This is a genomic window from Prosthecomicrobium pneumaticum (genome assembly GCF_014199915.1).
In the GTDB taxonomy this organism is placed as follows: Bacteria; Pseudomonadota; Alphaproteobacteria; order Rhizobiales; family Kaistiaceae; genus Prosthecomicrobium; species Prosthecomicrobium pneumaticum.
In genome coordinates, this window is record NZ_JACHOO010000014.1 from 1 (window position 1) to 56,529 (window position 56,529).

At 69.6% G+C, this 56,529-nt stretch carries 52 protein-coding genes (1 of these 52 only partly in view); 17 read left to right on the plus strand and 35 right to left on the minus strand.

Going from position 1 to position 56,529, the window contains the following annotated elements; all coding sequences use genetic code 11:
* The coding region (locus tag GGQ63_RS20935; protein WP_343061240.1) for a pyridoxal-phosphate dependent enzyme at positions 1-207 on the plus strand (207 nt) is incomplete at its 5' end.
* 41 nt (positions 208-248) lie between these two features.
* Here the strand turns inward: GGQ63_RS20935 and GGQ63_RS20940 are convergent.
* The 3 genes from GGQ63_RS20940 to GGQ63_RS20950 form a co-directional block, all read right to left on the minus strand.
* Positions 249-2,006 (minus strand): PQQ-dependent sugar dehydrogenase, encoded by a 1,758-nt coding sequence (locus GGQ63_RS20940; protein ID WP_183858575.1) that lies wholly within the window; start codon positions 2,004-2,006, stop codon positions 249-251.
* Complete coding sequence (locus tag GGQ63_RS20945) at positions 1,999-2,454, minus strand: DUF2231 domain-containing protein (protein WP_183858576.1); 456 nt, start codon at positions 2,452-2,454, stop codon at positions 1,999-2,001. The genes GGQ63_RS20940 and GGQ63_RS20945 overlap by 8 nt, the downstream gene beginning before the upstream one ends.
* A gap of 149 nt (positions 2,455-2,603) precedes the next feature.
* Complete coding sequence (locus tag GGQ63_RS20950; RefSeq protein WP_183858626.1) at positions 2,604-3,080, minus strand: Lrp/AsnC family transcriptional regulator; 477 nt, start codon at positions 3,078-3,080, stop codon at positions 2,604-2,606.
* 169 nt (positions 3,081-3,249) lie between these two features.
* Between GGQ63_RS20950 and GGQ63_RS20955 the strand changes: the two genes are divergently transcribed.
* Complete coding sequence (locus GGQ63_RS20955; protein ID WP_183858577.1) at positions 3,250-3,969, plus strand: aspartate/glutamate racemase family protein; 720 nt, start codon at positions 3,250-3,252, stop codon at positions 3,967-3,969.
* A gap of 34 nt (positions 3,970-4,003) precedes the next feature.
* Here GGQ63_RS20955 and GGQ63_RS20960 read toward each other — a convergent pair whose 3' ends face one another.
* From GGQ63_RS20960 to GGQ63_RS20980, 5 genes are read right to left on the minus strand one after another with little or no spacing between them, the layout of a single operon-like run.
* A complete protein-coding gene (locus GGQ63_RS20960; RefSeq protein ID WP_183858578.1) occupies positions 4,004-5,029 on the minus strand; it encodes a glycosyltransferase family 2 protein in 1,026 nt (341 codons plus the stop codon).
* Complete coding sequence (locus GGQ63_RS20965) at positions 5,026-6,102, minus strand: nucleotidyltransferase family protein (RefSeq protein WP_183858579.1); 1,077 nt, start codon at positions 6,100-6,102, stop codon at positions 5,026-5,028. The genes GGQ63_RS20960 and GGQ63_RS20965 overlap by 4 nt, the downstream gene beginning before the upstream one ends.
* On the minus strand, positions 6,099-6,932 hold the full coding sequence (locus GGQ63_RS20970; protein ID WP_183858580.1) for a hypothetical protein: 834 nt from the start codon (positions 6,930-6,932) through the stop codon (positions 6,099-6,101). Before GGQ63_RS20970 ends, GGQ63_RS20965 begins: the two co-directional genes overlap by 4 nt.
* On the minus strand, positions 6,929-7,978 hold the full coding sequence (locus GGQ63_RS20975; protein ID WP_183858581.1) for a glycosyltransferase family 2 protein: 1,050 nt from the start codon (positions 7,976-7,978) through the stop codon (positions 6,929-6,931). Before GGQ63_RS20975 ends, GGQ63_RS20970 begins: the two co-directional genes overlap by 4 nt.
* A gap of 14 nt (positions 7,979-7,992) precedes the next feature.
* A complete protein-coding gene (locus GGQ63_RS20980; protein ID WP_183858582.1) occupies positions 7,993-8,541 on the minus strand; it encodes a PqqD family protein in 549 nt (182 codons plus the stop codon).
* A 118-nt stretch (positions 8,542-8,659) separates the two neighbouring features.
* On the opposite strand from GGQ63_RS20980, the gene GGQ63_RS20985 reads away from it, so the two are divergent.
* The gene (locus GGQ63_RS20985; RefSeq protein ID WP_183858583.1) at positions 8,660-8,833 is read left to right on the plus strand and encodes a hypothetical protein; all 174 of its coding nucleotides are present in this window, start codon (positions 8,660-8,662) and stop codon (positions 8,831-8,833) included.
* Positions 8,834-8,915: 82 nt separating this feature from the next.
* Here the strand turns inward: GGQ63_RS20985 and GGQ63_RS20990 are convergent, their stop codons facing one another.
* From GGQ63_RS20990 to GGQ63_RS21000, 3 genes are read right to left on the minus strand one after another with little or no spacing between them, the layout of a single operon-like run.
* Entirely contained in the window at positions 8,916-10,106 is a 1,191-nt protein-coding gene (locus GGQ63_RS20990) for an alginate lyase family protein (protein WP_183858584.1), read from the minus strand.
* A complete protein-coding gene (locus tag GGQ63_RS20995) occupies positions 10,103-11,302 on the minus strand; it encodes an efflux RND transporter periplasmic adaptor subunit (protein WP_183858585.1) in 1,200 nt (399 codons plus the stop codon). The genes GGQ63_RS20990 and GGQ63_RS20995 overlap by 4 nt, the downstream gene beginning before the upstream one ends.
* A gap of 3 nt (positions 11,303-11,305) precedes the next feature.
* Complete coding sequence (locus tag GGQ63_RS21000) at positions 11,306-12,868, minus strand: glycosyltransferase (RefSeq protein ID WP_183858586.1); 1,563 nt, start codon at positions 12,866-12,868, stop codon at positions 11,306-11,308.
* 362 nt (positions 12,869-13,230) lie between these two features.
* Between GGQ63_RS21000 and GGQ63_RS21005 the strand changes: the two genes are divergently transcribed.
* Positions 13,231-15,168 carry an acyltransferase family protein gene (locus tag GGQ63_RS21005; RefSeq protein WP_210308613.1) on the plus strand — a complete coding sequence of 646 codons (1,938 nt, stop codon included), beginning with the start codon at positions 13,231-13,233 and terminating at the stop codon, positions 15,166-15,168.
* Here the strand turns inward: GGQ63_RS21005 and GGQ63_RS21010 are convergent.
* The 6 genes from GGQ63_RS21010 to GGQ63_RS21035 form a co-directional block, all read right to left on the minus strand.
* The gene (locus tag GGQ63_RS21010; RefSeq protein ID WP_183858588.1) at positions 15,147-15,839 is read right to left on the minus strand and encodes a response regulator; all 693 of its coding nucleotides are present in this window, start codon (positions 15,837-15,839) and stop codon (positions 15,147-15,149) included. The two genes, GGQ63_RS21005 and GGQ63_RS21010, sit on opposite strands and share 22 nt — an antisense overlap.
* A complete protein-coding gene (locus GGQ63_RS21015; protein WP_183858589.1) occupies positions 15,836-18,505 on the minus strand; it encodes a sensor histidine kinase in 2,670 nt (889 codons plus the stop codon). The genes GGQ63_RS21010 and GGQ63_RS21015 overlap by 4 nt, the downstream gene beginning before the upstream one ends.
* Positions 18,502-19,095 (minus strand): potassium-transporting ATPase subunit KdpC, encoded by a 594-nt coding sequence (gene kdpC, locus GGQ63_RS21020; protein ID WP_183858590.1) that lies wholly within the window; start codon positions 19,093-19,095, stop codon positions 18,502-18,504. Before kdpC ends, GGQ63_RS21015 begins: the two co-directional genes overlap by 4 nt.
* A 14-nt stretch (positions 19,096-19,109) precedes the next feature.
* On the minus strand, positions 19,110-21,134 hold the full coding sequence (kdpB, locus tag GGQ63_RS21025) for a potassium-transporting ATPase subunit KdpB (RefSeq protein ID WP_183858627.1): 2,025 nt from the start codon (positions 21,132-21,134) through the stop codon (positions 19,110-19,112).
* Between the two features lie 83 nt (positions 21,135-21,217).
* Positions 21,218-22,921, minus strand: a complete 1,704-nt coding sequence (kdpA, locus tag GGQ63_RS21030) for a potassium-transporting ATPase subunit KdpA (RefSeq protein WP_183858591.1) — start codon at positions 22,919-22,921, stop codon at positions 21,218-21,220.
* Between the two features lie 11 nt (positions 22,922-22,932).
* On the minus strand, positions 22,933-23,022 hold the full coding sequence (locus tag GGQ63_RS21035; protein WP_183858592.1) for a potassium-transporting ATPase subunit F: 90 nt from the start codon (positions 23,020-23,022) through the stop codon (positions 22,933-22,935).
* A gap of 350 nt (positions 23,023-23,372) precedes the next feature.
* Here GGQ63_RS21035 and GGQ63_RS21040 point away from each other — a divergent pair, with 350 nt between their 5' ends.
* From GGQ63_RS21040 to GGQ63_RS21055, 4 genes are all read left to right on the plus strand, one after another.
* Entirely contained in the window at positions 23,373-25,412 is a 2,040-nt protein-coding gene (locus GGQ63_RS21040) for an acyltransferase family protein (RefSeq protein ID WP_183858593.1), read from the plus strand.
* A gap of 345 nt (positions 25,413-25,757) precedes the next feature.
* Positions 25,758-26,624: an ATP-grasp domain-containing protein gene (locus GGQ63_RS21045; protein WP_183858594.1), complete on the plus strand. Its 867-nt coding sequence runs from the start codon at positions 25,758-25,760 to the stop codon at positions 26,622-26,624.
* A gap of 122 nt (positions 26,625-26,746) precedes the next feature.
* Entirely contained in the window at positions 26,747-27,811 is a 1,065-nt protein-coding gene (locus tag GGQ63_RS21050; RefSeq protein WP_183858595.1) for a type 2 periplasmic-binding domain-containing protein, read from the plus strand.
* 34 nt (positions 27,812-27,845) lie between these two features.
* Positions 27,846-29,777 (plus strand): tripartite tricarboxylate transporter permease, encoded by a 1,932-nt coding sequence (locus GGQ63_RS21055; RefSeq protein WP_183858596.1) that lies wholly within the window; start codon positions 27,846-27,848, stop codon positions 29,775-29,777.
* 6 nt (positions 29,778-29,783) lie between these two features.
* Here GGQ63_RS21055 and GGQ63_RS21060 read toward each other — a convergent pair whose 3' ends face one another.
* Together GGQ63_RS21060 and GGQ63_RS21065 are read right to left on the minus strand one after the other, a co-directional pair.
* Entirely contained in the window at positions 29,784-30,695 is a 912-nt protein-coding gene (locus GGQ63_RS21060; protein WP_183858597.1) for a class I SAM-dependent methyltransferase, read from the minus strand.
* 2 nt (positions 30,696-30,697) lie between these two features.
* A complete protein-coding gene (locus GGQ63_RS21065; protein WP_183858598.1) occupies positions 30,698-31,723 on the minus strand; it encodes a hypothetical protein in 1,026 nt (341 codons plus the stop codon).
* Between the two features lie 335 nt (positions 31,724-32,058).
* Between GGQ63_RS21065 and GGQ63_RS21070 the strand changes: the two genes are divergently transcribed.
* From GGQ63_RS21070 to GGQ63_RS21105, 8 genes are all read left to right on the plus strand, one after another.
* Positions 32,059-32,895: a sugar phosphate isomerase/epimerase family protein gene (locus GGQ63_RS21070; RefSeq protein ID WP_183858599.1), complete on the plus strand. Its 837-nt coding sequence runs from the start codon at positions 32,059-32,061 to the stop codon at positions 32,893-32,895.
* Positions 32,896-32,906: 11 nt separating this feature from the next.
* On the plus strand, positions 32,907-33,752 hold the full coding sequence (locus GGQ63_RS21075) for a sugar phosphate isomerase/epimerase family protein (protein ID WP_183858600.1): 846 nt from the start codon (positions 32,907-32,909) through the stop codon (positions 33,750-33,752).
* A 78-nt stretch (positions 33,753-33,830) separates the two neighbouring features.
* Complete coding sequence (locus tag GGQ63_RS21080; protein ID WP_183858601.1) at positions 33,831-35,318, plus strand: sugar ABC transporter ATP-binding protein; 1,488 nt, start codon at positions 33,831-33,833, stop codon at positions 35,316-35,318.
* A 33-nt stretch (positions 35,319-35,351) separates the two neighbouring features.
* Positions 35,352-36,335 carry an ABC transporter permease gene (locus GGQ63_RS21085; RefSeq protein WP_183858602.1) on the plus strand — a complete coding sequence of 328 codons (984 nt, stop codon included), beginning with the start codon at positions 35,352-35,354 and terminating at the stop codon, positions 36,333-36,335.
* Between the two features lie 74 nt (positions 36,336-36,409).
* Positions 36,410-37,375 (plus strand): sugar ABC transporter substrate-binding protein, encoded by a 966-nt coding sequence (locus tag GGQ63_RS21090; RefSeq protein ID WP_183858603.1) that lies wholly within the window; start codon positions 36,410-36,412, stop codon positions 37,373-37,375.
* A gap of 77 nt (positions 37,376-37,452) precedes the next feature.
* Positions 37,453-38,523, plus strand: a complete 1,071-nt coding sequence (locus tag GGQ63_RS21095; RefSeq protein WP_183858604.1) for a Gfo/Idh/MocA family protein — start codon at positions 37,453-37,455, stop codon at positions 38,521-38,523.
* A gap of 31 nt (positions 38,524-38,554) precedes the next feature.
* The gene (locus tag GGQ63_RS21100; RefSeq protein WP_183858605.1) at positions 38,555-39,568 is read left to right on the plus strand and encodes a LacI family DNA-binding transcriptional regulator; all 1,014 of its coding nucleotides are present in this window, start codon (positions 38,555-38,557) and stop codon (positions 39,566-39,568) included.
* A gap of 140 nt (positions 39,569-39,708) precedes the next feature.
* Entirely contained in the window at positions 39,709-39,984 is a 276-nt protein-coding gene (locus tag GGQ63_RS21105; protein ID WP_183858606.1) for a helix-turn-helix domain-containing protein, read from the plus strand.
* A 107-nt stretch (positions 39,985-40,091) separates the two neighbouring features.
* Here the strand turns inward: GGQ63_RS21105 and GGQ63_RS21110 are convergent, their stop codons facing one another.
* From GGQ63_RS21110 to GGQ63_RS21155, 10 genes are all read right to left on the minus strand, one after another.
* The gene (locus tag GGQ63_RS21110) at positions 40,092-41,765 is read right to left on the minus strand and encodes a dipeptide ABC transporter ATP-binding protein (RefSeq protein ID WP_183858607.1); all 1,674 of its coding nucleotides are present in this window, start codon (positions 41,763-41,765) and stop codon (positions 40,092-40,094) included.
* Positions 41,762-42,706 carry an acetamidase/formamidase family protein gene (locus GGQ63_RS21115; protein ID WP_183858608.1) on the minus strand — a complete coding sequence of 315 codons (945 nt, stop codon included), beginning with the start codon at positions 42,704-42,706 and terminating at the stop codon, positions 41,762-41,764. Before GGQ63_RS21115 ends, GGQ63_RS21110 begins: the two co-directional genes overlap by 4 nt.
* A 69-nt stretch (positions 42,707-42,775) precedes the next feature.
* Complete coding sequence (locus GGQ63_RS21120) at positions 42,776-44,413, minus strand: ABC transporter substrate-binding protein (protein ID WP_183858609.1); 1,638 nt, start codon at positions 44,411-44,413, stop codon at positions 42,776-42,778.
* A gap of 49 nt (positions 44,414-44,462) precedes the next feature.
* Positions 44,463-45,383, minus strand: coding sequence for an ABC transporter permease (locus tag GGQ63_RS21125; RefSeq protein ID WP_183858610.1), 921 nt, complete (start codon positions 45,381-45,383; stop codon positions 44,463-44,465).
* A complete protein-coding gene (locus GGQ63_RS21130) occupies positions 45,383-46,240 on the minus strand; it encodes an ABC transporter permease (protein WP_183858611.1) in 858 nt (285 codons plus the stop codon). The genes GGQ63_RS21125 and GGQ63_RS21130 overlap by 1 nt, the downstream gene beginning before the upstream one ends.
* A complete protein-coding gene (locus GGQ63_RS21135) occupies positions 46,240-46,809 on the minus strand; it encodes an ANTAR domain-containing response regulator (protein ID WP_183858612.1) in 570 nt (189 codons plus the stop codon). Before GGQ63_RS21135 ends, GGQ63_RS21130 begins: the two co-directional genes overlap by 1 nt.
* On the minus strand, positions 46,806-47,936 hold the full coding sequence (locus GGQ63_RS21140) for a transporter substrate-binding protein (protein ID WP_183858613.1): 1,131 nt from the start codon (positions 47,934-47,936) through the stop codon (positions 46,806-46,808). The genes GGQ63_RS21135 and GGQ63_RS21140 overlap by 4 nt, the downstream gene beginning before the upstream one ends.
* A gap of 235 nt (positions 47,937-48,171) precedes the next feature.
* Entirely contained in the window at positions 48,172-49,146 is a 975-nt protein-coding gene (locus GGQ63_RS21145) for a D-2-hydroxyacid dehydrogenase (protein WP_183858614.1), read from the minus strand.
* Complete coding sequence (locus GGQ63_RS21150; protein ID WP_183858615.1) at positions 49,143-50,033, minus strand: 2-hydroxy-3-oxopropionate reductase; 891 nt, start codon at positions 50,031-50,033, stop codon at positions 49,143-49,145. The genes GGQ63_RS21145 and GGQ63_RS21150 overlap by 4 nt, the downstream gene beginning before the upstream one ends.
* Positions 50,034-50,050: 17 nt before the next feature.
* Positions 50,051-51,286 (minus strand): NAD(P)/FAD-dependent oxidoreductase, encoded by a 1,236-nt coding sequence (locus GGQ63_RS21155; protein WP_183858616.1) that lies wholly within the window; start codon positions 51,284-51,286, stop codon positions 50,051-50,053.
* An 89-nt stretch (positions 51,287-51,375) separates the two neighbouring features.
* On the opposite strand from GGQ63_RS21155, the gene GGQ63_RS21160 reads away from it, so the two are divergent.
* Positions 51,376-51,690, plus strand: a complete 315-nt coding sequence (locus tag GGQ63_RS21160; RefSeq protein WP_183858617.1) for a non-heme iron oxygenase ferredoxin subunit — start codon at positions 51,376-51,378, stop codon at positions 51,688-51,690.
* Between the two features lie 53 nt (positions 51,691-51,743).
* On the opposite strand, the gene GGQ63_RS21165 is transcribed toward GGQ63_RS21160, so the two are convergent.
* From GGQ63_RS21165 to GGQ63_RS21190, 6 genes are all read right to left on the minus strand, one after another.
* On the minus strand, positions 51,744-52,157 hold the full coding sequence (locus GGQ63_RS21165; protein WP_183858618.1) for a Rieske (2Fe-2S) protein: 414 nt from the start codon (positions 52,155-52,157) through the stop codon (positions 51,744-51,746).
* Between the two features lies 1 nt (position 52,158).
* Positions 52,159-53,262 (minus strand): amidohydrolase family protein, encoded by a 1,104-nt coding sequence (locus tag GGQ63_RS21170; protein WP_183858619.1) that lies wholly within the window; start codon positions 53,260-53,262, stop codon positions 52,159-52,161.
* Entirely contained in the window at positions 53,259-54,326 is a 1,068-nt protein-coding gene (locus GGQ63_RS21175; RefSeq protein ID WP_183858620.1) for an amidohydrolase family protein, read from the minus strand. Before GGQ63_RS21175 ends, GGQ63_RS21170 begins: the two co-directional genes overlap by 4 nt.
* Positions 54,327-54,342: 16 nt before the next feature.
* A complete protein-coding gene (locus GGQ63_RS21180; protein ID WP_183858621.1) occupies positions 54,343-55,188 on the minus strand; it encodes a carbohydrate ABC transporter permease in 846 nt (281 codons plus the stop codon).
* 2 nt (positions 55,189-55,190) lie between these two features.
* A complete protein-coding gene (locus GGQ63_RS21185; RefSeq protein ID WP_183858622.1) occupies positions 55,191-56,066 on the minus strand; it encodes an ABC transporter permease subunit in 876 nt (291 codons plus the stop codon).
* A gap of 77 nt (positions 56,067-56,143) precedes the next feature.
* Positions 56,144-56,529, minus strand: the 3' end of a protein-coding gene (locus GGQ63_RS21190; protein ID WP_183858623.1) for an ABC transporter substrate-binding protein. The gene runs 868 nt beyond the window's last position; the window shows 386 of its 1,254 coding nt (coding positions 869-1,254); its start codon lies beyond the right edge, outside the window; its stop codon occupies positions 56,144-56,146.

The following is a 56,529-nucleotide window of genomic DNA, read 5'->3' on the forward strand; positions in this document are numbered from 1 at the left end:
GTGCGGCGCCATGTCGACGAGATCGTTCTGGTCGAGGACGAGGCGATGGTGGAGGCGAGCCGCTGGCTGTGGTTCGAGCTCGGCATCGCGGCGGATCTTTCGGGGGCGGCGTCGGTGGCGGCCCTTCGCTCGGGCGCCGTCGCCTTCGGCCCCGGCCGCACCATCGCCGGCCTCGTCTGCGGCGCGGGACCCGACGGCATCGGCTGAGAGCGCGCGGGGGCCGGAGCGCGACGCTCCGGCCCGATTCTTCAGGGCGTTGTCGCCGGGGCGGGCGGCACGGTCGCAGGCGCGATCTCCGTCTGCGAAGGGGTCGGCGTCGCCGCGCTTCCGGCCGGAGCGGCCGGCTCCTGCCCGGTCAGCTGTTCGTCCGGCGAGGGTGACGGCGCGGCAGCGCCCTCGTCCGCCGGGGGCGCTTCGGGAGCGGCGGGCGCCCCCGTCGCCGGCGGGACCGGCGCCGGAGCGGCCGTGTCGGGTGCGACCGTGCCGGGTGCCGTTGACGGCGCTGCCGGACCGCCCTCTGGGGGCGCCACGCCACCCTGTTCCGGGGACGGCCCGCCAGATGCGGCGCCGGGCGTCTCGGCCGCCGGTGCCGTTGCCGCGGGAGCCGTATCGCTGCCCGGGGACGCGACGCTCATATCGGTGCCGAGCGGCTCCGGCGTGACCGAGCCGTCCGCGGCAGCGACGCGCCACACGGTATTCCCGGCATCATCGGCGACGAGCAGCGCCCCCGTTCCGTCGATGCCGACGCCGACGGGCCGGCCGCGGGCCCGCTCGCCGTCGAGGAAGCCGGTCACCACATCCTGCGCCTTGCCGGACGGCATGCCGTTCTCGAACGGCACATAGACGACCTTGTAGCCGTTGAAGAAGGTGCGGTTCCAGCTGCCGTGTTCGCCGACGAAGGCGCCGTTGCGGTAGGCTTCCGGCAGGGCCGAGCCCATGGTGAAGGTCATGCCGAGCGGTGCCACATGGCTCGACAGCGCATAGTCCGGCGGAATGGCGCGCTCGACCAGATCGGGCCGCTGCGGCCGGACGCGCGGATCGACATGTTGGCCATAATAGCTCCACGGCCAGCCGTAGAACGCCCCGTCCTTCACCGACGTCATGTAATCGGGGACGAGATCGGGACCCAGTTCGTCGCGCTCGTTGATCACGGCCCAGAGCACGCCGGTGTCGGGGTGGAAGGTCAGCCCGTTCGGATTGCGCAGACCCGAGGCGAACACCCGGCTCGCGCCGGTCTGCCGGTCGACCTCCCAGATCGCGGCGCGCCCCTTCTCGGCCTCGAGCCCGTTCTCCATCGCGTTCGAGTTCGAGCCGACCGAGACATAGAGGAAGCGGCCGTCCGGTCCGAGCGCCAGGTCCTTGGTCCAGTGATGGTTGATCGGCCCGCCCGGCAGCGGCGTCAGCACGCGCGGCGCCGCTGTGATGGCGGTCTCGCCGAGCCGGTAGGGATAGACAAGGATCGCCTCGGTGGTGGCGACATAGAGCGTGTCGTCCGCGAAGGCGAGGCCGAAGGGCGAGGCGAGGCCCTCGAGGAGGTCGTAGCGTGCATCGACGCGCCCATCGCGATTGGTATCGCGCAGCAGGGTGACGAGGTTGCTCTCCTTCGACGGTCCGGCGCCGCTGCCGTGCGAGATCGCCATGATCCAGCCGCGGATCACATCCTTCGGCCGTGACACGGGCTCGCCTTCCGGCCCGCGCGACTGGACGACGAGCACATCGCCATTCGGCAGCGTGTGGAGGGCGCGCGGATTGGCGAGATCGCGGGCATAGGCGGTGACGGCGAGCCCCTCGGGCACGGCCGGCGTCTCGCCCTCCTGCCAGCCGATCACTTCGGCGACCTTCATGTCGGCGAGGATGGGCTGATGCGGTTCGGGCAGGACCGGGTCCGGCCCGATCTGCTGCGTGATGTCGAAATCGGTGCCCTCGTCGCTGCAGCCGGCGAGCCCGACGAGCAGGACGGCGCCGGCGGCGAGCAGGGCGATGCGGCGGAAACGGAACTCAGCCATGGATGGTCACTCCCGGACGGCGGCGCAGCACGACCGAGCGGCTGAGCCGATCGGTGAGGATCATCACGAGGATGGTGACGACGGAGACGACGAGTCCGGTCGGCACGACGGCGGTCCAGCCGTCGCGGGCATGAACGAGACTGTTGAAGGAGGCGAGGAGGAGCACGATCAGCCCGCCGAGGAAGAAGGGCCAGCCGACACCGCGCGCCCAAACGAGGCCGCCGAGCACCAGCGCGACGAGCGCCGCCACGATGGTCAGGAGGCCGAAGACGAGCCCGGCGAAGAGAAGCCAGGAGGAGAAATTCACCCACATCAGATTGGCGGTCCGCCAATAGGCGATGTCGGTGAAGAGCGTGAGGGTGAAGCAGACGATCGGAAACTGCGCCAGCACAGAGGTGACGTGATGCGCCGCGATCGCCGCCGCGGACGGGGGATGAATATGCGCCATGGTCGCACCTCGTCATCGATGGAAGGGAAGCCGTCGGTAGGGTCTCTACGGGCGAGCGCGGGATTGGTTGCCCGCACCCGCTCCCGCCCGACGGGCCTCCCCCGACGACCGGCGCAGCGACGCCGCGGCGGGCGACGCCAAGCGGCCGCCTATCCCGCTCCGCCGCGGAGATGCCGCGTCGGCACCGCCGTGTCGCTCTTCAGCGTTTCCATCGAGATATAGGCGGATATGTCGTGCAGGCTGATCCGTTTGACGATCGCCTTGTAGATGACATCGTAATATTCGACGTTCGGTAGCACGATCTTCATGATGTAGTCGACATTGCCGGTCAGCCGGTGCACCTCGACGATCTCCGGTATGTCGGCCACGACGGCACGAAGATCGTCGAGCCAGTCCGCGGTGTGCTGCGATGTGCGCAAAAGGACGAAGATCGTGGTGGGAAGACCGATGCGGCGCCGATCGACGAGGGCGACGGTCCGCGCCACATAGCCCTCCTCCTTCAGCCGCGCGATGCGGCGGGAGCAGGCGGAGATCGAAAGATGGACCGCATCGGCGAGCGTGCCGATCGGCGTCTCCGCATCGGCCTGGAGGAGATCGAGGAGCTTGCGGTCGCGGTCGTCGAGCATGGCGCGAGGGTAGGGTGGCACCACACCCGCCGCAAGCGGATTGCGCATTCCGGAACAAGGGCGCCGCTTCCTTGCATCACAGTCGCCTCCGGCGCTTCACGACGCGCGCGATTTGCAGCCGAGGTGAGCTAGTGTGGCGATGGCTGAAAGCGACGGGAGATGGGCCGAGATGGCGACGATCGGACTGATCGGCGGGATGAGCTGGGAGAGCACGCTCGTCTATTACCGGCGGCTCAACGAGGCCGTGCGGGCGCGCCGGGGCGGCCTGCACTCCGCCGACATCCTGCTTCGGTCGCTCGATTTCGAGTCCGTCGTCGCGCTGCAGAAGGCGGGTCGCTGGGATGCCGCCGGCGCCCTCCTCGGGGAGGCGGCGGCCGGGCTCGCGCGGGGCGGCGCCGATTGCGTGCTGATCTGCACCAACACGATGCATCTCGTGTCCGGAGCGGTGCGGGAGGCGGCGGGCATTCCCCTCATCGACATCATCGACGAGACCGGCCGGGCGATCCGCGCCGCCGGCTTCGAGCGGCCGCTCCTGCTCGCCACCCGCTACACGATGGAACACGGCTTCTACGCACGCCAGATGCGGGAGCGTTCCGGCCTCGACGTCATGACGCCGGCGGCCGCCGAGGACCGCGGCGCGATCCACGGCATCATCTTCGAGGAGCTCTGCCAGGGCATCGTGCGGCCGGATTCCCGCGCCGCCGCGGAGCGCATCATCGCCGACGGACTCGCCGGGGGGGCGGATTGCGTCATTCTCGGCTGCACCGAACTGTGCCTGCTGCTCGACGAAGCGGCCCTCCCCTGCCCCGTCTTCGATTCGACCGGCATCCATGTCGAAGCGGCGCTCGCCTTCGCCGCGGCCGCAGCAACCGCGCGGACAGCGGCGTAGGCGCACCCGCCCGGCGCGGCGCCGCGGGGTCGGCTCAGCGGCGCGGCGCCGCCCGGATGCGCGCCCAATGGTCCGTCGCGGCGGCGAGACTCTCATCGAGGGGCATCTCCTCCGACGGACCGCGCTGCGCGGCGACGAAGAGTCGATGCAGCGCGTCGCCTTCCGGCGAGGCGGGATCAACGGCCCCCGCCGGCGCGGCGAGCCATTCCGGAGGGAAATAGGCCCCGAGCGGCTCGTCGCCGAACACCGGCCGGCAGATGCGCAGGAAGGCGGGCAGATAGGCGGGCCAGTTGATCGGCGAGGGTGCGAGCCGATTGAGCGTCGGCGCGGCCGAACGCGCGACGAAATTGCGGAGCACCTGTTCGCTCTGTTCGCGCCGCACGCCTTGCAGGCGACGCCAGGTGTTGCCGGGATGGGCGCGATAGAGAAGCAGCCTTTCCGGCAGCAGGACGGGCTCCGTCCAGCGCACAGCGCGCAAGGCAAAGTCCCAGTCCTGCGTCAGCGTCAGCGCCGGATCGAAGCCGTCGGCGAGATCGAACAGCGCTCTTGAAAAGAAGAAATTGCTCGACGTAACCGAGATGTTGCTGAGGACGAAGGCGAATCCGAAGGTCGGCAGCTGCGCCGCCCGATCGAACTTGCTGCGATACCATTCCGAGAACAGGGAAAAATCCTCGGTCTGGCCACTCTCGATGAATTCCACGCCGGAAACGCCGAAGAACAAATCCTCCCCCTCTGCTCGCGCGGCGAAGGCCGCCAGCCGGCCCGGCGCATAGAGATCGTCGGAATTGAGGATCGCGACGTAATCGGCGTCGATCCGGTCGATCATGCGGTTGATGGTGCGCGCCGAGCCGCGATTGTCCTGCCGGTCGATGCGAACACTCAGCCCGACCGGTGCCTTCGCTCGTGTTCGCTCGGCGACGGCGGCGGTGTCGTCGGACGACCCGTCGTCGAGGATGTGCACCTCGAGCTCCGGCCAGTTCTGCGCAAAGACGCTTTCCAGCGCCCCTGCAATGAAGGGTGCATGGTTGTAGGCCGGAATGGCGACGGCGATCTTCTTCAAAAGGGTTCTTCTCGGGTTGAACCGCCGCTTCGTCGCGGGGAGACGCTCCGCCAGCCGATCGAGGGGCCGACAGCCTGGCGCGCCCGCGCCTTGAGGCCGATCGCCTTCATCATGGTCCAGGCGAGAAGCCCATGGCGCGGTGCGAAATCGTCGTGGCGGAGGATGCGCTCGAGCTCGATCTGATCGACGCGGCGGCGCGGCGGCGGCAGCGGCACGGCGACGCCCATCAGCATCTGCGCGAGATGGATGAAGTTGCGGAAGGCGATCCGGTGGCTCGCGAGAAGGATATCGGCGTCGCGCCAGTCCGCCGCCCGCCAGGCGACCGCGCATTCGGCGAGTTCGAGCAGATAGCGCGGATCGAACCAGGCCTGGCTGAAGCCGCGATCCGCGATCTGCGCGTGCAGCACATTGCCCGCGATCCGGCAGGCCCGCGACGGCAGGGCGAAGCGCGCGCCATCGCGCTCGAAAGGGATCGCCTCATCGAGGAAGATGGCCGTCATCGCCGCATCGGCATAGCGGAAGGGTCGACGGTGGACATCGACGATCACGCCGCTTTCGCGGTCGACGAAATCCGGCCAGCTGTGGAACATCCGCTCTGGCCGGCCACGCGGCGGCGCGGTCTCGGCGACGGCGAGCCCGCTCGCCAGAAGGCGGTCGTAGACCGGCTCCGGCCCGGCGACGAGCAGATCGAAATCGTGCAGGTAGCGGCGGTCCGGGTCGCCCGAGGGTGGATCGAAGAGCTGGCCGCCGCCCTTCAGGAGCACCGGCACGATCCCTTCCGCGTTGAGCCGGCGCGCGAGGTCGAGAAAGGCCGGGACCATCAGCCGGTTGCGGCGGGCATTGTCGCGATAGGCGGCGCGCAGGTCATCCGCGGCCGCCTCGGGAACGGCCGCGAAATCGGGATCGACCCGCAGCCGCGCCCAGAGCGATGCGGCGACATGGGCATGGCGCGCCAGACGGACGACCGGATGCCAGTCGACGGCCGCGAGGTCCGGACGGGGACCGGCCGGGGAGACGAGCCGCAGCAGCGTCTCGACCGTGCGACGCTCCGGATAATGGCCGTCCACCTTCATCGCAGCGCGCCGAGCACCGCGTCGAGACCCGCCTGCTGCTCCCCCTCGCCGACCGAAATGCCGAGATAAGGCAGCGCGAGCAATTGCCGGGCCGCCCGGTGGGCACAGGCGAGCGGCGGCGTCGACCAGTCGCGCGCCCAGTCGAGCAGGGCGAACATCGCCTCGAAGCGTTCGGGCCGGAACGGCCGGATTCCCGGGCCCGCATGACGCCGCAGAAAGATCGAGCCGCGCACGGCGAGCTTCTGGGTAGTGTCGAGGATTCCCGGCGCCGAGCGCGGAACGAGCAGGCAGGCCCGGCCGTCGAGCACGCCATGGAGCGGCGCGCCGGGTACGAGCACCAGGCGGTCGTCTGCGGCGGCGACGACCTCCGGGCTGACCCGTCTCTTGAGCGGCCGCGGCACCGCTTGGGCGAGGCCGGTCTCGGGTTCCAGGTGAATGACGTCGTCACCGAGCAACGGCACGCCGCGCTCGAGCGCCATCTGCGCCAGCGTCGACTTGCCGGCGAACGGCGCGCCGAAGACGAGCAACGCCTTGCCCTCGATAACGAAACAGGCGGCGTGGAGCAGGAAGGCGCCCTTCTTCTCGGCGAGTACGTCGCCGGCCGTCAGGGTCAGCCAGACCAGCAGGTCCGCGCTGTTCGCGAAGCGCACCTCATCCGCATAGGAGCGCAGCGTCGCGCCCGAGAGGAGCGTGATCTCCCCCTCCTCCCCACCGGCCGGCACGCGTTCCGAAGACAGACCGAGCAGATCGTCGATGCGCGCCGCCCAGTCCGGATCGGGCAAACCGAGCCGCAGCCCGGCGCCGAGCCAGTCATAGCGGTGCACGATCATGCTGCCCGATCCTCGATCGGGGCCGCGGCGGTGGCCTCCCACGCGGCAGCCGCCGCTCGCATCAGGTCCTCCGTGCTGCGCTCGAGATTGGCACTCCGCGCGCGAGACTCGGCGAGGAGCCGCTGCAGGGCGCGCGCATCGGCAGGAGCCCCCGGACCCGGCGGCAGGCCGCCGCGCAGCAGGCCGGGAGGCAGATAGGCGCCGATCGGCTCCGCGCCGAAGGCCGGCGTGCAGGAGCGGGCGAAGAGCTGAAAGAAGTGCGGCCAGTTCACCGGCGTCGGCGCGAGCGGATTGACCGCCTCCCCGCCTGCCCAGTCGCAATAGGCCGCGAAGGCCGCGCGGCTCTGCGCGACGGCCCGGTCGGCGAGGCCGCGGAAGGAGTTCGTGGCGTGGACACGGTAGTCGAGCAGCCGCTCCGGCACGAACACCGGCTCGACGAAGCGCATCGCCTTGAAGAGGAACTCCCAGTCCTGCGTCAGGGGAAGCGCCGGGTTGAAGCCGCCGACCCGGTCGAAGAGCGCGCGCGAGAACAGAAAATTGCTCGACGAGATGGCGAGGTTGACGGCGGTGAGAATGAAGCCGCAAGTCGGCAGGCTGAGCGCATAGGCGAGCTGGCCGCGGTACCAATCCTCGAAGGTGAGGCCCGGCGCGATCATCGCCTCAGGAGCGAAGGCGACTCCGCTGAAGGCGAGGAAGTCCCCACCCGGCCGCGCCCGGGCCATCATCGCAGCGAAACGCCCCGGGCGATAGCAATCGTCGGAATTGAGGATGGCGACATAGTCCGCGTCACACCCCGCGACCAGCCGGTTGATCGTCTCCGCCGAGCCGGCATTCGCCTGCGTCGCGAGGCGGGAGGGAAAGCGGTGCAGACGGGCGAGGGCCGCGTCCGCCACCCGACAGGTCGCGTCCGTTGAGCCGTCGTCGAGGACGGAAAGCGTCAGTTCGGGCCAGTCCTGAAGCGCCACCGATTCGATCGCCTCGGCGACATAGGCGGCGTGGTTGTAGGCCGGGATGACCACGGCGACACGCGGAGCGGTCCGGGACATGCGAAACGATCCGCTCACGCGTCGCCGTGGATCAGCCCCAGTTCCAGGAGCCTCGCCAGGAAGCTCTCGACCGTCGCCGCAACATGCTCCGGCGTCGCATCGGGCCAGGCCTCGCACAGCAAGGCTTCGAGGTCGGCGGTGGTGTCGAAGAGGTCGAGCGCATCCCACAGGATCGCCCCCGCCTCGTTGAGCAGATGCGCCTTGCGGCTGCCGCGCGACACCACCATGACCTCGCCGCCGACCGGCTCGACGAAGACATCGTCCACCTTGCGAAACCGCCGCGCGTTGGCGGGCAGCGCATGGCTCAGAAGCCCCTGGTCCACCAGCACGCGCAGAAAGGCCCGCACCTCCGCCTCAGCGGCCTCGGCCGCCATGCCGCGACGCGCCTCGCACATCAGGATCGCGAGATCCTCGGCCGTCTCGAAATGGTCGAGCGCATCCCACAGCACCAGACCGGACTCGTTGAGCGCGAACGAACTCGCCGCATCCGTCCGCAGAAGAACGGTTTCGCTGCCGACGGCGAGGAGGCTCGCATTGCCCCGTTTGCGATAGGTACCGGTCAAGATGGCTTCCGCGGAGCGCAGGCTCGACCGCGGAGCCCCGCCCCACGTCCGCCCACGAGACGGTGGACACGATCAGCCCGCCCTTGGTAACTGTCAAGCGACGGGAAGGGGGAATGCCATGAACGAGCGGATTGAGGACGAACGGGCGGCCGAGGTCTCGGCCGAGGACGAACGGAAGGCCGGCGCCGAGCAGGCGCGACGCGCGCTCGTCGAGCGGCTCGGCAAAGCGCAGGCGGTACCGATCGCCGCTCCGCTGATGCTCAGCATGTCCTCGGCGGCGCTCGCGTACTGAGCCGCGACCCGACCCGGGCGAAGGCGCGCCGAACCGCGGGCTGCGAGCCCGCGAGTTGGTGTGGGGCGGCGGGAAGCGCCGCTCAGCGGCCGAGCGGCAGGAAATAGAGCGTCACGAAGCCGCCGAGGGCGCGATTGTAGGACGGGCGTTCGGAAGCGAGGAGCGCGTTCGCCGCATCCTGCCAGCGCCGCTTGCGTCCGACCAGTTCGAGCCAGCCGTAGAACTGTCGGTCCTCGAGGAAGGTGTCGTCCTGACCCGGCCATTTCGCGGGCTCGGCGGCCGCCTCGGGATTGAGCATCGCCGCGACGGAGAAATCGACGACCGTCGACAGCGAGCGGTCCCCGCCCGATATCGAGTAGAGGTCGTAGCCCTGCCGGGCGGCGACCTCGGCAATGAAGACGAGCGCCATGGTGGCGTAGACCTGATAGCGGGCCGCGTATTGTTGGCGCTTCATTTCGAGGGGCAGAGCGCCGTTCACCGCCGAATCCGCGATCGCCGAATAGACGGCGCTCACGCCGAGGCGGAACAGGTAATCGTCTCCGGTCAGCACGCCGATCATCGCGGAATAGAGCGCGCGCCGGTAGAAATGATTGTTGCAGCAGCTCCCTGCCACGTCGCCCGGCGGTCGCAGATGGTTTTTCGCGGCGGCGACCAGCCAGCGCTCGATTTCGGCCTTGTCCTCGTCGCGGCCCGGAACGTCGTCGCGCACGATCGAATAGGCGAAAGCGGCGGCGAACAGCGAGGATTCGATCTGGAACCACGTCTGCAGCCGCGACCGTTCGACCGCAAAGGAGAGAAAGGCCCGCGCCTGCGCCCAGCGGACGAGCACGTCGAGCAGACAATCGCCCGCACCGCTCTCCGGCGCGACCAGCTGCCGCGCCGCGAGCCGGCTCATAGCATCTTCGAAGGTGTGATAGGGCGAGGCCGCCAGCCGCCAGCCATCGCGGTCGTCGTAGAAGCGCGGCGTCATCTTGTCGCCGGCGATGACGGTGAGCCCTCTCGCCGCCGGACAGGCGTCGAACTTGCGGATATCGGCCATCAGCCGACGCAGCAGATGATCCCGGGTCTGCAGGAGCGCGGCGCGGCGCGCCTTGACGTCGAAATAGCCGGCCGCCCTGTCCTTGACCCGATAGACCGAGAGGTCGAGCCGCGCCCGCTCCTCGGGCAAGAGCGCGAACGAGGAGTCCACCGCAACGAGGCTCATCACGGCGACGAGGAGTGCCAGGACACAGAGCCGCAGAGCCTGCCGGAACGGGTTGCCGTCCATCGTCATCGGGAGATCACCACCGTTACGGGCGTGCCGGGCGCCAGATCGCCGAGCGGCCCATCGAATCGCAGGATCACGGTCGCCCGGCCGTCCGCGGGATCGCCGAGACCGATCATCGGCATCGGCGCAAACTGGTAGCGCACCGCCTCGACCGAGGCCGCGAACTCCGCTCCGCCCGCTGCACGCACCAGCGCGGGCTGACCGCTCACCACCGAAACCGCATCCGCCGGCGCGATCAAGGCTGCGGCCTTGATCTGGTCCTGACCCGCCGCCATCAGGCTCATCAGCAGCATGCCGGGTGCGACGCGGGTGCCGGGGGCCGCCGCCCACAGCACGGAGCAGTCGCAGTTCGAGCGGAAGGTGAGCGCGGCGGCCCGCTGTTCGAGCGCCTCGAGCCGCCGCCGCGCGAGTTCGGCGCGCAGAGGATTGGGACCGAGCCCCACATGACTGTCCTCCGCCCCCAGATCCGGCGCGGCGGCGCCGAAATAGGCGAGATTGGCCCGCTCGGTCTCGATGCCGGCCCGGATCTCGTCGGACTCGACGGTGACGAGCGTATCGCCGGGCTTGACGCGGGTGCGCATCGAAGGCCCGCCGGCAACCACGGTGCCATATTCTCCGCTGATGAGATCGATCCGCGGCGCAATGATCGCCGCGGCCTCGGCGCCGATCGTCGTCCAGTCGGCATAGAGCTTGCTGCCGATCGCCGCGACCCCGCCGACGAGCGCGATGAGGCTCACCACGAGCGCCACCCATGGCATCGTGCGGCGACGGACCGCCGCCGCGCTCTCGCCGGGGCGCGGCGTCTCGGCGTCCCAGCCGGCGGCGAGATCCTCGGCCGTCGGCAGCCAGCCGGCGGTGACGACCCGCACGAGCTGGACGAGCGTCGCCTCGGTCCGGGCATCCAGCTCGACCATCTCGTAGCGCCGCACCCCCGCATCCGCCGCGCCCTCGACCTCGGCGGGCACCAGCCGCAGCGGCAGGACGAGTTCGAAACCGGAGAGCGGCACGTGCAGCATGGCGCTGCGGGCGCGCGGCGCCTCGGCCTCCTCGACGACCAGATGGCGGCGAGAGAGACGAAGACCGCGCAGCGTCGTCTCGCCATCGACGACGCGGAAGCCGATCGCGACCTCGATCGCGGCGCGCACGTCGCGGCGCTCGACGACGACGCCGGCGGCATCGGCCGGCGGTACGGCGGGCTGCATCGCTCAGCCCCCCGCCACAATATGTGCGGTCGCGGCGGCCGCGCCGGCGATCGTCCCCACCGTGAGGAGATAGAGCGTGGTTGCGGCGAGCCGGGCGCCGCGGTCACCGCCGCCGCGGCGAATGAGCTGGCGGGTCCAAGCCTGCCGGTCGGGCCGGAAGAAGAGGTAGAGCTTCAGGGCGCTGCCCCAGATCTGGGTGTAGGCGAGGAGGACCGGCCAGGACGGAACAACCCGCCCCCAAAGCCCGCCATAGATCAGGGCGAGAAGGCTGCGCGAGACGAACAGCCAGGCGAGATAGACGACCACGAACCGCACGTCCTTGCCCACCGCGATGGCGAGAGCGGTGGCGAATCCGAACTGGGTGGTGACGACCGAAAGGCGCTGGTCGAGCAGACACCACCACAGGAACGGACCGCAGCGGCGCGGTCCGAGCCGCATCGAACGGCCATTCGCCCTGATCATGTTGCCGAACCAGCGCAGCATCAATCGCGTGCTGCCGGCCAAGAAGCCCGCGCCGCGCGGCATCGCCTCGAAGGACACCGCATAGACGTGCGGCAGATAGAGCATCCGCCCGCCCCGCCTCAGGATGGCGTACCACATCGACTTGTCGTCGCCGCTCAGCAGCCGGATCCGGCCGTGCAGCCAGTTGTCGACCGCGTCGTTCTGGATCAATTCGATCGTCTGCGCGTCGACGAGGTGGGGCGTCCGATAGACGGAAAAGCGGCCGGTCAGAACGAGGAGCCGGTCGGAGAGTGCGAGAGACGACATCATCAGATGACGCTGCGCGAAGCGCAGACGATACCAGTCCGCGCTCGGATCGCCGGGCGCGAGGCGCGCGTCATTGTTGGTGGTGAGCGCGGCGAGACCGGGATCGGCGGCGAAGAAGCGCAAGGACTCGGCGAGCGCGCCGGGGGTGAGCACGACGTCGCCGTCGAGCATCAACGTCGCCGAGCGGGCGGAGGGGTTCTTCCGCGCGATGGTGCGCAGCGCCATGGCGATCGCATCGCGCTTGCCCGTGCCGCGCTGGAACTGCGCCACGATGCGCAGATCGGCCGGCCGGCCGGCCTCGGCGAACAGTTCGTCGAGAATGGCACAGTCGCGGTCTGAGGTGATCGAGGCGACGATCGTCGCCGGCAGGCCGGTGGCGAGGCAGTTCTCGATCAGCGACCGATAGACGGCACGGAACTGCCAGGCGGGAATGCCGAAGGAGCAGACCACGGCGTAGACATGGTCGATCTCCGCCGCGATATCGGCACGCCGCGCACGGGCGCGCTTCCGCGGCATGACGATCCGCAGAAACGCGAGCGCGCGTACAAGGTGCAGCAGGGCCCAGCCATAACGCCAGGCGCCGAGCACGCCGAGCACCAGGAAGACGCGCTCGCGGGCGGCGATCGGGCCTTCGACGAGAACGAGCAGCGTGGCCCAGACGAGGACCGCCCCGGCAAGCAGCCAGGGCCAGCCGGCGTGGAAGCCCCGCGGCTCCGTTCCGGCCTCGGCACCGTGCGGTCCGCCGGCCGTGCCGATGCGGGGGGAATCCGGCGCCGTGCCGGCCTCGAGGACCGCCATCGCGCTACGGCAGCTCCCTCGGCGCGGATTCGGTCCCGCGGATGCGGCGAGGCGACGGTGCACACCGCCGCGGACCCGCCGGCCCATGGCGTCGCTTCCAACGACCATCCAAGCCCGCAGCCCCCGGACCCGACATCTTCAGCGCCCCCTCGGCACTTTCGCCTTACCTAAGGCGAGCCCATGATTAACGGCAAAGCCGATGCGCCGCAATCGCGGCCGGGAGGCGGCACGAAACGCCTGGGGATGGCGCTTCGACGCGGGGGGCGGCTCGCTTCGCCCTTTCCAAAGGCGCGCGGCTTGATACGGTGCGCCCGGAGGACGTGCCGTCGAGGCGCCGGGGGACGATGCGTTACAGACATGAGTTGGATGGCCTCCGGGCCGTCGCCGTCATTCCCGTCGTGTTGTTCCATGCCGGCTTCGGCGTCTTCTCCGGCGGCTTCGTCGGCGTCGACGTGTTCTTCGTCATCAGTGGCTATCTGATCACCGGTCTGATTCTCGAACAGCTCGAGGCCGGCCGCTTCTCGATCGCCGATTTCTACGAGCGGCGGGCGCGCCGCATCCTGCCGGCGCTGTTCCTCGTCGTCTTCGTCACCGCGATCTTCGCCTGGTTCATCCTCCTGCCCGACGAGCTGAAGGGTTTCGGCAAGAGCCTGATCGCGGTCTCCTTCTTCGTCTCCAATCTGCTGTTCGGCTATGAGGCCGACTTCTACTTCGCGACCGCGGCAGAGCTGAAGCCTCTGCTCCACACCTGGAGCCTCGCGGTCGAAGAACAGTTCTACCTCTTCTTCCCGCTCGTCATGATCGCGCTCTGGCGGTTCGACCGGCGCCGGCTGCCGGCGGCGCTCGGCCTTCTCGCTGCGCTCAGCCTCGGCATCTGCCTGTGGCGGACCATGATCGATTACGAGATCGACTTCTTCTCCGGGCCGACCCGGGCCTGGGAGTTGCTCGCCGGCGCGCTCTGCGTCTTCGCGCCCCGGCTGCCGCCGCGCTGGTGGCACGATCTCCTCGCCCTCCTCGGCCTCGGCGCGATCGTCGCGGCGGTCTTCCTGTTCGACGACCACATCCTGTTCCCGAGCGTCTACACCCTCGTGCCGGTGCTCGGCACGGTGCTGGTGCTCCTCTTCGCTCGTGAGGGCCGGCTCGTCGCCCGGCTCCTGTCGCTGCCGCCGCTCGTCGCGATCGGCCTCATCTCCTACAGCGCCTATCTCTGGCACCAGCCGCTGATCGCCTTCTATCGCGAATGGTCCTTCCCCTATCTCAACACCACCGAGCAGGGCGGCCTCGTCGTCGCCACGTTCATCCTTGGCGCGGCGTCGTGGTTCCTCGTCGAACGGCCGTTCCGCAACCGCGCCTTTCTCAGCCGCCGGGTGATCTTCATCGCCTCGGCGATCCCGACCGCCCTCTTTGCCGCGCTCGGCGGCGTCCTGGTCCTCGGCGACGGCTTCGCCGGCCGTTTCGCCGCGATCTCACCGATCTTTTCCGAGATGACCTACTATCGGGAAAAGCACTGGGAGGATTACAGCCTCTTCGTCAACCGCCTCGGCGAGATGGTCTATCAGTTCCCGCGCGAGGACACGACGAACATCCTCGTCATTGGCAACAGCTACGCCTTCGACATCGCCTTCGCCCTGGCACAATACAAGGATCTCTCGGTCGCCTACGAAGGAATGACCGGACACCTCTGCAACGAGTTCATTCTTCCCGGGCTGAACCCGAACAACAAGGACTACCAGGAGTGGAAGGAGCGCTGCGCCGCCAACGACTATCGCTTCTCCAACATTCCGCTGAAGACCGATGTGGTGATCGTCGCCGACAATCTGTTTGGCCGGAACCAATACGCCGACAGCGCGGTCTACAAGGCGTTCCTCGCCAATCTCAACGCCATCCGCGAGACCTTCAACGGCCGCGTCATCGTCATCAAGGGGCGGCCGCAATGGGATTTCGGCGGCTATCAGATCGCCGTCCGGCTGAAGACGGTGTCGAGCGCGACCAATGCCTATCTGCAGGGCCTGCTCGTTCGCGGCTATGACGAACTCGCCTCGATCGCCGACTACTATCGGAAGTTCTATGCGCTGCACCATGTCGAGTTCGGCACGCTCGTCACGCCGCTCTGCACACCGGCCGAAGGCTGCCGGATTCTCGGCGACGACGAGGTCTATTATTTCGACGGCGACCATCTGACCAAGGCCGGCGCCGACCTGGTCGGCCCCTATCTGCGCGCCCTCGCCCTCGGCCAGCCGACCCCGCCGGCCGCGGGCAAGCCGCCCTCGAACGGTCCTCAGGGAACGTCGAGCCGGTAGCCGACGCCGGGCTCGGTCAGGATCAGGTGCGGCTCGCCGGGATCGGCCTCGAGCTTCTGCCGGAGCTGGGCGACGAAGACGCGCAGATACTGCACGTCTTCGTCGTGTGCCGGCCCCCAGACCGCGGTCAGGAGCTGGCGGTGCGTCATCACCTTGCCGCCGGCCGAGGCGAGCTGCGCGAGCAGGTCGTATTCGCGCGGCGACAGCCGCGCCGGCTCGCCACCGCGCGTCACCAGCCGCCGCTCGAGATCGATCTCGACGCCGTGCGCGCTGATCCGCACCGGCACGCCGCCGCTCGTCAGCGCATGGCGGAGCGCGACACGCAGCCGCGCCAGCAGTTCGCCGACGCCGAACGGCTTCTGCACGTAGTCGTCGGCACCGGCATCGAGCGCGTCGATCTTCTCGGTCTCCTTGTCGCGCGCCGAGAGGATGACGATCGGCCCCTTGTAGAAGGCCCGTGCCCGGTCGAGCACGACGCGCCCGTCGAGATCGGGCAGGCCGAGATCGAGCACAACGGCGTCGGGCGCACGGCGCGCGATCTCCTTCAGCCCCGCCGCGCCGTCCTCGGCCCGCACATAATCATAGCCCGCCGCCTCCATCGCCGGCCCGAGGAAGCGATGGATCTGCGGCTCGTCGTCGATCACCAGGATGCGGGGGCGGGAGGCGCTCACGAGGGCAGCCGCCTTTCCTTCTTCAGACTGATCAGGACGCGGGTGCCGCGGCCGGCATGGATCGGGCTCGCCGCGGCGATCCGCCCGCCCATCGCCTCGACGAAGCCCTTGGCGATGGCGAGGCCGAGCCCGGCGCCCTTCTTGTTGCGGTCGGTCGCCTCCTCCATCCGGCGGAACTTCTCGAACACCCGTTCGAGCTCCGCCGTCGGGATGCCCGGCCCCTCGTCCTCGATGCTGATGACCACGTTGCCGGCATCCTCATAGGCCGCCACCTCGATCGGCGTCTCGTCCGGACTATAGGCGATCGCATTCTCGAGGATGTTGACGATCGCCTGTTCGAGCAGGGCCGCATCGGCCCGGACGAGCGACAGCGCAGCGGGGAAGTCGCGCTCGAAACGGCGCGCCCCGAGCCGACGGGCGACGCGGCCCATCGCGGCGCGCAGCACATCGCGCGCGTCGAGCGGCTCGGCGCGCGGGGCGAGCGCGCCGCCCTCGAGCTTCGTCATGTCGAGCAGGTCGCCGACATACCGATCGAGCCGCTCCGCCTCCTCCGCGATGCTGTCGAGAAGGTCGCGCCGCACCGGCTCCGTCAGCGAGGGCCCATATTCGATGAGCGTGGTCGCCGAGCCGAGCACGGTCGAAAGCGGGGTGCGCAGGTCGTGGCTGATCGAGTTGAGGAGCGCCGAGCGCAGCCGGTCGGTCCGCCGCAGAGCCTCGGCATCGGCCGCGCTCGCCGCGAGTTCCGCCCGCTCGAGCGCCACGGCGCCCTGGTCGAGCAGGGCCTGCACGAAGCGCGGATCGGTCCCGGCCCGTCGGTGCTCCGGCTCGACGGCCGCGACGCCGGCGCGGGTCTTCAGCCCCTGCAGCGGATGGAAGGTCCAGCCGGCATTCGGCAGCGTGCCGGTGCCGGCGCCCGCGGTCTCGCCCCGCTCCCAGGCCCAGCGCGCCGCCGCCATGTCGCCGGTGGTGAAGGCGGCTGCTTCGGGCGAGCCGACAGCCGGCGCGATCTCGGCGCCGTTCGGCAGCAGCACGGCGGCCCGGCCTCCGGTCGCCGCCGCCAGCTGCTCGGCGAGCGCGGCCGCCGCCGCGTCGCGCTCGGGTGCCGCGGAGAGGCGGCGGCTGGCGGCGAGGAGCGCGGTGACGGCGGCGGCCCGGCGCGAGGTCGCCGCCGCCTGATCGCGAACCCGGCCGGTCAGCCAGCCGGCTGCGAGCGCGACGAGGAAGAACACCGTGAAGGTGAAGACATCGGAACCCGAGCCGATATAGACGGTGTAGCGCGGATCGAGAAAAAAGAAGTTGTAGCTGAAAGCCGCGATCCCGGCCGCCGAGACCGCCGCCCACAGGCCGAAGCGCAGGCCGATGGCGAGCACCACGAGCAGGTAGATGAGCGCCAGGTTGACGTTGTCGGCATAGGTATCGGCGACCCAGGCGACGCCGGTCGCCGCCGCAATGCCGAGCGCGGCGGCGAGATGGCCGAGCCAGCCGCCGCGCAGGGCGGGCGACGCCGGAGCGGGCGCGGCCGAACGGTGCGGCTCCTCGGTGACGATGTGGAGCGCCGCGCCGGTCGCCCGTTCGAGCAGCGCCGGCGCGAGCTGGCGGCGGAAGCGGTCGCGCAAGCCCCGCCGGGCCGACTTGCCGACGACGATCTGGGTGATGTTGTTGCGCCGCGCGTGGTCGAGCACGGTGGCGACGAGATCGTCGCCATTGAGCACGAGCGTCGAGGCGCCGAGCTGCTCGGCGAGCTTCAGCGCCTCGGCGAGGCGCTGGGTGGAGAGTGAATCGGGCGGCGGGCGGTTCGGCCGCTCGACATGGGCGACCGTCCAGGGCGCATCCATCATCATGTCGGAGAGCCGGCGGCCGGCCCGCACCAGCGCACCGGCCATCGGATCGCCGCCGACGAGCACGAGGATCCGCTCGCCGGCCGCCCAGGGTCCTTCGAGGCCGCGCTGCCGCAGCGCCGCGACGAGCTGGTCGTCGACCGCCTGCGCGGTGCGGCGCAGCGCGAGCTCGCGCAGCGCATTGAGGGTCTCGGCCTTGAAGAACCGCTCGGCGGCGAGCCGCGCGGTCTCCGGCACATAGACCTTACCCTCGGCGAGCCGCTCGCGCAGCGTCGCCGGGGTGACGTCGACCACCTCGATCTCGTCGGCCCGTTCAAGAGCGGAATCGGGCACCGTCTCGCGCTGGCGTACGCCGGTGATCTTCCAGACCACGTCGACCAGGCTTTCGAGATGCTGGACGTTCAGCGTCGTCCAGACGTCGATGCCGGCATCGAGCAGTTCCTCGACGTCCTGCCAGCGCTTCGGATGGCGCGAGCCGGGCACATTCGAATGGGCGAACTCGTCGACGAGCAGCAGCTCCGGCCGGCGCGCGAGCGCGGCGTCGAGGTCGAATTCGAGCAGCGTCCGGCCGCGATAGGCGATCGGGCGCCGGGACAGCACTTCGAGCCCTTCGCACAGCGCCTCCGTGTCACGCCGCCCGTGCGCCTCGACGACGCCGACCGCCACATCGGTCCCGTCGGCACGCCGCCGCCGCGCCTGCGAGAGCATCTCGAAGGTCTTGCCGACCCCCGGCGCCATGCCGAGAAAGACCTTCAGCCGGCCGCGGCCGGTCTTCCCGACCGCCGCGAGCAGCGCTTCCGGATCCGGTCTCGGCCTCTCTTCGCTCATGGCTGTGTTGCTACGCCCGCCCCGGCCGACGAGTCGAGGTCCGCATTGACGGCGAGCACGTTGACCCGCGGCTGGCCGACGAAGCCGAACAGCCGGCCTTCGCTGTGACGATCGATGACGGCGCGCACGTCGGCCTCGCCGATGCCGCGCGCGGCGGCGATGCGCGGCGCCTGCAGGCGGGCGAACTCGGGCGAGATGTCGGGATCGAGACCGGAGGCCGAGGCAGTGACGGCGTCGGCCGGGATCGTGGCGCCCGGGGCTTCCGCCCGCAGGACCGCGGCGCGCGCCTTGACCGCCTCGATCAGCGTCTCGTTGAGCGGGCCGAGATTGGAGCCGGACGAGGCCGAAGCGTCATAGCCGTCGGACCCCGCGGCCGAAGGCCGGCCGTGCAGATAGCGCGGCCCCTCGAAATGCTGGCCGATCCAGCGTGAGCCGAAGACCGAACCGTCGGCGCGGGCGAGCAGCGAGCCTTCCGCCTGGCGGGGAAAGACCGCTTCCGCGATGCCGGTCATGGCGAGCGGATAGGCGAGGCCGAGAAGCAGGGTGAACAGCGCCGTCACGGCGAGCGCAGGGCGAAGATGCTGGAGCATGATGTCCGGTCCGTTCAGGCGAGGCCGAGCGCGGCGACGCAGAGATCGATCAGCTTGATGCCGACGAAGGGCGCGACGAGGCCGCCGAGGCCATAGACGAGGAGGTTGCGCGACAGCAGCGCGCCGGCGCCGACGGCGCGATAGCGCACGCCTTTGAGCGCGAGCGGGATCAGCAGCACGATGATGATCGCGTTGAAGATCACCGCCGAGAGGATGGCGCTTTGCGGGCTCGACAGGCCCATCACGTTGAGCCCGCCGAGCACGGGCAGCGCCGCGACGAACAATGCCGGCACGATCGCGAAGTATTTCGCGACGTCGTTGGCGATCGAGAAGGTGGTCAGCGCCCCGCGGGTCATCAGGAGCTGCTTCCCGGTCTCGACGATCTCGATGATCTTGGTCGGATCGGAATCGAGATCGACCATGTTGCCGGCCTCGCGGGCGGCCTGCGCGCCGGTCTGCATCGCGACGCCGACATCGGCCTGGGCGAGCGCCGGCGCGTCATTGGCGCCGTCGCCGCACATCGCGACGAGCCGGCCCTTGCCCTGCTCCTCACGGATCAGCCTGAGCTTGTCCTCCGGCGTCGCCTCGGCGAGGAAGTCGTCGACCCCCGCCTCCGAGGCGATCGCCGCCGCGGTGACCGGGTTGTCGCCGGTGATCATCACGGTGCGCACACCCATGCGGCGGAGATCGGCGAAGCGCTCTTTCATACCGGGTTTCAGCACATCCTTGAGGTGGATCACGGCGACGAGCGCGCCGTCCTCGACCACCGCGAGCGGCGTGCCGCCGGTGCGGGCGATGCGGTCGACCGCAGCGCCGAACTCGGCCGGCACCTGCTCGGCCTTGAGGCCGAGCGACCGGATGACCGCGTCGACGGCGCCCTTGCGCCAGGCGCGCGCGCCGGCATCGAGGCCCGACTGACGGGTGGTGGCACTGAACGGGATGAAGGTCGCGCCGGCCGGAATGTCGGCGAAGAGGCCGCGGCCGCGGGCGAGCTCGACGACCGAGCGGCCCTCCGGCGTCTCGTCGGCGAGCGAGGCCATCAGCGCGGCCCGCAGCGCCGCCTCCGGCCGCACGCCGGGCGCCGGCACCACTTCGGTCGCCATCCTGTTGCCGAAGGTGATCGTGCCGGTCTTGTCGAGGAGCAGGGTGTCGATGTCGCCCGCCGCCTCGACGGCGCGGCCGGAGGTGGCGAGCACGTTGTGCTTGAGGAGCCGGTCCATGCCCGCAATGCCGACGGCGGACAGCAGCCCGCCGATCGTCGTCGGGATCAGGGTGACGAAGAGCGCGCCGAGCACCAGGGGCTGCAGATCGGCGCCGGAATAACGGCCGAGCCCGACGAGCGTCACCACCGCGATCAGGAAGACGAGGGTGAGTCCGGCGAGCAGAACGGCGAGCGCGATCTCGTTCGGCGTCTTGCGACGGTCGGCGCCCTCGACCATGGCGATCATCCGGTCGAGAAAGGTCTCGCCGGGCTTTGCGGTGACCCGGACCTTGATCCAGTCGGAGACGACCGTGGTCCCGCCGGTCACCGCGGCGCGATCGCCGCCCGATTCGCGGATCACCGGCGCGCTCTCGCCGGTGATCGCCGCCTCGTTCACGGAGGCGACGCCCTCGATCACCTCGCCGTCGGAGGGGATCATGTCGCCCGCCTCGACGAGGACGATCGCGCCGACCTCGAGTTCGTGCGCGGGGGTCGGGACGACGAGATTGCGCTCGGCATCGACGATCAGCTTCGCCCGCGTCGTCACCCGCGCCGCGCGGAGCGAATCCGCCGCCGCCTTGCCGCGCCCCTCGGCGACGCTCTCGGCGAAATTGGCGAAGAGGACGGTCGCCCACAGCCAGAGCGCGATCTGGACGGCGAAGCCGACCGGCTGCCCGTGGACGGCCAGCGCCGCGGCCGAAAGCGTCGACAGGATGGCGACGATCTCGGTGGAGAGGATCACCGGATTGCCGAGGAGGGCGCGCGGATCGAGCTTGACGACGGCGTCGAGGAGCGCCCGGCGGAGGATCGCGCCGGAGAAGGAGGCGGCGCGCGGCATGCGCCGAGGCGTTGCGGGGGCGACGCCGTTTGCAGCCGGATGATCGAGACTCATGGAAGGCATTCCTTCGCGGGAGGACGGGATCAGGGCGTCAGCGCGAGCATCTGGAAGTGCTCGGCGATCGGCCCCAGCGCGAGGGCGGGGAAGAACTGCAGCCCGCCGAGGATCAGGATCACGCCGGCCAGCAGGCCGACGAACAGGCCGCTGTCGGTCGGCAGGGTCCCGGCGGTCGGCGCGAGCTTCGGTTTGGCGGCGAGCGCGCCGGCGATGGCGAGGATCGCCACGGCCGGCACGAAGCGGCCGACGAGCATGGCGATGCCGAGCGTCGTATTCCACCATGGGGCATTGGCGGTGAGCCCGGCGAAGGCCGAGCCGTTGTTGGCGGCCGCCGAGGTGTAGGCGTAGAGGATCTCCGACAGGCCGTGCGGCCCGGCGTTCAAGAGGCCGGCGAGCGCCGCCGGCAGGACCGCGGCAACGGCCGAAAAGCCGAGCAGTGCGGCGGGGAAGACGAGCAGCGCGACGAAAGCGAGCTTGATCCCGCGCGCCTCGATCTTCTTGCCGAGATATTCCGGCGTCCGGCCGACCATCAGCCCGGCGACGAACACGGCGAGCAGCGCCATGAGGACCATGTTGGCGAGGCCGGAACCGATGCCGCCGGGCAGGATCTCGCCGAGCTGCATCAGGACCATGGCGACGCCGCCGCCGAGCGGCAGGAAGCTCGCATGCATGGCGTTGACCGAGCCGTTCGAGGCGCCGGTCGTCGGGCCGGCCCAGGCGGCGGAGCCGGCCGCGCCGAAACGCACCTCCTTGCCCTCCATGTTCTGCGCCGTGTCGGCGCCGGCCGCGACGAGCGCCGGCGCCGGCCGGGTCTCGGACCAGTAGATGGCGCTGGTGCCGAGCGCGAGCAGGACGAAACCGGCGGCGACGAGCGCCCGCACATCCTTCCGCACCGCCGCCGACCGCCCGAAGGCGAAGAAGGCGGCCCAGCCGAGCACGTTGATCGACACCGCGGTGATGAGACCGGTGAGCGGCGTCGGATTCTCGAAGGGATGGGCCGAATTGACGTTGAAGATGCCGCCGCCATTGATGCCGAGCTGCTTGATGGCGAGCTGGCTCGCCACGGGAGCGAGCGCGATCGTCTGATGGCCGCCCTCGAGCGTCGTCGCCTGAAACGACGGCCCGAGCGTCTGCGGCACGCCGAGCGCGACGAGCGCGATGGCGACGACGATCGAGAGCGGCAGCAGGACGTAGAGCGTGGTGCGCACCAGATCGGTCCAGAAATTGCCGATCGCCTCGCCGCGATGGGCGAGGAAGGCGCGGGCGAGTGCTGCGGCGAGCGTCGCGCCGGCAGCGGCGGACGCGAAGTTCTGCACCGTCAGCCCGGCCATCTGGCTGAAGTTCGACATGGTCGCCTCGCCGCCATAGGATTGCCAGTTGGTATTGGTGACGAAGCTGACGGCCGTATTGAAGGCGAGATGCGTCGAGAGCGGCCCGAAGCCCTGCGGGTTGAAGGGCAGCAGATGCTGCAGCCGCAGGATGGCATAGAGCAGGACGAAGCCGGCGAGATTGAAGGCGAGGAAGGCGCCGGCATAGGCGTACCAGCTCTGCCGGCGATCCGGATCGATTCCGGCGATCGCATAGAAGCCGCGCTCGACCGGCCGCAGCACCGGGTCGAGCCAGGTGCGCTCGCCGTTCCAGACGCGCGAGAGATAGATTCCGAGCGGCAGCGCGATCGCCACCTGCAGCCCGAGCGTCAGGGCGATTTCCGCCCAGCCTTGCCAGTTCATCAGGGTCTCCCTCAGATCCGTTCGGGCCGGAGGAGGGCCGCGAGCATGTAGACCGCGACGCCGAGTGCGCCGAGGGCCCAGAGCCAGTCGACGACGCCCATCACAGCCCCCGAAGGCTAGCGGCGAGGCCGAAGAAGGTCGCGAAGAGCGCGAACCCCAGCCCGAGGAAAAGGAGATCGGCCATCGCGGCCTCCATCCGTTGACGATGGCCGGCAGCAGACACCCGATCGGCATCAGCGTTCGAGACGCATCGGACCCGTCGCGCATAAGGGCGGCATAAAGGCCGCACTCACGCAGGTCCCGACGGGGCCGTCGCGCGGCACTGGAGCGCCGCCTTCGACCCGTGTTAGGGAGCGAGGCGGAGCCCGGGGGCACGACGGGGTTTCCGATCCGGATCGAGAGAAAGGCGACGCCGCGGGGCCGCAGCCGCCGCGACCGACACGTTCAGAGCATGACCGCCATCGGATATGTCAGGGAGATCGACGGCCTCCGCGCGATCGCCGTCCTCGCCGTTCTCTTCTATCATGCCGGCGGGTTCGTTCCGGCCGGTCTCTACGGCGTCGACATCTTCTTCGTCATTTCGGGTTTCGTCGTCGCGGCTTCGGTGCTGTCGAAGCGCTTCTCGAGCTTCGGCGACTTCCTCTGCCATTTCTATCTCCGCCGCATCCTGCGGATCGTCCCGGCCCTCCTCGCGACCGTGCTCGCAACGACGCTCTTCGTCGTTCTGTTCGTCCCCAGGGCCTGGCTGAGCGATACGATCCTCGAGACCGGCAGGGCGGCGCTGTTCGGCCTCTCGAACCTCGTGCTCTACCGCACGGCGAACGACTATTTCTCGCCGCGCGCGGACTACAATCCCTTCATGCACACCTGGTCGCTGGGGGTCGAAGAACAGTTCTATCTGCTCTTCCCCCTGCTGGTCCTTCTTGTCGGCCTGCGCCGCCGGAGCGGCGCGTCGACTTTTGCGCTCTGGACGATCGGCGCGCTGCTACTCGCCTCGCTCGTCCTCTGCTGGCAGATCGCGCGCAGCGATCCGGTCTTCGCCTTCTACATGCTGCCGACACGGTTCTGGGAACTCGCCGCCGGCCTTCTCGTCTATCTCGCCCTGCCGCAGCTCCTCGGCCTCGTGCGCCGTCTGCCGCGCCGGGCGGGAGCGGCCCTCTCCTGGAGCGGGCCGGCGATGATCGCCCTCGCCCTGTTCCCCGGCCCGATGCTCTGGGGCGACGGGCTCCTGCCCGGCGCGGCGATCGCCGCGATCGGCACCGCGATCACCCTTCTCGCCGTGCTCGCCCGGCCGGGCTCGCGCCTCAACGGGCTGCTCGGCGCGGCGCCGGCCGTGGCGATCGGCCGGGTCTCCTATTCGCTCTATCTCTGGCACTGGCCGGTCTTCGTCGCGATGCGCTGGACCGTGGGGTTGCAGACCCCGCTGCAGATCGCCGCCGGCATCGCGGCGAGCGTGCTGCTCTCCGTCCTGTCGCACCGCTTCATCGAGACGCCGTTCCGCAGGCTCGGTCCCATCGGCGGCCGGCGTCGCCCGGCCGCGATCGCGGCCGGCATCGGCGCCGCCGCGCTGGTGCTCGCCGCCGTCGACGCGCTCGGCACCCGTCAGCCGGAGCTCTCCTTGAGCCGGACGCTCGATGCGGAGATCTGGTCCGCTTATGGCGGACCCGCCGATCTGCCGGACCGGTGCGCCCTCGCCGAGACCCACTCCTGGACCGGGGGCGCACCCGACATCACATTCGCCCCGATCGATTGTCCGAAGCCGGGGCGGGGCCGCACCCTCTATGTTCTGGGGGATTCGCATGCAGGGGCTTATCTCCGAATGCTGCGCGGCTTCGCGGCCACCACGGGAACGACGGTGCGCACTTTCACGCACCCCGGATGTTCCGCTCCGATCAACCCGAAGCCGATGCCGGAGGGCTGCGCCGCCTTCCTGGAGGCGGTCCTCCCCGTCATCAGCGAAGGCGGGGCCGACGACATCGCCTTCCTCCCGGCGCTCCGTCTCCCCCGCTTCAGCGACCAGCCGGGCGAACCGCTGCCGCCGCCGCCGCCCCTATCGAGCGAGGCCCGCGCGGCGCGGCTCGCCGAGGGCGAGGCGCTGCTGGCGCCGCTCCGGGCGCGCGGGATCACCCTCGTCTTCGAATCGCCGCTGCCGCTCTTCCGCCGCGCACCCTTCCGCTGTTCGGACTGGTTCAACCGCATGAATCCGGTCTGCGTGCCGGCCGGAGACGTCCTCGAGCGCGCCGCCTTCGATCGCCTGCGCGCCCCGGTCCTCGCCGATATCGGAGCGCTGACCGGTGACGGCCGCGGCTCGATCTGGGATCCGGCCCGGATCCTCTGCGACACCGCGTTCTGCCGTTCATGGCGCGACGGCAAGCCACTCTTCTTCGACGGAGACCATCTGAGCGGCTACGGCAACGACATCCTGCTGCCGGATTTCCGCGCCGCGATGCTGGCAGCCATGGGGTTCACAGATCCCGGGCGCCGGCCATGATGCAGGCCGCACCTCAGGGACAGAAAGGACGTGCGATCGGGGGGCCTGCCCGTCTCTTGCTTCTCTCGGTTGCAACCACGATCGCCGCGATCAGGACGAGCGGCCGCCCTGAAACGGCCAGGCGACGAACCGGCTGGACAGGCAGCGCCCATCGATCCTAGGCAGAGACCGCAGAGGGGAGCGTTCGTCCGACGCCCTCCGGCGGGGTGTAGTGCCCCCGGAAGATGGCGGCCGACGCCGCATGTGAGTGAGGGGTGCGCCGCGATGGGAGACAGGGTCAATCTCGTATTCTACGTCTACCAGAAGCAGCACGACCACGGCGATTTCCGGGAGATCGCGCGGCGGGTGATGCGGCGCGAGCCCCGCATCGCGGCCCATGTCTGCGCGACGTCCGATCCGATCGGCAAGCTCGCCCTTTTCCCGCAAGTGATGCTGCGGCCGACCTTGTCGATCGAAATGGACCGCATGCGCTGGCCGCGCTCGCCGCGGGGACCGCGCCTCGCCCACCGCCCGAGCGGCGGCAAGCTGAAGCAATATGAACTGCTCACGAAGGCCGGCATACCGGTGCCCAGAATGACGGCGGTCACGCCGGATCTCGTTCTCGACCCGACCGAGTGGGGGCCATACGTGGTGGTGAAGCCGGATCGCGGCCGGCGCGGCGCCTTCGTCACCGTCCGCAAGCCCGGCAAGGTCCGGTATCAGGATCCGGAGAGTTTCGCCCCCGATCATCTCGGCCGGAAAGGCGGGATGGTCGCGCAGCAATTCATCTATACGGGGCCGCAGCCCCAAGCCTATCGCGTACTCACCTATTTCGGCCGGGCGGTCAATTGCACGCTCTCGACCGGACGGGCGGATCTTCCCGCCCTCGAGGGACCGGATGGATTCCGCAAGGCCGGCGGTGTGTCGATCGTCGCCTCGGCAATGGGCAGCACGTTCGTGCTCGCCGATGACGCGGACGTCATCGCGCTCGCGCAGCAGGTGCACGCGGTAGTGCCCGACATTCCTTCCCTCGGGGTCGATATCATCCGCGATGCCCGGACAGGGCAGCTCTTCGTTCTCGAAATCAACCCGAGCGGCAATTGTTGGAGGCTCTCCAGCCCCAACGGCCGGAAGATACAGGCCGAAAACAAAATCGACCTCTACAGCCAGTTCGACGCCCTCGAGGTGGTCGCTGCCCGATCCGTGGAACTCGCTCTGGAGCAGGCGCGATAGTATGGCGGGTCCGATCCGCACTGGACGGACCCGCCGCGCCGTTCTATCCGATGACCTGGTGATTTCATCTGTGGTCAAAATGACAGATGTAGGCGGCACCTGTCGGCACCGGGAACGAGCGGATGCGGGTCTTCAATCGAAGCGGGTTTTCCCGGCGCGCGGCGCTCCTCGGCGGGTGTGGCCTCGGCTTGGGCCTCGTGCTCGCCGGGCGCGGCCGGGCCGAGGCCGAGATCCCGCTCGCAGGACGCCGCATCGCCTTTCTGATCGGCAATGAGGGTTCGGGCGGCTACGAGACCTATGCGAGGGTCTTCGCCACCCATCTTGCCCGGGCCTTGCCCGAGAGCTCGATCTCGATCGAGGTGGTGCCCGAAGCCGACGGCCGCCTCGCGGCGAAACGGATCGCCGCCGCAAGGGAAGGCGAACTGACCATCGGACTCTTCGAGACGGCGCTTCTCTACAGCGAGATAGAAAGCGAGACGGCCACAGCCTTCAGCGTCGGCGCCTTCAACTGGATCGGCAAGCTCGCGGTCGACGAGCGTGTTCTGGTCGCCGGCACGGCGAGCGGCGTTCGTTCGATCGATGATCTCGAGGCGCGCGCAGAGCCGGCAATCTTTCCCGCAAGTACCATCGTCTCGCGCAGCGCGTCGGAATGCTACGTCCTCAACGCACTGCTCGGCCTCTCCATCAAACCCGTTCCCGGCTACAATGGCGGCCAGCGCGCCCTCGCCATGCTGAGCGGAGAGGGCCAGGTGATCCTCGGCTCCTATACGAGCCAGTCGAAACTGATCGACCAGGGCGCGGTCTCCGTCATTCTGAGGCTCAACGAGGTTCCGGCGCCCCAGGCGCCGACGACGGCCCCGCTGCTGCGCAGCCTCGTCACGCCGGAACGAAGCCTCCCCGTCGACCTGATCGAGGCGGCTGCCACGCTCGGCCGCTGGATCGCCGCGCCCCCCTCGGTCGCCCCTGCCGATCTCGATGCGCTGCGCGCCGCGTTCGACAAGGTCGTTTCGAACGCAGAGTATCGCGAGGAGATGCGCCGCACGGAACTGGCGGTCGATCCTTTGGGGGGTGCGGAGGTCCAGAAGCGGGTTCGCGCCCTGCTCGACCGCAAGACGGACCTGCAGGCGGCGCTCGCCGAGGCCGGCCGGTGCGGTCGTCTGCGCGCCGACGGCGAGCGGACGTGCTGACCCGCAAGGCCAGCGAGGGTGCGGTGCGCCGCCGATGATCGACGCCGTCTCTGCTTCTCTCGCAGAACTCGCGGACCTCACCCGCCTCGGTGCGCTCGTCTGCGGGGTGCTGCTCGGCTTTGCCGCCGGGATCATTCCCGGGCTCGGGGGCCGCATCGGCCTGCTCCTCGCCCTGCCGCTCGCGATCCTTTTCGAGCCGCTCGCCGGCGCAGCCTTTCTGATCGCCCTCCATGCCGTGGTTCACACCTCGGGCTCGATCACGCCCATCGCCTATGGGCTGCCGACCTCCGCATCGGAGGCCGCCACCGCGCTCGACGGCTTCCAGCTGCAGCGCCAGGGCCGCGGCGCCGAGGCGCTCGGTGCGAGCCTCAGTGCATCCGCCTTCGGCGGCGTCGTCGGCGCGCTCGTCTTCCTGCTCGCCGCGCCGCTGGTCCGGCCTGTGATCACCGCGGTCGGCGCGCCGGAATTCCTCGTGCTGTCGCTGATCGGCCTCGCCCTCGTCTCGACCCTCTCCGACCGGCAGCCGAGCGGGGGGCTCGCCGTCGCCGGCCTCGGCGTGCTCGCCTCGACCGTTGGCATGGACGCGCTCACCGCGACGCCGCGCTTCACCTTCGGCATGCTCGAGCTCTGGGACGGGCTCGACACGATCGCGGTGATCGGCGGCCTCTTCGTCATCCCCGAAATGCTCGCCCTCGCGGCGAACGGGATCGGCCCGCAAACCGCCCCGCACGGGGCGCAACGCCGGCAGATGATCGCCGGCATGATCGGCGCCTTCCGCTACGCGATGGTGATGATCCGCAGCACGGTGATCGGCATCGTCGTCGGGATCATGCCGGGCGTCGGATCGAGCGTGTCCGTCTGGATCGCCTATGCCGATGCGGCGAGGCGGGCCAGGAGCGACGTTCCGTTCGGCCAAGGAGCCGTCGCCGGCGTCGTCGCCCCCGAGGCGGCGAACAACGCCAAGGAGGGCGGCGCGCTCATCCCGACCGTCTTCTTCGGCATTCCCGGAAGTTCGAGCATGGCGATCCTGATCGGCGGCTTCGTCATGCTCGGGATCGATCTGGGGCCGGACTTCCTGTCCGCCAAGCTGCCCGACGCGCTCTATTTCGGCTGGGTGGTCATCGCCGCCAATCTCCTCGCCGTGCCGCTGTTCCTGCTCGTCGTCCCACACATCGTCCGGGTCACCACCTTCAGGCCCGCCGCGATCGTGCCGTTTGCCCTCATCGCGATCGTCACCGCGGCGCTCGGCTCCACCAACAGCGCGCTCGGTTACTGGCAGTTCCTCGCCGGCGGCGTGCTCGGCGTCATGCTCTACCTCGCCGGCCTGCCGCGCGCGCCTTTCCTGCTCGGCTTCGTCATCGGTCCGCTCGTGGAGACCTCTCTCACCAAGACGATCGTCGTCTTCGGGTCGAGCGCCGCCTACCGGCCCGGCGTGATCCTGCTCGGGCTGGCGCTTCTCGCCGTGCTCTACGGGCTGCGGCGCCCGAAGACGGAGGTACCCGCCGGTGTCGACGGCAGCGCGGTCTCACTGGAAGGCCCGCGCCGGCTGCGCCCCGTCACCCTCGCGACGCTCGGCCTCTTCGTGACGGTCGGTTCCGCCGCGATCGTCACCGCACTCTCATTCGGCAAGCCGGCGGGCATCGCGCCGGTCCTCGCCGCGACCGTGCTCGTGGCCGGGGCGCTGGTGTCGATCGTACTGGTGCGGAAAGAACGCGGATCCAGGGCTCCGCCGATCTCCTCCGGCGTCGCCGCGCGGCTCGCTGCCTTCCTCGCGCTCGTTCCCGTCCTCGGCCTCGTGGTGTCGTCCCTTGCCTTCCTCTACACGACGCGCAAAGCCATCTCCGCGCGACCGTCCGTTCTGCTGCTCTGTGCGGCGGTGATCGTCCTCGGCGAATATCTGATGATCGAGGTCCTGCTCGGAAAGGCGCTCCCGGTCGGATGGGTCGGGGCGGTTCTGCTTCACTGAGCCGCCTCAGGGCGCCCGCAGCAGGGCGAGAACGCGCTTGCGCAGATAGCTCGGCTGCGCGCCTCCTCCGATCGTGCGGCGGACCGGCTCGATCCGCTCGAGACGCAAGGGGGAGCTCTCGAAGAGCCGGCGCACTTCATCCTCGTTGCGGAACTCGCCCTGCCGCGCCTCGTCATCGGCGAGGCTTCGCTCGAGCCGCGGCAGGATGTCCGCCCAGTCGAGATCCGCCGTGGCGGGATCATGCACCAGGCGCTCGAGGACACGCTCGTTCGCCCGCCGCCGCTTCGCGCCGTCCGCGAGGCTCTCCTCGGCCTCCAGGCTCTTGATGCGATTGGAGAAGACCATCGCTCCTCCGGGCCGCAGCCAGGCCGCGAGTTCGCCGAGAACAGCCGGGTGGCGCGCGTTGGGAATGAACCGGAAGACGCTGTGCAGAAGGAGGATGTCGGCCGGGAAACGGCGCTCCGGCCCCGTCAGATCGACCGCCTCGGTGGCGAGATCGAGCCCATGCCGCTCCGCGAACCGGCGACAGAGATCGAGCGGCGTCGGGCAGAGATCGAGCACCGTGAAGCGGATACGGCGAAGTGCCTCGCCGCCGAGCCGGGCCGCGGCATGCGCAGCCGTCGAGAGCACGCCGGTATCCGCCGAGCCGGCGATCACCAGCTCGATCCGTTCCGGTCGCGCCAGACGCGCGGCCATCTCCTCGGAGAGAAGGGCGATCAGCGGAGGCCGATCGGTCTCGATGCCCATCGCCTCGCCGACGGCGCGGTGGGCCGTGCAGCGGATGTGATAATCGGCGCAACCCGGACAGAGCGAAGGGGCGATCGCCGCCGCGCGCCGCAGATTCCCGATCAGATCTTCGCCACACCGCGCCGGATCGAGCAGGCTCGATCCGTCGACCACCCCCGCTTCGCTCGCCATGCTCATCCCTTCTCACCCGGTCCGATCGGCGCCCGCGGCATCAGCGCGCGGCGGGCGATCCGCCCGAGACTGGCGGCGAGCCGCCCTTTCGGCAGCCGCTTGTCATGGGCCCGCGGCCGCGTCTCCTCGAAGGGGACCCAGCCGGCTCCGTGCGGGGTATCGAGGGCGCGAAGGGCCTCGAGGAAGCGCGACCGGATGATCGTGCGCCGCTCGGAACGGGCGTCGCTGCGGGCGAATTTCGGAAAGCTCGGATTGGTGTTGATCTCGAAGACCTGAAGGCGGCCGCCGCAGAAGCCGTAATCGACGCGGCCGAAATCGATCCCGCCCGCCCGGAACGCGGCGAGCAGGTGGTCGGCGTGCGGATTGTCGCGGATGAAGGCGAGCTCCTCGGCCACCTGATCCGGCCCGATCTTCGAGGAAGCCTTCTTCACCACCCAGTCGTCTCCGCACATCAGGTGCTGCGGGACGATCCGTCCGCCGATATTGAAGGCGCCGTACTTGCGGAAGAAACCGTCCGGCCCGGCCTCACCGACATAGCCGACAGCGATGCGGCCCTTCAACGGGCGGCCCCGCCGCTCGAGATCGGCGAGCGCCGCTTCGAACGCCGCCGGATCGCCGAGCACAGCCGTATCGGGACGGCCGTATCCGTCCTCAGCCCGTATGAAGACCGGAAACCGCGCCGGCCGGCTGCCGTCATCGAGCCGGACGGCATCGAAGTCGTTGAGGCCGGCCCGGTGAAGGCGCCGCAGAAGCGGCAGCCGCTCGCAGGCGGAAAGAGGGTGATTGAGGATCCGAACGCGCGGATCGGCGCTCTGAAGCGCCAGCGCGAAGGCCGCCGCGCTGTCCGTTTCATAACGGCTCAGCCGGTCGAAATCCGTGAAAATGTAATGGCCGAGGGGTCCGCCGCCTTCGAGGAACAATTCCTCGTAGGTGAAGAAATCGATCAGGCCCCGGGCGTCGGATCCGAGGCCGGCGACCAAAGCTCTGATCGTCGTGCTGAAGCGCTCGGTCACGACATAGCGAATCATCCGCAGAGCCCTTCCGGCCCGCAGCCGCGCGGGCGCCGGGCGGAGCTTTAGGGGTGGCGCGAGCCCCGCGCAAGCTGCGTGGCGACAGCCCCCGAGGCGGCACGGGATGACCGGCGCACCGCCCGGCAGGCTGCGGTGTGCACGCGATGTCGGGCGCCTGCGGGACCATCAGGCGGGCGGCGAAGGACCGGGAGGCCGCCCCACCTCGCTAAAATCTAACCCGTTTTAGATCCGTATCTTACCGCATTGCATCAACGATTTCCTTGCATCAAGGCTTGACATTGAAGTGGCGCGAAACTCTTATCTAAAACGCTTTAGGACACGAGGAGGAGCCCATGTTCCGTTACAGCTACGACGCGCTCGTCTATTTCGGTGAGGACATCTCGGAGAGCATCAAGCGCGTTGCGCGGTACGGCTATGACGCGATCGAACTGGTCGGCGAGCCGGACACGCAGGACGGCGCGGCGATCCGCCGGCAGTGCGAAGACGCCGGAATCGGCGTGTCGTCGATCTGCTCGATCTACACGGGCGAGGCGCGCGACCTGACCAACAAGAGCGCCGAGAACCGCCGCAAGGCGGTCGACTATTCGAAGCGCGTCGCCGATCTCGCCGCCGCCTCCGGCGCGCCGATCATGATCGTGGCGCCGAGTCCGGTCGGCAAAATGGCGCCCGAGAGCGCGCCCGAGCAGGAATGGGCCTGGGCCGTCGAGGGCATCAAGGAGATCGCCGACCACGCCGCCTCGCAGAACGTCAAGCTCTGCATCGAGGCCTGGAACCGCTACGAGACCCACTTCATCAACCGCATCCCGCAGGCGCTCGACCTGATGCGGGACGTCGACAAGCCGAATGTCGGCGTGATGGGCGACACCTTCCACATGAACATCGACGATCCCGACATCGCCGGTGCGATCCGCGATGCCGGCAAGGCGATGATCCACATCCACTTCGCCGACAGCAACCGCGCCGCGCCGGGCGCCGGCCACACCGATTTCGTGCCGATCATGCAGGCGCTCAAGGATGTCGGCTACGAAGGCCACATCACCTTCGAGCTGCTGCCGGCCTCGTCCGACCCCTTCGCGACGCTGCGCCAGGGCGGCGGCCGCGAGTTCTACGATGCCTACACCAGGCAGGCGATCGAGGTGATCAAGTCGCTCGAAGCGAAGCTCGTCTGAGGGAGGGCGCGATGAAATTCGGTGCCAGCACCTTCATCTGGGTCTCGCCCTTCTCGAACGACACGCTCGACCTCGTCGACAAGGTGGCGGCGCTCGGTTTCGACCTGATCGAGGTCTGCGTCGAGGATCCCGCGACGATCGACACCACGGCGATCCGCCGCCGCATCGAGGCGGCCGGGATCGGCGCCACGGTCTGCGGCGCCTTCGGCCCGGACCGCGACATGAGCGCGGACGATCCCGCCATCCGCCGCAATGCGATCGACTATGTCGAGCGCTGTGCGGAGATCGCGAGCGAGCTCGGCGCCGACATCGTCGTCGGCCCGATGTATTCCGCCGTCGGCCGGACGCGGATGGCGGAGCCCGACGAGCGCCGGGCGCAGCGCACCCTCGCCGCCGACAGCATCCGCAAGGCCGCGGACCATGCCGCGGCGCGCGGCGTGCGCCTCGGCATCGAGCCGCTCAACCGGTTCGAGACCGACCTCGTCAACACCGTGGAGCAGGGTGTCGGCCTCGTCGAGGAGATCGGCCGCGACAATGTCGGCCTGCTCCTCGACACCTTCCACATGAACATCGAGGAGAAGGACCTGCCGGCGGCGCTCCGCCGCGCCGGCCGCCACATCTTCGAGTTCCACGCCTGCTCGAGCGATCGCGGCACGCCCGGCGAGGACCATCTCGACTGGACGGGCATCGCCGCGGCGCTCGCCGACGCCGGCTATGACGGCGCCGTGGTGATCGAGGCGTTCACGCCGAAGATCAAGGAGATCGCCCGCGCGGTCTCGATCTGGCGGCCGCTCGCCGAGAGCGAGGACGCCCTCGCGGCGAACGGCCTCGCCCATCTGAAGCGCGTCTTCGCCTGAAAGCGGCGCGCGCCGGTCGCCCGGTGCGCGCCGCCTCCCGGCATCGCCCGCTCCCGTGCGCCGGTCGGAGGAGGACCCATGCACACACCCTTGCTCGAAGCGCGCGGCATCACCAAGGCATTCGCCGGGGTGGTCGCCGTCGACGGACTCGATCTCACGATCGGTGCGGGCGAGATCCTCGCCCTCGTCGGCGAGAACGGCGCCGGCAAGTCGACCATGATCAAGATGGTGTCGGGCCAGTATGCGCCGGACGCCGGCGAGATCCGTTTCGAAGGCCGGCCGGTCCACTTCCGCGGGCCGCTGGAAGCGCGGGCCGCCGGCATCGCCGTCATCCACCAGGAACTGCAGCTCGTGCCGCAGATGACGGTGGCCGAGAACATCGTCCTCGGCCGCTGGCCGAAGGGGCGCAGCGGGGTCGACTTCGCCCGCGCCCGCAAGATCGCTGCGGACGTGCTGCCGACCATCGGCTTCACGCTGCCCGTCGATACGCCGGTCGAAAGACTCTCGACCGGCCAGCAGCAGCTCGTCGAGATCGGCCGCGCCCTCGCCTTCGATTCGAAACTCCTCATCCTCGACGAGCCGACCGCCTCGCTGTCCAATTCCGAAGCGGAACGGCTGATGCAGCTCGTCGTCGCGCTGAAGGCGCGCGGGCTCGGCATCCTTTATGTCTCGCACCGGATGGAGGAGATCTTCCGCCTCGCCGACCGCATCACCGTGGTCCGCGACGGCCGCCTCGTCGGTACGAGGCCGCGCACCGCGCTCGATCACGACACGGTCGTCGCGATGATGGTCGGCGAGCGCCGGTCGCTCCACATCGAGCGCAAGCGCACCGCCGGAACGACACTGCTGCGCACCCGGGGCCTCACCCGCAACGGCGTTTTCCGCGACATCTCGATCGAGGTGCGGCGCGGCGAAGTGGTCGGCCTCGCCGGTCTCGTCGGGGCCGGCCGCACCGACGTCGCGCGCTGCCTCTTCGGTGCCGAGCGGCCCGATGCCGGAACGATCGAGATCGAAGGGGAAGCGGTCACGCTCGCCAATCCGCGCCAGGCGATCGCCCGCGGCCTCGCGCTGGTGCCCGAGGACCGCAAGAGCCAGGGCCTCGTGCTGCCGGAGAGCGTCGCCGACAATCTGGTGATGAGCGCCCGGCGCCGGGTGAGCCGCGGCGGCGTCGTGTCCTCCGCAGCGGTGGCGCGGATGGTCTCCTTCTATGTGAAGAAGCTCGGTATCCGCGCCGCCTCGACCGCCAACCCCGTCGAGACCCTGTCGGGCGGCAATCAGCAGAAGGTCGTGCTCGCCCGCTGGCTCGCCACGGAACCGCGGCTGATGATCCTCGACGAGCCGACGCGCGGCGTCGATGTCGGCGCCAAGGCCGAGATCCACCGGGTGATCGAAACGCTCGTCGCCGAGGGGATGGGCGTCCTGCTGATCTCCTCCGAACTGCCGGAACTGATGGCGATGAGCGACCGCGTCTACGTCATGCGGGCGGGCGCGATCGAGGCCGAGCTCTCCGGCGCCGACATCAACGAACAGACGATCATGCGCCACGCGGCCGGCGCCACGCCCTGAGTGCGGCGACACGCGCGCCTCGAAAGGATTGCCATGTCCACCCTCTCGACCCCCTCTCCCGCCTCCGCCCGCGGCCCTCGGATCCGCGGCCTCGTCAGCCGGCTCGGCCTGCTGCTCGTCATCCTGATCTTCATCGTGGTGATGACGTTCGTCTCGCCGGTCTTCCTCACCCTCGCGAACTTCAAGAACCTCTTCATCCAGTCGACCATCCTCGCGGTGCTCGCGCTCGGCCAGACCTATGTCATCATGACGCGCGGCATCGACCTGTCGATCGGCGGCACGATGGCGCTCTCCTCGGCGCTGGCGATCGGGCTGTCGGTCTATTCGGGCGTTCCGGCGCCGCTCGCCCTGCTCGTCGGCCTCGGCGTCGGGGCGCTGATCGGCACGATCAACGGCTTCGCGGTGACGCAGCTCGGCATCACGCCGCTGATCGTGACCCTCGCGACGCTGTCGATCGCGCGTGGCGCCACCTTCGTCTACACGAACGGCGCCAATGTCACACCGGTGCCCGCCATGGTTTCGGCCTTCGGCCGGGGCGAGCTGTTCGGCGTCCCCTATTCCGTCATCCTGCTCGTCCTGCTCGCCATCGGCTGTCATTTCATCCTGGCGCGCACCGTGTTCGGCCGGTCGGTCTATGCGACCGGCGGCAACGAGACCGCCTCCCGCCTCGCCGGCATCCCGACCGACCGGGTCATCCTCGTCACCTATGTGCTCTGCGGCGTGCTCGCGGCGGTCGCCGGCCTGGTGCTCGCGGCGCGGCTCGAATCGGCGGGCCCGCGCGCCGGCGTCGGCATCGAGCTGACCGTCATCGCGGCTTGCGTGATCGGCGGTACGAGCCTCTTCGGCGGCACCGGCTCCATCCTCGGCACGCTGCTCGGCGTCGTCCTGATCTCGCTCGTCTCGAACGCCATCAACCTGCTCGGCGTGCCGCCGGCCTGGGACGATCTCGTCAAGGGCTTCGTCATCTTCCTCGCCGCCGTGGTCGACGTCTACCGGCGCAAGTTCGCCCGAAGCTGAGGAGGCGCCCCGCAAGACAAGACACCGCGAGTTCCCGACCAAATCCAATCAGAACCATGTGGAGGAGACCACTCATGAACCTGAAGACCTTGAAGACCTGGACCGGTTCGCTTCTGGCCGGAACGATCATCGCCGCCGCCACCATCTCCGGCGCCGCCGCGCAGGACAAGAAGCCGCAGATCGCCGTTCTCTTGTTCAGCCGCGGCTTCGAATTCATGGTCGCGCTCGATCAGGGCGCGCGCAAGGAAGCCGAGAAGCTCGGCGCCGAGATCACCGTGCTCGACGGCCAGTCGAACACCGAGGTGCAGACGCGCCAGATCGAGGACCTGATCGTCAAGGGCGTCGACGCGATCGTCATCAGCCCGAACAACTCGACCGAGATCGTCCCGGCCGTGCGTCGTGCCAACGAGGCGAAGATCCCCGTCGTCGCGCTCGACGCCGTCGTGGGCGAGGGTGCCGACGTGGTCACCTATGTCGGCTTCGACAACGCCGCCGGCGGCAAGGTCGCGGCGGAGTATGTCGCGAGCCTCGGCAAGAAGAAGGTGCTCGAGCTGCAGGGCGCGATCGGTGCCTACCACGCCCAGAAGCGCGGTGGCGGCTTCGAGGGTGAGGCGCAAGGCAAGTTCGAGGTGCTGCCGCGGCCGGCCGAATGGCTCGCCGAGAACGCGCAGGCGATCACCGCCGATGTCGTCACCGCCAATCCGGACGTCGACGCGATCTTCTCGCACAATGACGAGATGATCCGCGGCGTGCTCGCGGGCCTGCGCCAGATCGGCAAGACGGCGAAGGTCGGCGAGGACGGCCATATCGCGGTCGTCGCGGTCGACGGCACGCCGCTCGCGCTGCAGCGCATCCGCGACGGCGAGCAGGACGCCACCGTGAACCAGGATCCGTTCGAGATGGGCGCCCTCGCGGTCCGCTCCGCGGTCGCCGCGCTGAAGGGCGAGACGGTCCCGGCGCAGCAGCTCCTGCCGCCGACCCTCGTCACCAAGGAGAACGTCGACGATCCGGCGCTCTGGGGCAACATCTTCAAGCCCTGAGCGACGCCCCGCGCGGCCCGGCACCCCCTCCCGCCGGGCCGCGCATTCCCTCGCAGATCCCGAAATACCGAGCGGTGATGCCCGTGTCTGAGAAGTTGAAAATCGTCCAGGTCGGCCTCGGCGGCTGGGGCTGGAGCTGGACCGATATCGTCAAGACCTCGCCCGACTGGACGCTCGCGGCGGTGGTCGACATCGACGCGGGCCGGCTGAAGCAGGCCGCCGCCCATCACGGTCTCGCCGACAGCCAGCTCCACACGACGCTCGCCTCGGCCGTCGCGGCGACCCGGCCGGACGCCTGCCTCGTCGTCGTGCCGCCCGAGGTGCACGCCCCCGTCACCATCGAGGCGGCGCGGCTCGGCCTGCACTGTCTCGTCGAAAAGCCGATCGCCGGCACCGTCGCCGACGCAAAGGCCATGGTGGCCGCCGCCGCCGAGGCCGGCATCCGGCTGATGGTCAACCAGAACTACCGCTTCCGCCGGGCGCCGCGGACGGTGAAGAAGCTGATCGCCGACGGCGTCGTCGGCGAGGTCGGCTCGGTTTCGATCCAGTTCCAGAAGGCGGCACATTTCGGCGGCGGCTTCCGCGAGAAGATGGCGCATCCGCTCGTGGTCGACATGGCGATCCACCATTTCGACCAGCTCCGCGGCTCGATCGGCTTCGAGCCCGTCGAAGTGACGGCGCGCAGCTGGAACCCGAAATGGAGCTGGTTCGACGGCGATGCCGCCGCGACGGCGACCTTCCGGTCGGCGAGCGGCGCCGTCGCGGTCTATTCGGGCTCGTGGGTGTCACAGGGCTGGCAGACGACCTGGGACGGCGACTGGCGCATCCAGGGCACGGAAGGCGAGCTCCACTGGGCCGACAATGCGGTATCGCTGCTGCCGAAGAGCGTCTTCACCTCCGTCTTTGTGCCCGGCGCGCGGGAACGCGAGGGCCGGCTCGACTTCGACCTCCTGCCGCTCGAGGTGGAGGATCGGCTGGCGAGCCTTTCCGCCTTCCATCGCGCGGTGGCGAGCGGCGAGGAGGCCGAGACGTCGGGCGCCGACAATCTGCGCACCCTCGCCACCGTGCTCGCCGTGCGCCTGTCGGTCGAACGCGGCGAGACGGTGACGCTCGAAGAGGTGCTTTCCTCGGACCCGGCCGCAATCTAGGATCGCGGCGCTGTGAAATGACGGGTTCTGGATGACCACACTCAAGGATGTCGCGGCGCTCGCAGGCGTCTCGACAGCGACCGCCTCGCTGGCACTCAATGGCGGACCGGTCAACGAGAAGACCCGCGAGACCGTCAAGAAGGCGGCGAAGCAGCTCAATTACGTGCCGAACAAGGTCGGCCAGATGCTGACCTCCGGCCGCAGCAACACGATCGAGCTGATCATCCTGACGGCGGACGAATTTCCGAACATCGTCCGCAAGACCTCGCTCTTCTATTATCTCATGGAGGGCGTTCTGGCGATCGCGGACCAGAGGAACGTCTCGGTCCGCTTCGCGGTCAAATCCTATGACGATCCGGGGCTCGTCACCTATTTCGCCGAACTGGTCGGCAGCCGGATGGTCGACGGAGCGATCGTCATCCCGCAATTCGCCCGCGATGCGCGCTATGCGCGCCCCCTGCAGGACGCCGGCTTCCCCTTCGTGCTGCTGCGCGCCGCCACGTTCGGCGACGACCTCAACTATGTCGACATGGGCAATTCGCACGGCGCGAAGCTCGTCGCCGACCTCCTCGTCGGCTGCGGCGCGCAGCGTGTGGGCATCATCAACGGCCCCGCCTCCCATCTCGACGCGATCGAGCGCGAACAGGGTTTCACCGCGGCATTGCTCGACGGGGGCGCCGCCCTCGTCGCCAAGCTCAACGGGGATTTCACCATCGAGAGCGGCTATGCCGCGATGGACCGCATCGCCGCGCGCAAGCTTCCCGACGCCGTTTTCTGCGCCAACGACTACATGGCCGCCGGCGCGATCAAATTCCTGCGCGGCAGGGGCATCCGCGTCCCCGACGACATCGCCATCGTCGGCTACGACAACAACGACATCGCGACCGCGGTCGACCCCGAACTGACCACCGTCGACAACCGCTTCTTCGATCTCGGCCGGGAACTCGCCGGCAATCTCCTGTCGCTGATCGACCAGGTGACCGACAAGGTCGCGGTCCAGGTCACCCCGGAACTGGTCATCCGCCAATCCTGCCCGGCGCCTTGAGCGGGCGCCGGCCTTTGCGGCCGCCGTTTCGAAGAGCCCCCGCTTCCGGGGCTCGAGGACCGTTCGGCGCTTATCCTCGATCGCGCAGGCCGATCGAACGATGAGCCGGCTTCTTCGTTGAAGAGATGGAGGAAACCGCCATGTCCATTGCCTTTCATCTCTTTCAGGGACCGGTCGAGCTCGGGCCGGATCCCGACGAGGCCCTGCCGCACGAGGTGCTCGCGCGCATCGAGGAAGGCTGTCCGCCGGCCCGGGCCATCCGCCTCTGGCGCGGCCTGAGCGTCCCGGAACTCGCGGCGCGGGCCGGCGTCACGGTTGAGGACGTGGTCGAGGCCGAACGGGGCGCGCCGACGAGCATCGTCGCCAGCAACCGGATCGCCCGCGCCCTCGAAGTCTCGGTCAGCCTTCTGATCTGAACCTCTTCGCGCCGCAGGTCCCCCGGGGACGGACGGTCGACCGCGGTCCGCCGTGGCCGGCGGCAGGCGGGAAACGACGGAGGGAGCCTCCGGCGCCCGGACGGATCTCACGCGATGGCGCGGCGGGGCTCGGGACGGCGGGCGGGATCGGGGATCGGAACGGCCGCCATCAGCTCGCGCGTATAGGCCTGCGCCGGCACCTCGAAGACGGCGCGGCGGGTTCCCGCCTCGACGATCCGGCCGCCGCGCATCACCGCCACGTCGTGGCACATGCGCTCGATCACCGCCATGTCGTGCGAGATGAAGAGATAGGCGAGGCCGAGCGTCTCCTGCAGCTCGAGCATCAGGTCGAGCACCCGGCCGCGCACCGAAACGTCGAGCGCCGCGACGCTCTCATCGGCGACGATCAGCCTGGGCTCGAGGGCGAGCGCGCGGGCGATGCAGATGCGCTGGCGCTGGCCGCCCGAGAATTCGTGCGGGTAGCGGCTCGCATGGTCGGGCGACAGGCCGACCCGGCGCAGCAGCTCGGCGGCGCGATCGCGCCGGTCGGCCGCCGTGCCCATGCGGTGGATGGCGAGCGGCTCGGCGATCGCGGCGCCGACCGACATGCGCGGGTCGAGCGAGGCGTAAGGATCCTGGAAGATCATCTGCGCCGCCCGCCTGAGCGGCCGCATCGCGCGCGGCGACAGTCCGGCGATCGCGACCCCGTCGAGCAGCACTTCGCCGGCAAAGGGGACGAGCCCGAGCACCGCCTTGCCGGTCGTCGATTTGCCCGAGCCGCTCTCCCCGACGAGGCCGAGCGTGCGGCCCCGCTGGAGCGTGAAGGAGACGCCCTCGACCGCCTTGTGGCCGGCCGCGGTGCCGCCGAACCAGCCGCGTGCGCCGCGATAGGTGACGGAGAGATCGCGCACCGAAAGCACCGGCGGCGTGCCGGCCGGCGTTGCGGCGAGCGGCTGGGTGGTGACCCGCGGCGGCCCGTCCGTGCCGGCGCGGGCGCCGAGCCGCGGCACGGCGGCGAGCAGCGTGCGGGTATAGTCCTCGCGCGGCGCGGTGAAGAGCGGCAGCGCGGCGGCGGTCTCGACGATCCGGCCCGCCTGCATGACCGCGACCCGGTCGGCCATCTCGGCGACGACGCCCATATCGTGGGTGATCAGGATGATCGAGGTGCCGAACTCGCCCTTCAGTTCGCGCATCAGGGTCAGGATCTGCGCCTGCACCGTCACGTCGAGCGCGGTGGTCGGCTCGTCGGCGATCAGCACTTTCGGCCGGCAGGAGAGCGCCATCGCGATCATCACGCGCTGGCGCATGCCGCCCGAGAGCTCGTGCGGGTACTGCCCCATCCGCCGGGCCGGGTCGCTGATCCGCACCGCGTCGAGCATCGCGCGCGCCCGCGCCGTCGCGTCCTCGGCGCCCTGATGGGCCCGGATCGCCTCGATCAGCTGGTCGCCGATCCGCATCACCGGATTGAGCGAGGTCATCGGCTCCTGGAAGATCATCGCGATCGCGCCGCCGCGCACGCGGCGCATGGCGCGGTCGGAGAGGCCGACGAGGTCCCGCCCCTCGAGGCGGATCGCACCGGCCGCGACGCGCAGCGACGCCTTCGGCAGGAGCCGCATGATCGCGAGCGAGGTGATCGATTTTCCCGATCCGGACTCCCCGGCGAGGCAGAGCGTCTCGCCGGCAGCGAGCGCGAAGCTCACCTCGGAGAGGACGCGACGCGGCCCCGCCGGCGTGCGCGCGTCGATCGACAGGCCCTCGACGGCGAGCACCGGTGCGGTCACGAAAAGACGATCCGCGGGAAGTAGAACGAGACGACCCAGTTCGGCATGTCGACGATCTCGCTGATCCGCAGGTCGCCGCAGACCGAGCAGAGCATATAGGCATCGACCGGGCTCATGCCGTGCTCGGCGGCGAGCAGATCGATCATCCGCTTCAGCGCTTCCCTGGCGCCGGTCATCAGGTCCGGGCCGATGCCGGTCGTCACCTCGTAGCCGGCCGCGTCGAGATGGCGGGTGACGGGACCCGGCGTCGTGAAACGCGGCGCGGCGAGACGGGCGTCCTTGACGAGATCGAGCGTCACCTCGACGTCCATCCGGCTCTCGATCGCGGTGCCGCAGACCTCGCCGTCGCCCTGCGCGGCATGGGTGTCGCCGATCGAGAACAGCGCGCCGGGCACCTCGACCGGCAGGTAGAGCGTCACGCCCTCGGAAAGATCGCGGATGTCGAGATTGCCGCCGACGCGGCGCGGCGGCACCACCGAGTGGAGGCCGGGTTCGGCCGGAGCGACGCCGATCGTGCCGGCGAAGGGCTTCAGCGGCACACGGCCGCCCGGCCCATGAAGCGCCGGGGCGAGGGAGACCGGATCATAGGTCCACAGACGGAGCGCCGGATCCGGAAAATCCTCGGCGAGCAGGCCGAAGCCGGGGATGTTGGCGGTCCAGCCGAGACCGGAGGGGATGAATTTGCGGATCGTCACCTTGAGCGCGTCGCCGGGCTCGGCACCCTCGACGAAGACCGGCCCGGTGACCGGATTGACCTTGCCGAAATCGAGCGTGCGCACGCTTTCGACCGTCGCATCGGCGCCGAGCTGGCCGGCCGAGGAATCGAGGCACTCGAAATGGATGGTCTCGCCCGACTGCGCCGTCAGCACGGGCTCGAAATCGCGGTTCCAGCCGAAATGGTGGCGGGCGCGGTGGATGGTGTGGTTACAGGCCACGCACATGGCTCGGCTCTCTCACTGAACGGGAGGGACCACCGCGGCCGCTCCGGGCCGCGGCGGCAGAGGTCGCGACTATGGCTTGACGAAGATCGCGTCGTAATTGATGACCCGGGTCGGATCGACATAGATGTTGTCGGCGCCGCCCATCCGCTTCGACTTCGCCACGACACGCCGCTCGTTGAAGATCGGGATCCAGGGCGCGTCCTTCATGATGTCGATGAAGATCTTGCCCCACAGCGCCTCGCGCTCGGCCTTCTTCGCCGGGTCGGACAGCGAGTCGGCCGCGACCGCCTGCTTCTGCAGATCCTCGTTGCAGTACCACGACCAGTTCCAGCCGCCCTGCACCGCGCCGGCGCAGCCCAGAATCGGGCCGTAGAAGTTCGAGGGATCGGGGAAGTCGGCGATCCAGGCCATGCCGCCCGACCAGATCATCGGTGCCTCGCCCTCGGTGCCGCCGGCGGCGATGACGTTCGACTGGGCGAGCGCCTTGATCTCCGCCTTGACGCCGACGGCGGCGAGATCCTGCTGGATCGCCTGCGCGATGCGCGGCTGCGGATCGGTGTTGGTCGAATAGAGCACGGTCGGGAAGCCGTCCGGATAGCCCGCTTCGGCGAGCAGGGCCTTGGCCTTGCCGACATCGTAGGCATAGCCCTCATAGCTCTTGTCGTAGCCCGGCATCAGCGGCGGCAGCGGCTGGTTGGCGGGTGTGGCGCGGCCGTTGACGATGCGGACGATGCGCTCCTTGTTGATCGCCATGTTGAGGGCCTGGCGGACCTTGACGTCGTCGAGCGGCTTGATCCGGGTGTTGAGCGTGACATAGCCGGTATGGAGCTGCTGGCCGTCGACGATCATCCCTTCGAACTCGGGCGACTTGCTCATCTCGAGGAACTTCGCCGGCGGCACGCCGTCGCCGGCGATGTCGACCTCGCCGCGCTGCAGGCGCAGGAGCGCGACGAGCGGCTCCTGGCCGATCTCGATCGTGAAGCCGTCGATATGCGGCACGCCCTTCTCGAAATAGTCCGGGTTGCGGGCGAAGACGAGCTTCTGGCCGATCACCCACTCCTTGAGCACGAAGGTGCCCGAGCCGACCGGCTTCTTGCCGAAATCGCCGGCCGCGGCCTCGACGGCCTCCTTCGGCACGACCGAGGCGAAGTTGATCGCGAGCACGTGCAGGAAGGTCGCGTCCGGCCGCGACAGCTTGAACACCACCGTGTCGGCGTCCGGCGTCTCGATGCCGGCGAGACCGGTCGCCGTGCCGCCGACGAGATCGTCATAGCCGACGATCGCACCGAAGAAGCCGCCGCCGGGTCCTTGCGTCTTCGGATCGACGGCGCGCTCGATCGAGTATTTGACGTCGCCTGCAACGACTTCACGGCCGTTCGAGAACTTGACGCCCTTGCGCAGCTTGAAGGTGTAGGTGAGACCGTCCGGCGCGACGGTGAAGCTCTCGGCGAGCGACGGCACGAGATCGGGCGTGCCGGGCGTATAGTCCATCAGCCGCGAATAGAGGCTCTTGATGATCGACCAGTTCTGCCAGTCATAGCCTATCGCCGGATCGAGCGTGGCGATGTCGTCCTTGTAGGTGACGACGATATCGCCGCCCTGGCTCTGCGCGAAGGCCGGCATCGTGCCCGCCCCCGTCACCAGCGCGGCGGGCGCGAACGCGACCGCGACGGCGAGCGCGGTCGATCGCAGGAAGGTCTTCAGCATGACGGGATCCCTCTGTTGAATGTTGGTTTCTGGTCGGACGGCATGGCGCTCATGCGGTTCGGATGCGCGGGTCGATCAGCGGCGCGACGAGGTCGGCGAAGAGATTGCCGAGCACGATGGCGAGGGCGGAGACGAGCGTGACCCCCATGATGATCGGGATGTCGACCTGCTGGATCGCCTGCCAGGCGAGCTGGCCGATGCCGGGCCAGCCATAGACGGCCTCGACCACCACCGTGCCGCCCATGAACTGGCCGATATCGATGCCGATCATCGCGATCACCGGCAGGAGGGCGTTCGGCAGCGCGTGGCGCAGCACGACGCGGGGCGCCGACAGGCCCTTCGCATTCGCCGTGCGGACATAGTCCTGGCCGAGCACATCGATCATCGCCGAGCGGACGACGCGCGCATACCAGCCGGCGCCGAGAATGCCGAGCGTGAAGGCGGGCAGGACGAGATGGGCCGCGGTGCCGTAGCCCGACATCGGGAACCAGCCGAGCGTCGCCGCAAAGACATAGAGGAGCAAGAGAGCGACGAGGAATTGCGGCGTCGAGACGCCGACAAAGGACATCGTCATCACCGCCCGGTCGACGAAGCCGTCGCGCCGCAGCGCCGCGACGACGCCGAGCGTCAAGCCGATCACCACCTCGATGGCGATGCCGGCCGCCATCAGGGTCAATGTCGCCGGCAGCCGCGCGGCGATCAGCGGCGCGACGGCGGTCTTCTGGTTGAAGGAACGGCCGAGATCGCCCTGCACGAGATCGACGAGATAATGCCAGAACTGGACGGCGAGCGGCTGGTCGAGGCCGAGCTGGTGGCGGATGTTGGCGACCGTCTGCGGCGTGGCGTTGCGGCCGGCGAGCAGCACCGCCGGATCGGCCGGCAGCGCATAGAGCATCAGGAAGGTGATCGCCGCGACGCCGAGCAGGATGAGGGCGGCCTGGACGATGCGGCGGAGGAAGAGCGCGGCCATCAGCCCCTCCCGCGCTGCGTCGGATCGAGCAGGTCGCGCAGCGCGTCGCCGACGAGGTTGAAGGCGAGCGCCGTCGCAAGGATCGCCGCGCCGGGAAAGAAGACGAGCCACGGCGCCGATTCGAAATAGCTCTGGCTCTCGAAGACGATGTTGCCCCAGGAGGGCTCCGGCGGCTGCACGCCGATGCCGAGGAAGGAGAGCGTCGCCTCGAGCAGCACGGTGGTGGCGATGCCGAGCGTGCCCCAGACGATCGCCGTCGGCACGAGATGCGGCAGGATGTGGAGGCCGAGAATGCGCGCCGGCCCGGCGCCCATCGCCCGCTCGGCGAGGATGAAGTCGCGCTCGACCAGCGACCGCGTCTCGGTATAGGCGATCCGCGCGACCTGGACCCAGTTCACCATCGCGATGACGAGCGCGACGATCCACAGGCTCGGCTTCAGGAGCGCGGCGAGCACGATGGCGAGGAGCAGCGCGGGGAAGGCCGTCATCAGATCGGTGAAGCGCATCAGCGCCGCGCCGGCGAAGCCGCCGAGATAGCCGGCCATCACCCCGACGAAGAGGCCGATCATCACCGCCGTGCCATTGGCGACGAGGCCGATCAGCAGCGAGGTGCGCGCCCCGAAGACGAGGCGGGAGAGGAGGTCGCGGCCGAGCGTGTCGGTGCCGAGCAGGAACTGCGCCGAAGGCGGCAGCGGCGCCCCCTCGAGCGAGAGCCCGTCGAACATCTGGTCGTCCGGCGCATAGGGCGCGAGGAGGGGCGCGAAGAGCGCCGCCACCACCACCGCGGCGATGACGAGGAGCCCGGCGACGGCCGTCGGCCGCCGCAGCAGGCCGCGAAGAAACGACCCCGCCGCCATCAGCCGGCATCCTTGCGGCGCGCGAGCAGGTCCGCGGCGACCTGTTCGAGCGTCATGCGGCGCTGCATCGCCGTCTCGCGCAGCCGGCGGAAGGCGGCGTCCTCGCCGACCTCGTGCGCCCGCGCGATCGCCTCCACCGCCTGGTGGACGATGCCGCGCAGCCGCAGCCGGGCGCTCATCCCGGCGATCTGGTCGCGCGTCGCGCGCCGCTCCTCGAAGACGTGGAGCGCCAGCACCAGCGCCGGATAGACCGAGGCCTGCGCAATCGGCTTGGCGATGATCGACCCGGCACCCTGCTCGATCGCCCAGGCGATCCGGCCGGGCGCTTCCGAGCCGAGCAGCGCCACGACGGGCACCGGCGCATCGGCCCCCGCCCAGGGCAGCAGGCCGCCCCAGCCCTGATCGGCATCGACGAGCACGATGTCGCACTGCTCCTGCGGCCCGAGCGGCGCCCAGCGACGATCGACATCGAGACCGAGCCGGCGGAGCTGGCGCGCCAGCCGCTCGATGCCCTCGTCCGCGCGGTGCAGGATGACCGCCCGCAGACCGACGAAATTCGGCGTGCTCATGAGACCACCCGCAGATGGGCGGCCGCGCCGCGCGCGCCGAGGAGATAGGGGTCGGCGGCGATCGGCGGCCGCGAGACGATCACGTCGAAGCCGCCCTCGGCATTGATGCGGCCGAGATGGAAGGGCAGCGCCGCATGATGGGTGCGCGGATCGATCCGCATCGGCCCCTGCACGGTCTGGTGCACTTTGCCGGTGACCGCCCGGCGCACTTCGGCCGGCTCGTCGGTGCCGGCCGCAACGATCGCCTCGGCACAGAGGCGCACGGCGGTATAGGCACCGGAGAAGAAGGTCGAGAAGCGCCGGTCCGCCCCGAAGCGGGCGGCGGCGAGCGCCCGGAAGGCGCGGTTCTCGGGCGTGTCGAGGCTGTCGAAATAGCTCGCCGCCGAAAGCTGGCCGACCGCCGCACCCGGCGCGATCTCGCCGAGCTCGCATTCCGTCAGGTCGCAGCTCACCACCGGGCAGACCTCGGGCCGGAAGGCGGGATCCTCCGCGGCGAGCGCGCTCATCGCGGCGAGGAAGGCATAGCTCGACGGGCCGATCAGATTGTTGAGGATGAAGGACGGCCGCTGCGCCCGGATCTCGGCGACGAGCCGGCCGATCTCGGTTTCCTCGATCGGCAGGAAGCGCTCGCCGACCACCGAACCGCCGGCCTCGAGCAGCAGGTCGCGGGCGAGCCGGTTCATCTCCCAGCCCCAGACGTAATTGGCGCCGAGCAGGAAGGCGCGCTTGCCATAGAGCGGCAGCAGATGGTCGAAGAGCGGGATCAGGTGCTGGTTCGGGCAGGGCCCGGTGTAGATGATGTTCTCGTTCGCCTCGAACCCCTCATAGGGGCAGATATACCAGAGCAGGCCGTCGTGCTTCTCGATCAGCGGCGCGACGTCCTTGCGGGTCGCGGAGAGCGCCGTGCCGACGATGTGGCGGCAGCCCTTGTCGCGCAGGAGCTCGCGGGCGAGCGAGACATAGCGGCCCGCCTCGCCCTCGGGATCGGCGATCGCCAGTTCGACCGGCACGCCCTCGCGCCGCAGCTCTTCGGCGGCCAGTTCGGCGCCGTCGCGGCTTTCACGACCGAAGGCGCCATAGGCGCCGGTGGTCGAATAGAGAATGCCGATGCGCAGGGGTGCGTCCACGATGCGGTCCCGATCCTGCAGGATCGCCGAACGCAAAAAACCCCGCGAATCCGCCACCGGAGGAGCCGGTGGGCCTTTCGCGGGGCGCTGTTGCCCTCGGCTTCTGCAGCCTATGTCGAAGTCCGGCATGCCCGCCGGTTAATCATGCTTACGATATGGGCTCGCCCTCATTTGTCAATGGCGAAGTGCCGCCGCGTCAGTGGGAAGGGTGATCGACAATGCGGTCGGTCTGCGCTCAGGCGCCGTTCACCGGCGCCTCGCCGCGCTGCAGCCGGTTGATGTTCTCGGCGAGGAGCGCCGCGATCCGCTCTTCGGCGCGCGGCGTCTCGCCGGCGCGGTGCGGCGTGAGGAGGAGGTTGTCGAGCGACCAGAAGGGCGAATCGGGCGGCAGCGGCTCGGTCGTGAACACGTCGAGCGCGGCGGCGGCGATGCGGCGCTCCGCGAGCGCATCGGCGAGGGCCGTCTCGTCGACGCAGGCGCCCCGCGCGACATTGACGAGCCCGGCGCCCGGCTTCATCGCGGCGAGCGCGGCGCGGCCGATCAGCCCGCGCGTCGTCTCGGTGAGCGGACAGGTCAGCACCACGACGTCCGCCTGCGGCAAGACCGTGCCGATCGCCTCGAAGCCGACCACCCGATCAGCCGCGCCCGCGCCGGCCTCGGGATGGCGGCGGACGCCGATGACCCGCGCGCCGAGCGCCTTCAGCATGGCCGCGAGATGGTCGCCGATTTCACCGAGGCCGACGACGAGGACGGTCGAATCGGCGATCTCCCCGATGCGCGCGTCCGGCGCAGCGACGGCCGGCGGCCAGAGGCGGCCTGTCTTACCCGCCACCGCCTCGGGGAGCCGGCGGAGCAGGGCGAGGGTGAGCGCGAGCGCGTGCTCGGCGACCGCGCGGGCATTGCTGCCGCGCGCGCTCGCGAGCGCGACGCCGCGCGCCTCGAGCAAGGCCGCGGGATAGCGCTCCATGCCGCTGCTCACCGACTGGACGAGCCGCAGCCGCGGGGCCCGGTCGAGGAGATCGTCCCGCCACAGGCCGGAGACGAGAAGCACGTCCGCCTCGCCGATCGCCGCGTCGAGCGCGCCGCGGTCGGGCGCCTCGATCACCGACACGTCCGGCAGCCGGCGGGCGAGCGCCGCGCGGAAGAGCGGCGCGCCGGGATGGGCGATGACGACGGTCGGCCGCGCGGAGAGGCCGATGGCGGAGCTCATGGCGCCGTCCGGTCCGCGATGCGGTGCCCGGCCATCGCCTCGATCGCCCGCACGAGGCCGGAATGATCCCAGGCCGCGCCGCCGAGCGCCGTGCAGAGATTGAAGAGCTGCTGCGTCGATGCGGTGTTCGGCAGTGCCATGCCGAGCGCCCTCGCATTCGAGAGCGCCAGTTCGAGATCCTTCTGGTGCAGGGCGATGCGGAAGCCGGGATCGAACTTGCCCTCGATCATGCGCGGCGCGTGCAGTTCGAGGATGCGCGAGGTGGCGAGCCCGCCGGTGATCGCCTGGCGGACGAGCGCCGGATCGGCGCCGGCCTTCGAGGCGAAGACGAGCGCCTCGGCGACCGCCTCGATCGTCAGCGCGACGATGATCTGGTTGGCGACCTTGGCGATCTGGCCATGACCGACCGCGCCGACGCGCGTCACGTTCTTCCCCATCGCCTCGAGCACGGGTTTCACATGCGCGAAGGCCGTCTCGGACCCGCCGACCATGATGGTCAGCGTCGCCGCCTTGGCGCCGACCTCTCCACCCGAGACCGGGGCATCGAGATAATCGCCGCCCGCCGCGGCGATCCGCCGTGCGAAATCCTGCGTCGCGAGCGGCGAGATCGAACTCATGTCGACGACCGTCCTGCCCTCGACCGCGGCGGCGACGCCGTCGGCGCCGAAGAGCACGGTTTCGACATCGGGCGTATCGGGCAGCATGGTGATGACGAGATCGGCGGCCGCGGTCGCCTCCGCCACGGTGGCGCAGGCGGTGCCGCCGGCCGCGACGAGGTCCTCCGGCACGCCGCGGCGCGTCTTCAGAAAGAGCCGATGCCCCGCGGCGATGAGATGCCCCGCCATCGGGCGTCCCATGACGCCGAGGCCGATGAATGCGATCCGCATGAAATGTCCCTTCCCTGTCAGGCCGACAGCGCCAGCGCCTGTGTCGGCACCGCCTCGTCGGCGACCTTGCGCCGGTCGATCGGCCGGCCGGCCGTGATCAGCTTCATCGCCGCGCGCATGTCGCGGCCGCGATTGGCGGTGGTCGCGGCGATCACCGTGCCGGCGGCGTCGAGATGCAGCGCGACGAAGCTGCGCGTCGCGAGATCGCCGCGGATCACCGTCTCCGCGGCCCGGAGCGGAAAGCCGCAGACCTGCAGATTGATGCCGAACTGATCGGTCCAGAACCACGGCAGGTCGGCATAGGGCTCCGTCCCGCCGGCCATCGCCCGGCCGACGGCGGTGCCGTGGTTCTGCGCGTGGCGCCAGTTCTCGAGCCGCAGCCGGGCCTTGAAGAGCGGATGCCAGAAGGCGGCGACGTCGCCGGCGGCATAGATCGCGCCGTCGCTCGTCCGGCCGAAGGCGTCGACATCGATCGCCCCCTCGCCCCCGAGCCCGGCCGACTTCGCGAGCGCGACGTTCCGCTCGAGGCCGATGCCGGCGATCACGCAATCCGCCTCGACCGCCGGACCGGAGCGGGTCGCGACGCAGAACCGCCCGTCGCCGAGCCGCTCGATGCCGGCAACCGCCTCGCCGAAGCGCAGCGTCGTGCCGGCGTCGCGATGCACCGCTTCCATGAAGCGGGCGATCTCCGGGACGAGGCAGCGCTCCATCGCCCCCTGCCCCGCCTCGATCACCGTCACCGTGCAGCCGAGCGCGCCGGCGCTCGCTGCGATCTCGAGGCCGATCACCCCGGCACCGATACAGACCACCGCGCGCGCCGCCTTCAGCCGGGCGCGGATCAGCCGGGCCTCGTCGAGCGTGCGCAGGCCGAGCGCATGCTCGGCCCCGGGCACCGGCAGGCGCCGGGCCGTGCCGCCGGTGGCGAGGAGCAGGCGGTCATAGGCGAGCGTCTCGCCGGTCGAGAGCAAGAGCCGCTGCGCCTTCGGGTCGATCGCTTCGACGGCCGTGCCGAGCCGGAGCGTGATGCCGAGCGAGGCGAAGCGCTCGGCCGAGCCGATGAAGGTCGGCGCCGGCTCCGCCTCGGAGACGATCACCTCCTTCGACAGGGGCGGCCGCTCATAGGGCAGATGGGGCTCGTCGCCGACGAGCATGATCCGGCCGGCGAAGCCCGCCTCCCGCATCGCGATCGCCGCGCATGCCCCCGCCTGCCCGCCACCCGCGATCACATTCGCCTCGGACCCGCCATCCGCCATCGCCGCCTCCCGGATTTTTCCCGTTGATCTTTTCTATAGCTTCAGATTACTAGAGTTTATTCGATATTGAGAACGGAGATACATTCTTTATGCCATGGATAGACACGATATCCTCCGCAGACATCGAAGAGAACACCGCGGTATCCTTCAAGATCGGCGGCTTCGAACTGGCGATCTACAGACTCGACGGCGATGAATTCAGGGCCACCGACAACATCTGCACGCACGCCCACGCCTATCTCTCGGAGGGCTGGTTCGAGGACGGCGTCATCGAATGCCCCCTGCACGCCGGCTGCTTCGATGTCCGGACCGGCAAGGGGCTCGGCGCGCCGATCACCGCGGACCTCAGGACCTATCCGGTGCGGGTCGAAGCGGGCATGGTGCAGGTCGAGCTGCCGGACTAGCCGGCACGATCCGAAGGAGCGGCACCGGGGCCGCCCCTTCGGACCGGCGGCCCTCAGACCTCCAGAACGACGTAGTCCTCCTCGACACTGACCGGGAACACCTCGGCCTTGTAGGGGCCCTCGACCAGTTTGCCGCCGCGCTCGATAGAGGCCGGGTAGTTCTTGACCCAGGTGTTCTCCGGATCGACCCAGGACTGGCCGGTGCGGATATCGAACTCCCAGCCGTGCCACGGGCAGCGCAGGATCTCGCCCTGGCGCGTATATTCGAAGGTGCCCGGCTCGTCGGAGCGGACGAGGCCGACCACCGCGCCGTGGCAGAGCCTGGCGCCCTCGTGCGGGCACTTGTTCAGGAAGGCGTAGAACGCGCCTTTGACGTTGAAGACCGCGATCTCGCGGCCGCGGACGGTGACGACCTTGTTGGTGCCGACCGGGATGTCTCCGGTCGTCGCGACGACGTAGCGGGCCATGTCAGGCGAGTCCGAACAGCGACACGGCATTGTCCCGGAAGAGCATGGCACGCTCCTCGGGGCTCAGCCGGAAGGGGAAGGCGTAACGCGGATCGTCGAAATCCCAGTGCGGATAGTCCGACGCGTAGAGAATGCGGTCCCAGCCGATCCAGTCGAAGGTGCGGCGCATATCGTCCGGCCGCTCCGGCTCGTCGACCGGCTGGGTGGTGAACCAGAAATGCTGGTGCATCTGCTCGGAAGGCAGCCGCTCGATATGCGGCACTTCGGAGCGCAACCGCCGCCAGTGCTTGTCGAGCCGCCAGCCGAGCGCGGGCACCCAGGCGAAGCCGGCCTCGACGACGACGAAGCGCAGATTGGTCCAGCGCTCGAGCACGCCCTCGACGATCAGGCTGGTGATCAGCGCCTGCGCGCTCTGTCCGGCCGTCGGATGCTCCTCGATGTAATAGGACGGCCAGCCGCCGCCGGTGGTCGCATGCGCGCCATGGCCGCCGCCATGAATGCCGATCGGCAGGTTGTGGCGCGACGCCGCCTCATAGATGGGCCAGTAGCGCCGCCGGCCCATCGGCTCGGTCAGGCGCGGCGTCATGAAGATCTGCGCGAAGGCGGGATGGCCGGCCCAGCGCTCGATCTCGGCGACCGCGGCCTCCGGATCCTCCGTCGGTATGACGATCGAACCCTTCAGGCGCGGCTCGGGATTGCACCAATAGTCGAGCTGCCACTGATTGAGAGCGCTGGCGATCGCCGCGCTGTAGTCGAGATTGCGCTGGCTGCCGGTGGCGAAGCCGAGCACCTGCAGGATGCCGAACTCGATATTGTGCAGGTCGAGATGCTGCTCGCGCATGAAGGGCAGGTCGGAGCCCGGCATGTTGCCGTTGGGCGGCCAGGCGTCGCGCCGCGAGATCGCCGGTGCGGCGCGCGGCCACGGGCTCGATTCGCGGAACGGCGCGCGGAAATGGCTGCCGTAGACGCGGTGATGCTCCTGCCAGCGTTCCGGCATATAGGCGAGCACGTCGTCCGGTCTGGCCGGCAGCGGATGGATGTCGCAGTCGACGACGCCATCCTTGACCGGGGTCGCGCCGGCGGTACGGACGAGGGTCTCGTTCATGAGAGGCTCTCCAGTCGCGGATAGGTGGCGAGCGCGTTGTCGACCAGCACGCGGCGGGCGAGATCGGCGGAGAGGCCGGCGGGGATCACCTCGTCCTCGTCGAACTGCCAGTGCGGATAGTCGGTCGCGAAGAGGATGGTCCGGTCGGAATCGATCTGCTCGATCACCCGCTCGACGACCGCGGCGTCGGGCGGTGCGTCGAAGGGCTGCAGGGTCAGCCGGACCTGGTCGCGGACGATCGCGGCGGGCGGCCGGTCGACCCAGGGCGTCTCCATCCGCATCGCCCGCCAGATCTTGTTCGCCCGCCACATGAAGGCGGGCAGCCAGGTGACGCCGGATTCGACGAGCACGACCTTGAGGTCCGGGAACTTCGACAGCGCCCCCTCGCAGATCAGGCTCATCAGCTGGTTCTGGAAGCCGGAGGCCTGCGCGACATAGTCCTCGAGCAGCGTGCTCGGCCAGCCGAGCGAGGTCGTCGCATGGCGATAGGCGCTGCCGGCATGGATGGCGATCGGCAGGCCGTGCCGCGCCGCCGCCTCGTAGATCGGCCAGTAGTGCTCGCGGCCGAGCGGCTGGTCGGCCATGGCGAGCAGGAGCACCTGGACGAAGCGCCTGTCGGGCGCGCAGCGCTCGATCTCCTCGACGGCATGCGCCGCATTCTGCCAGGGCACGACGATCGAGGCGCGCAGCCGCGGCTCGCGGTCGAGCCATTCCGCCGCAACCCAGGCGTTGACCGCCCGGCAGAGCGCCGCCGCGAGATGATGATGGTGCAGCGCCTGCGCGCCCCATACGACATTACAGATCGCGATCTGCGCGCCGAGTTCGTCGAAGACGTGCCGGCGCAGCAGCGCGAGGTCGGTGCCGGCATGACCGGTCGCCGGCCGCCAGTCCGGCCGGCTCGTCAGCGGCGCGGTCGGGGGGTAACTCGTCATGTCGAGATTGCGGACGCCGCGCACCGTCACATAGTCGCGCCAGTAATCGTCGAGATAGGGCAGAAGAACGCCGGTGTGCGGCACCACCACATGGATGTCGCAGTCGATCGGCTTCACGTCGCGCCAGGACACTTGAGACACTCCGGGCCTATTTCGAGAGCGCGCCGCTCGTCGCGCCACTGACGAGGAACGGCTCGAGGAAGATGAACAGGACGATGATCGGCACGAGGGTGAGCGTCGCTGCGGCCATCAGGGCGGGCCAGTCGACGAGATATTCGCCGGCAAAGCTCTGCAGGCCGACGGTCAGCACGCGCTTGTTGACGTCGGAGATGAGGGTCCGGGCGAACAGGAATTCCGACCAGCTCATCAGGAGAAGGTAGACGCTGCAGCTCGCGAGGCCCGGCTTGACGAGCGGCAGCACGACACGGCCGAGCGTCGTCAGCCGGCTGCAACCGTCGAGCATCGCCGCCTCGTCGAGCTCGCGCGGTACGCGGTCGAAGAACTGCTTCATCAGGAGCGCGGCGAGCGGCACGCCGGTCGAGACATTGGCGAGCACCAGCGCGCCATAGCTGTCGAGCAGGCCGCCGACCGAGAACATCACGAAGAACGGGATGATCACGAGGCTCGCCGGCAGGATCTTGCCGAGCATCAGCGAGGCGGCGAGCAGACGCTGGCTGGCGAAGGACCAGCGCGACAGGCTGTAGCCGGCGAGCACGGCGACGAAGAGGCTCACCGCCGAGGAGGCGACGGCGATGATCAGGCTGTTGAGCGTCCACAAGAGGAAGGGCTTGCGGGCGAGTGCGCCCCAGAACGCATCGAGCGAGAAGAGGCCCGGATGCGGCAGCAGCGCCGGCTGCCGCGCGAGGATCAGCGATGTCGGCATGGTCGCCGTCATCAGCATCCAGTAGATCGGGAAGAAGGTGACGAGGGCGGTCGCGGCGAGCGCGAGGAAGCCGAGCCGGGTCCCCCAGGGCGATGTCGTGCGTGCCGCCATCGTCAGAACCTCTGCTTGCGGATGGCGCCGAAGACGAAGCCGGAGGCGACGATCGCGGCGATCATCATCACCACGCCGGCGGCCGCGGCGGTCCCCATGCGGAAGAACTGGAAGGCTTCATTGTAGATGTAGAGCGGCAGGGTGGAGGTCGCGAGCGCCGGTCCGCCGCCGGTCGAGCCGAAGATGATGTCGACGTCGACGAAGATCCACAGCGCGCTGATCAGCACCGAGACGAGGCCCGCCGAGGCGATGCCCGGCAACGTGATGAAGCGGAATTTCTGCGCCGGCGTCGCGCCGTCGACCGAAGCCGCCTCGTAGAGCTCGCCCGGAATGGTCTGCATCGCGGCGAGGATCGTGAGGGTGATCAGCGGATAGGCCTTCCAGGCCGTCGCGATGATCACCGTCAGCATGGCGCTGTCGGCATTCATCAGCCAGGGCGTATCGGCATGGCTGATGCCGGTGTAGCGCAGCAGCGCGTTGACGACGCCATAGGAGCCGTCGAACATCCAGGAGAAGATCACGCTCGCGACGATGCCCGGCACCGCCCAGGGCAGGAGCAGAACGGTGCGCAGGAACCGGCGGCCGGGAAGGCGCGCATTGAGGAGCAGCGCCGTCCACAGGCCCGCGAGGAAGGCGAGCGCGACGCTGCCGCCGACATAGAGGCCGGAGGCCTTCACCGCCGCCCACAGCGTCTGGTCGGCGAAGATGCGGGCGTAATTCTGCAGGCCGAGCGGCTGCTGGCCGAGCCGGGCGAGATTCATGCTCGGCCCGATCCGGAAGCTGATGTCGACGACCTTGTAGAGCGGGTAGAGGATGAGCGCGGCGAGCACCAGAAGCGCCGGCCCGAGGAGGGCGGCGGCGAAGAGGCGCTCGCGCACCTCCCGCCTGCCTTTCCGGCGGATCCCGCCCGCATTGCGGACGGGCGACGCCTCTACGCTCGACAGCGACATCCGCATCACTCCAGCGGGAAGGTCCGCTCGAGTTCGGCCTGGGTCTCCGCCAGCACATCCGCGGTCGGATCCTCGGTCGACAGGAGCCGCACGCCGGAGCGCATCAGGATCTGGGTGAACTCGTTCAGATTGCTGCGGATGCCGGTATCGGACGGGAAGGTCGGCCGGACGCCTTCGGAAGCCGCGTTGACCACTTCGAGCTGCGGATGTTCCTTGGCGAGTTCAGGCGTCAGCACGCCGTTGAGACCCGTCGGCGCGGTGGTGAGCACCGTCCAGCGCTCCTGCCACTCCTTCTGGGTCAGGAACTCGATGAACGACCAGGCCGCGTCGCGCGTTTCGGGATCGAGGCCGGCGGCGATGTGGAGGCTCTGCGCGGCGCCACCGAGCGCCA

Coding starts and splice junctions, on each gene's coding strand:
- GGQ63_RS20940 (WP_183858575.1), bottom strand. CDS start 2,006: ATGGCTGAGTTCCGTTTCCGCCGCATCGCCCTGCTCGCCGCCGGCGCC.
- GGQ63_RS20945 (WP_183858576.1), bottom strand. CDS start 2,454: ATGGCGCATATTCATCCCCCGTCCGCGGCGGCGATCGCGGCGCATCAC.
- GGQ63_RS20950 (WP_183858626.1), bottom strand. CDS start 3,080: ATGCTCGACGACCGCGACCGCAAGCTCCTCGATCTCCTCCAGGCCGAT.
- GGQ63_RS20955 (WP_183858577.1), top strand. CDS start 3,250: ATGGCGACGATCGGACTGATCGGCGGGATGAGCTGGGAGAGCACGCTC.
- GGQ63_RS20965 (WP_183858579.1), bottom strand. CDS start 6,102: ATGAAGGTGGACGGCCATTATCCGGAGCGTCGCACGGTCGAGACGCTG.
- GGQ63_RS20970 (WP_183858580.1), bottom strand. CDS start 6,932: ATGATCGTGCACCGCTATGACTGGCTCGGCGCCGGGCTGCGGCTCGGT.
- GGQ63_RS20975 (WP_183858581.1), bottom strand. CDS start 7,978: ATGTCCCGGACCGCTCCGCGTGTCGCCGTGGTCATCCCGGCCTACAAC.
- GGQ63_RS20985 (WP_183858583.1), top strand. CDS start 8,660: ATGAACGAGCGGATTGAGGACGAACGGGCGGCCGAGGTCTCGGCCGAG.
- GGQ63_RS20990 (WP_183858584.1), bottom strand. CDS start 10,106: ATGACGATGGACGGCAACCCGTTCCGGCAGGCTCTGCGGCTCTGTGTC.
- GGQ63_RS20995 (WP_183858585.1), bottom strand. CDS start 11,302: ATGCAGCCCGCCGTACCGCCGGCCGATGCCGCCGGCGTCGTCGTCGAG.
- GGQ63_RS21000 (WP_183858586.1), bottom strand. CDS start 12,868: ATGGCGGTCCTCGAGGCCGGCACGGCGCCGGATTCCCCCCGCATCGGC.
- GGQ63_RS21015 (WP_183858589.1), bottom strand. CDS start 18,505: ATGAGCGAAGAGAGGCCGAGACCGGATCCGGAAGCGCTGCTCGCGGCG.
- kdpC (WP_183858590.1), bottom strand. CDS start 19,095: ATGCTCCAGCATCTTCGCCCTGCGCTCGCCGTGACGGCGCTGTTCACC.
- kdpB (WP_183858627.1), bottom strand. CDS start 21,134: ATGCCGCGCGCCGCCTCCTTCTCCGGCGCGATCCTCCGCCGGGCGCTC.
- kdpA (WP_183858591.1), bottom strand. CDS start 22,921: ATGAACTGGCAAGGCTGGGCGGAAATCGCCCTGACGCTCGGGCTGCAG.
- GGQ63_RS21035 (WP_183858592.1), bottom strand. CDS start 23,022: ATGGGCGTCGTCGACTGGCTCTGGGCCCTCGGCGCACTCGGCGTCGCG.
- GGQ63_RS21040 (WP_183858593.1), top strand. CDS start 23,373: ATGACCGCCATCGGATATGTCAGGGAGATCGACGGCCTCCGCGCGATC.
- GGQ63_RS21050 (WP_183858595.1), top strand. CDS start 26,747: ATGCGGGTCTTCAATCGAAGCGGGTTTTCCCGGCGCGCGGCGCTCCTC.
- GGQ63_RS21055 (WP_183858596.1), top strand. CDS start 27,846: ATGATCGACGCCGTCTCTGCTTCTCTCGCAGAACTCGCGGACCTCACC.
- GGQ63_RS21060 (WP_183858597.1), bottom strand. CDS start 30,695: ATGGCGAGCGAAGCGGGGGTGGTCGACGGATCGAGCCTGCTCGATCCG.
- GGQ63_RS21065 (WP_183858598.1), bottom strand. CDS start 31,723: ATGATTCGCTATGTCGTGACCGAGCGCTTCAGCACGACGATCAGAGCT.
- GGQ63_RS21070 (WP_183858599.1), top strand. CDS start 32,059: ATGTTCCGTTACAGCTACGACGCGCTCGTCTATTTCGGTGAGGACATC.
- GGQ63_RS21075 (WP_183858600.1), top strand. CDS start 32,907: ATGAAATTCGGTGCCAGCACCTTCATCTGGGTCTCGCCCTTCTCGAAC.
- GGQ63_RS21080 (WP_183858601.1), top strand. CDS start 33,831: ATGCACACACCCTTGCTCGAAGCGCGCGGCATCACCAAGGCATTCGCC.
- GGQ63_RS21085 (WP_183858602.1), top strand. CDS start 35,352: ATGTCCACCCTCTCGACCCCCTCTCCCGCCTCCGCCCGCGGCCCTCGG.
- GGQ63_RS21090 (WP_183858603.1), top strand. CDS start 36,410: ATGAACCTGAAGACCTTGAAGACCTGGACCGGTTCGCTTCTGGCCGGA.
- GGQ63_RS21095 (WP_183858604.1), top strand. CDS start 37,453: ATGCCCGTGTCTGAGAAGTTGAAAATCGTCCAGGTCGGCCTCGGCGGC.
- GGQ63_RS21100 (WP_183858605.1), top strand. CDS start 38,555: ATGACCACACTCAAGGATGTCGCGGCGCTCGCAGGCGTCTCGACAGCG.
- GGQ63_RS21105 (WP_183858606.1), top strand. CDS start 39,709: ATGTCCATTGCCTTTCATCTCTTTCAGGGACCGGTCGAGCTCGGGCCG.
- GGQ63_RS21115 (WP_183858608.1), bottom strand. CDS start 42,706: ATGTGCGTGGCCTGTAACCACACCATCCACCGCGCCCGCCACCATTTC.
- GGQ63_RS21120 (WP_183858609.1), bottom strand. CDS start 44,413: ATGCTGAAGACCTTCCTGCGATCGACCGCGCTCGCCGTCGCGGTCGCG.
- GGQ63_RS21125 (WP_183858610.1), bottom strand. CDS start 45,383: ATGGCCGCGCTCTTCCTCCGCCGCATCGTCCAGGCCGCCCTCATCCTG.
- GGQ63_RS21130 (WP_183858611.1), bottom strand. CDS start 46,240: ATGGCGGCGGGGTCGTTTCTTCGCGGCCTGCTGCGGCGGCCGACGGCC.
- GGQ63_RS21135 (WP_183858612.1), bottom strand. CDS start 46,809: ATGAGCACGCCGAATTTCGTCGGTCTGCGGGCGGTCATCCTGCACCGC.
- GGQ63_RS21145 (WP_183858614.1), bottom strand. CDS start 49,146: ATGAGCTCCGCCATCGGCCTCTCCGCGCGGCCGACCGTCGTCATCGCC.
- GGQ63_RS21150 (WP_183858615.1), bottom strand. CDS start 50,033: ATGCGGATCGCATTCATCGGCCTCGGCGTCATGGGACGCCCGATGGCG.
- GGQ63_RS21155 (WP_183858616.1), bottom strand. CDS start 51,286: ATGGCGGATGGCGGGTCCGAGGCGAATGTGATCGCGGGTGGCGGGCAG.
- GGQ63_RS21160 (WP_183858617.1), top strand. CDS start 51,376: ATGCCATGGATAGACACGATATCCTCCGCAGACATCGAAGAGAACACC.
- GGQ63_RS21165 (WP_183858618.1), bottom strand. CDS start 52,157: ATGGCCCGCTACGTCGTCGCGACGACCGGAGACATCCCGGTCGGCACC.
- GGQ63_RS21170 (WP_183858619.1), bottom strand. CDS start 53,262: ATGAACGAGACCCTCGTCCGTACCGCCGGCGCGACCCCGGTCAAGGAT.
- GGQ63_RS21180 (WP_183858621.1), bottom strand. CDS start 55,188: ATGGCGGCACGCACGACATCGCCCTGGGGGACCCGGCTCGGCTTCCTC.